The organism is Arthrobacter sp. zg-Y1110, from assembly GCF_025244865.1.
GTDB lineage: Bacteria > Actinomycetota > Actinomycetes > Actinomycetales > Micrococcaceae > Arthrobacter_B.
Genome location: NZ_CP104272.1, coordinates 913,202 through 969,363, shown reverse-complemented (window position 1 = coordinate 969,363; position 56,162 = coordinate 913,202). Strand labels below are relative to the sequence as shown.

Here is a 56,162-nt window from a genome sequence, read left to right as displayed (position 1 = left end):
ACCTGTACGCGGCTGCCGCCTACGGTGCCCCGGGGCAGGGGCACTACGCTGATCCCGGTGTCTCCCCCGGTCACTATCTGTGCCCCGTAAACCGGTGCTCCGGTGGCACTGACCAGGACCGCGGCGGCGGGTCCACCCAGATCGCCCGGGTTGACCACGGTAGTGGAGGCCGCTTTGAGCTGCACCGTCTTCTCGGCCAGCAGGGCGCCGTCGGCGGTGACAGCAGCGAGGCGCACTTCGGACGCCCCTTCCGGCGCCGTGAACGAGAGCGCGGAGTCTCCTGAGGCCAGTACCGCCAGGTGCTCGCTGCCAAGGCGTTCGCCGGCAGGAGCAACGGCAATATCGGTCCCCTTCTCGGCATCGGAACCGCGGCTGAAGACGGCTGACGCGGCCACGGCGACGTCGGACGTAATATCCAGCGTGTAGGTGCCTTCGGGCAGCGTATCCAGCGGAAGGCGCGTCACCGTGCCTGCCGCAGCGTTGTAGCTTCCGCCGCCCTCCAGGACGGCTTCGCCGTTGCTGCCGAAGACGCGGACATTCACGACGGCGTCGCTGCCGCCCGGAACCGCTATCTGCAGTGACGGCGTCACCGACGCGTAGCCCTCTTCCTTCGCCAGGTTGCGGGTAGCCTCCGGGTTCTGGATGCGCACGCCGCTGACCACCTGTGCCGGGCCGGGAGCCGCCGTGGGCTGGATCAGCTCCACACCGCCGGGGGTCAGGCCCCGCAGCAGGTTCTGCGAAATCACCGCTGAAACCGGTCCGCCCGAGCTCCGCACCCGCACGGCCAGGGAGTCCTGGTTGGCGGCGAGTCCGGCAAGGACCACTGACTTTGTTTCGCCCGGGGCCACCGCGATGCCCCGGGTGCCCGGCCCTTCCACCGGACCGGCAGTGCCGTAAAGTTCCAAATCGACATCGGCGGGGGTCAGGGACGGGTTGGTTAACTGCAGCACCGCTGTGGCGCCGACGTTCGTTCGTGCTCCCACCAGCCAAAGGTCGTTGGCCGGGGCCTGGCAGGTGGCCGCCGTGAGTCCGGCCAGATCGCCGTCTGCAGCGGTATAGGTCATGGTGGCGCCGGCCGTGACCTGCTGGGCACCGGCAGGCTCGGCGCTCAAAAGCGCCGCCGCGGAGACCGGCGTCTCGCGTACGACGCCGGCGGTCCGCTCTCCGGCGAGCGGTGCGTCCGTGCCGCCGCCGATGCCCTTGAGGACCGAACCGTCCGAGGCTGCCGACAGTTCGGCGGCCGGCAGCGGGTTGCCCGCATCAGCCAGGAGAACCGCGCTCACTACGGACTTGGCAGAGGTGGACTCCGCGCTGAACTCGGCGTCCGTACCGGCCGTGTTGCCGGCGAGCAGCCGCGGCGGCTGCGGGCACACGCCGGTCAGGGGCCCGGCGGGAACTTCGGCATAGGGAACGTCTACGGCCCCGCCTGCGGAACCGGTTCCAACTAGCGATGTCCCCGCCGCCAGGGCACCGGCAGCAGTCAGGAGCAGGATCCCTGTTGTCCAGCGTCCGGCGGTCCTGGCGCCGCCGGAACCGGCCCTGCGGGCAGTGGCTCCGCCAGGTTTGGAGCCGGCGGGCGTCGGCGAAGTTGATGAAGGCGTTTCCGGTGCCTCCGGGCGCAGCTCAGCCTCTTCCTCCGTAGAAGGGAGTTCTTGCTCCCCCGGCTTGCTGCCGGACTTGTCCCTGCTCATTGCTGGCTTCCTTCCGGGGTCCGGTCAACCCGGTGCGGGCCTGCGCCGAAGGGCACGGGCGATTCCTCTTTTGCAGCTGTCTGTGCCGGACCGGGTACCGGTCCGGCCGTAGGCTGCGGCTCGTTTGCCGCCGTTGGCGTCTCGGGCAATTCCCGTTTGCCGGGAAGGCGGACAGTCTGGCCGGTGGGCGTGGGAAGCGCCAGGAGCACGGTCAGGCCGATCACCAGGATCTGCAGCGCCTCAAGCCACGGCGAGGCTGCGCTGGCATAGTCCACGCGGAGCTCTCCGCCCTCGGCAGGCAGTTCGAAGGCCTGCGCCCACTGATGATCCGTCGCGGTCAGCGGGCTGCCGTTCAGGCTGGCCTGCCATCCGGCGTCGGCGCGTTCGGCGAGGACCAGTAGGCGGCCTTCCGCGCCGGCGGGGATGGAGGTGCTGATGTCTTCGGTCTGGGACGGCACGGCCGCCGCGGTGCTGCCGTCCGCATTGAGGATGCGCGCCCTGGCACCAAGGCCGGACTGCGTTTCCGTACCCGCTGCGCTGAGCGGTTCGCTCACCCGCCACAGCCAGCCGGAGTCGGTTTGTCCCACTGCGGACAAGCCGGGTACGGAGTCCATCCGCCCGGCCAGCAGCTCGGCGGCCGTATCGGATTCCTGCAGTACCACGAAGGCGACGCCGAGACGGGCGAGGTCTGCCCGCGGGTCAACTCCGCTGCCCGCGGTAATCGCGGCCACCGCTCGGCGCAGGTCAGCAGTCGCCGGATCGTCGTCCGCCAGCGTTTCCCTGCCGGCACCGCCCTTTACTCCGCGGGCGGCGTAAATGGTGGAAAGCTGCTCCAGGGTTGTCCCGCCGCCGCGCATGAGCGCTGCCGAGACATTGCCCTCCGCGTCGACATGAAGGACGAGGCTGCGTGACTGTGTAGTGTCGTTGCCGGCATCGGCTGCCGTGGCGGGCAGGCTGCGGTCTTCTGCACTCTGGACCTCCAGATTGGTGCCCGGCAGGATAGCTGCGGCGGCCCCGTCCGGGGCCTGGGTTCCGGGGAACCCGCTGCCGGTGAACTGCGGGATGACCCAGAAGCCGAGGCTGGCGGCGGGACCGGCCGCGAGCACCGTTCCAAGCACCACGGCCAGGACGCGGTTGCTGCGCGCAACCGTGCGGCGCCGAGCACCGGACAGGAGGTCGCCGGCAAAGACCAGCGCCGGGCAGAGAAGCAACAGCGTGCAGGCGGAGACGAGCGGGCCCGTGAATGCCGTCACCACGGCATCCGGCGCGGCAGCGGTTCCCAGGTAGGACGCTGCGGCGTTGAGCGCCAGGGCCGTCACGACCAGCAGCCAGCTCAGCCTCGCCAGCGGCGCGGACCGGGTGCGGAAAAGGGCAAGGGCAGCCAGGAACACAACCGGAGCACCGACCAACAGGGCCAGGGCCAGGTTCCAGGGTCCGACCGGAAGCAGGCCCGCCAGGGTGCCGTTGATGTCGAAGGCCAGCGGATAACCGAGCAGTTGCTGCCAGGCCTCGGACCGGATGAAGGCCAGCGGCATGCCGGGATCCGCCACGACAGCGCGGAGGTTGGGCGCCGCCGAGAGGACCTGCGGGAGCAGGAGGACAGCGCCGGGCAGCAGGGACCACCACAGGGTCCTTGCACGGCGCCGCAGTCCCAGCGTCAGGAGGAGCACCGCGGCGGCAGCCAGCACGAACACCAACGGCGCGGCAGCAGTGACGGCGGCCAGCAGAAGGCCGGCGGTAGCGGCTGCGGTCCAGGACGCGGCTCCCGCGGGTACTGCCGTCCCGGCGGGTCCTGCCGTCCCGGATGCTGCGGTCCCGGGTGCTGCGGTCCCGGATGCTGTACCCGAGCCAACGGCGCGGGCAACCGCCAGCACCGTAAGGGGAAGCAGGAGATGGACAATCAGGGCACCGAGCCGGCCGCTGCCCAGAGCCACTTGGAACGCGGGAACCGCTGCCCAGAACAGGGCTGCCCAGAAGCGCAGCCCGCGATGGCTGGTAAAGGCTCCGGCGGCGAACCAGGCGCTCAGCCCTGCCAGCGGGAGCGCAAGGAACAGCAGGATCAGCAGGGCGGCATTGCCGTTGCCGAATCCGGCGATCGCCAGCAGTGTGAGGACAAAGTTGAAGGGGTCGCCATGGGCCGGGGCTCCGGACCCCAGCTGTGCCCACCAACCGGTAGCGGCGGCCCAGACTTCGCCCACACCCTGTCCCAGGGGCACCAGCGCCCCGCCGGCCACGGCCGAGGCACCGAACAACCGGTGCAGCCCGGCCAGGGAGAACCCTGCCAGCAACAGCACAGCAGCAACGGCGCCAAGCCCTACCCAGGCGCGCCCGGGACCTTCCAAGGCAGCAAAGTCGTTATTGGTGTCCCCGCTGGGGACGTATTCGGCGCTGCCTGTTTCGGGAGTTTCCGGCGAAGCGGCCCGGTACATTGTCCGCCGGTGCTCCCGGACCTCCCTGCTGCCACTGCGCAGTGCATTGACCGCGTTACGCGGGCGCCGCCGGGTAACCGCTGCCTGCCGTCGGGAGCGGTAGAGATCGACCGGTCGCAGGACCGCTGCGGCACTGGTGAGCAGCGAGGACACCGCATACGCGGGGTCCTTGGCCACCATTCCGAGGAAGAAGCGGCCAATGCCGCCCAGGACCGCACCTACTGCAAGGAACGGCACCTGCCACAACGGTGCGTGCTTGAGCCGGAGGAAGATCTCCGCCCGTCGGGCAGCGGATGCGGAGGCCGCGGGGTTGGGACGGTTGCCCGCGTGGCGCATCCGTGCGGAAGGCACCACCACCACCCGGTTTCCGGCCAGCCGGTTCCGCCAGCAGAGGTCAATGTCGTCTCCGCTTCCGGGCAACGCGGGGTCGAATCCCCCCAACAGGTCCCAGGCGTCGCGGCGGATCAGCATGCCGGCGGAGTTCACGGCAAAGATGTCGCTGCGGGAGTCGTACTGCCCCTGGTCCAGCTCATCTGCGTCGATGAGCGTGAGCCTTTCGGCCCACCGGTTGATGCTGACACCCACGTCCACCAGGCGTCGGTCGTTATCCCATTCCACCTGCTTCGCACCGGCAATGGTTACGGAAGGAGCGCGCTCAACGGCAAGGAGCAGTTCCTGCAGTGCCCCTGGATCCGGAGCCGAGTCGTCATGCAGCAGCCAGATCCATTCCTGCACGCTTCCGACGCCGTCCTCGGTGCCGCTGCCGGAAGCGGCACCGCTGCCGGTGACGCGCAGGTTGTCCGGGAGTTCGGCCAGGCCCGCAGTCACAGCTGCTCCGAAGCCGCTCCGCGCCGGAACTGCGATGACCGGGCTGCCGACCGGGAGTCCCAGCTGCAGCAACGAGGCGCTGGCATCCGTGGAACCGGCGTCCACACCAATGCAGAAGTCCGCAGGCCGGGTCTGGGCCGTCAGCGCGGAGAGTGTATCGGGCAGATAAGAGGCGCCGTTATGGGCTATAACAACGGCGCAGACATGGACTTGCGAATGAATTAGACTGCCTGCTTCCGAAGCCGACGGCGTTCGCGCTCGGACAGGCCGCCCCAGATTCCGAACCTCTCGTCATTGGCCAGTGCATATTCGAGGCATTGCGAACGCACGTTGCAGGCGGCGCAGACCTTTTTGGCGTCCCTCGTTGAGCCGCCCTTTTCCGGAAAGAAAGCCTCGGGATCGGTCTGTGCGCAGAGGGCATCCGCCTGCCAGCCCAACTCGCCTTCGTCGGCGTAGTCCTGGCCCAGGCCGGGCAGTCCGATCCAGACGGGCCGGCTTTCGGACTCCGGCGGAGCCTGGAACAACGAAACGGGCGGGTCGAGGACAAGCTCCTCGTCGGCAGGAGCATCCGCCAGCGCCTCATGCGCAGCAAGGAAGGCAGTGGCCTGGTCCTCGAGGGTGCCGGCGGTTTCCCTGCGGTAGCGCTCGGCAGCAGCCGGGTCTGCAGGATCCACGTACCAGTCGACGGGCACGCCCCTTGAGCCGTAGCTGGCCGAAGCCTGCCCGGCAATGACCGTGTTGTCCTGCGTTTCTTCTGCTTGCCCCATGGAGTCCTCCCGGTGTTACTGCTCCAGCGGCGGCTGTGTGGTCGAGCCGGCGGGGCCTGGGCCCTGCGGGTCCTCCCATGTGGCTGGAACAAATCCGATACCTAATTACACGTGTGTAATACGGCTCCGTCAAGCTGTTCAGGCATCCTATAGAGTTCAATCAGCGGATGCCGGGAACGCCACGCCCGGGATTTCGCACTTAAGCCGGGCGCGTCGCACTTTACCCGTCCCGGGAAGCGGGAATCGCATCATCCGCGTTTATTCAGCGTCGCCATTCGCAGTAAGCCGATGCACGCCGTGCCGCCTACGCAGGAACCAACGAAAGAGGCCCTCTCCATGACCATGTCCGCAGCAAGCACCCTTCTGTCAGGCCTGCGCACTCGCCAGGCTACTTCCCCTGCCCTGATCTGGTACGGCCCCGCAGGGGAACGGATCGAGCTCTCAGGGAAGGTGCTGGACAACTGGGTGGCCAAGACCTCGAACTTCCTGGTGGATGAACTGGACGCCGAGCCCGGCCGGCTCGTCCGCCTGAACCTTCCCATCCACTGGAAGACCTTGGTCTGGGCCCTTGCTGTCTGGCAGACCGGCTGCACCGTGGTTCTAGGTTCCCCGGCCGAAGGAGGACAGGTGGACATCACGGTCACCGACACTGCGGACGGCGGCGCCGAGGGGACCATCGTGGCCGTCGCGCTGGGGGCACTGGACCTGGCGTTCCCGTCGGAGCTGCCGGCCGGCGTCGTCGATTACGCGGCGGAGGTGCGCTCCTACGCCGACACGTACATGGAGGGCGCCCGGCCCGGCGACGGACAACCGGCCCTTGAGGTCGGAAGCCCGACTGCCGCCCGCGAATTGAACGGAACAGTGTCCTACGGATCGCTCGGGACCCTGCTCGGCGGAGCATCGGATGGTTCCGCCGAAGTACTGCTCGCTTCAGCTCCGGACCTGCCGCTCGTACTGGAGGCGGCGGTGGGAACCTGGGCCTCGGGCGGCGCCGTCGTGCTTACTGCGGCCGGCGTGGAACCGGACGAACGGGTATTGGCCTCTGAGAAGGTTACGAAGCGCTTGGAGGCTTAACGGCGCCGTACCGGTTGACCTTGCTGGGCGGGACTATGGACTCGTCGATCAGTTCATAGTCCTTCTCGAAGCCGGGCTCCTGGTCCAGTTCAACGTTGAAGACCCAGAACCGGTACGCAAAGAACCGAAGGATGGTGGCGACGGCGATGCCCAGCACGCCGGCCAGGAACAGCATGTTCTTGTCTTCGATACCCATCGGATAGCGGGCAACCCAGGTGAAACCGGTGGAAATGACAATGCCCACGCCGTTGATCAGAATGAACAGTCCCAGTTCACGGCCCACGTTGTCCACGCTGCGGCGGCGGCGGAAGGTCCAGTAGCGGTTGGCAACCCAGGAGACCATGGTGGCGACGACGGCGCCCACGAAACGAGCCTTGACCTCACTGCCGGACATCGGTCCGTGCATCAGGTAGAGGGTAAGGCCGTTGTCCACCACGAAGGCCACGGCACCTACCGTGCCGAATTTGGCAACCTCACGCCAAAAAAGGGAAACCAGGCCCCGAAGCCGATCTGACAGCGATGTATTCATGACCCTCCGAGGCCGATCGACGGCAGCACCCCCAAAGACTCATGGAAGAATCGGCGGCTGCCAGTTCCCGACGCGCGGACGCGCGGCGGTCAACAGCCGATATTACCGCGCCTTTATGGGAGTCTGCTTAGTGTCCAGGGAGACAACGGTGCCGCGAGGCGGGAATAACAGCCCTTTTCGGTACGCTTAAGCCGTGGATTTCCCAATTATCGGCGTGATAGGCGGCGGCCAGCTCGCCCGGATGATGGCCCCGGCGGCCACAGCCCTCGGATTTGAGCTGCGTGTGCTCGCCGAGGGCCCCGAGGTATCTGCCGTGGCGGCAGTGGCCAATGCCACAGTGGGTGATTACCGGAACCTGCAGGATTTAGCGGATTTTGCCGCCCAAGTGGACGTTGTCACGTTTGACCACGAGCATGTGCCCGGTGAACATCTGCGGGCCCTCATGGAGAAGGGCATCAATGTCCAGCCCGGTCCCGCCGCACTGATCCATGCCCAGGACAAACTGGTCATGCGTGCCGCCGTGGAACGCCTGGGACTGCCCAATCCGCGCTGGGCCGCGGTTTCCACACCCGGGGACCTGGTCTCGTTCGGCAACTCCGCCGGCTGGCCCGTGGTCCTGAAGACACCGCGGGGCGGCTACGACGGCAAGGGCGTACGCATAGTCGACGACGCCGCCGCTGCCGCGGACTGCGCCGATTGGTTCGGCTCCGAACCACTGCTGGCCGAGGAAAAAGTGCCGTTCCACCGGGAATTGTCCGCCCTCGTGGCCCGCACTCCCAGCGGTGAAAGCAGTGCCTGGCCGGTTGTCGAATCCATCCAGGTCCACGGCGTCTGCGACGAGGTCATTGCCCCGGCACCGCAGCTGGATCCGGCCGTCGCGGACGCTGCCGCATCCGCAGCCCTGCGCCTGGCGGAGGAACTGGGCGTCACCGGAGTCATGGCTGTCGAGCTCTTTGAAACCCCCGGCCGCGGCCCCGGCTTCCTGATCAACGAACTGGCGATGCGCCCGCACAACTCCGGGCACTGGACCATGGACGGCTCCGTCACCGGCCAGTTCGAGCAGCACCTGCGCGCAGTCCTCGACCTCCCTCTTGGCGCCACCTCCCTGCGGGGCGGGACAGCCGTGATGAAGAACTTCCTTGGCGGCGACAACAGCGACCTGTTTGCTGCCTATCCCCTGGCGCTGGCTGCCGAACCCGCCGTCAAGGTCCATACCTACGGCAAATCCGTCCGGCCGGGACGTAAGATCGGCCACGTTAATGCCGTCGGTTCCGCTGACGACCTCCCCGCCCTCCGCCGCAGTGCCGGCCGGGCAGCAGCCATCATCCGTGACGGCCGCGACCCCCTGAAGGAGAACTGAAGCATGTCCCACCGCGCTGCCACGCCGCTGGTAGGCCTCGTCATGGGTTCGGACTCCGATTGGCCGGTCATGGACGCAGCCGCTGCGGCCCTTGCCGAATTCGGCATCCCCTATGAAGCCGACGTCGTTTCGGCCCACCGGATGCCGGCCGACATGCTGGAATACGGGCAGGACGCCCACCGCCGCGGGCTGCGCGTCATCATTGCCGGAGCAGGCGGGGCCGCCCACCTTCCGGGCATGCTGGCCGCGGTTACCCCGCTTCCGGTCATTGGAGTTCCCGTGCCGCTGAAATACCTGGACGGCATGGACTCCCTGCTCTCAATCGTCCAGATGCCCGCCGGGGTGCCGGTAGCCACGGTCTCGATCGGGGGTGCCCGGAACGCCGGACTGCTGGCTGTCCGGATACTCGCAGCAGGTACCGACCCACTCGCTGCCAGCCTCCAGCAACAGCTCATCGAGTTTGCCGGCGGGCTGCGCCAGTCCGCCATGGCCAAAGGCGCAGCACTGCGCACATCCCTGCTCGGAACGGACTAGCAGCAATGAACCAGCAACGTTCCGAGCCCACGGGCGGCTCCTTCACCGATCCCGTGCGGTATCCCCAGACCGCGGCCCCCGCGGTGCGCACCAAGCGTGCCTTCATCCTCCTGCTGCTGACCCTGGTGCTTCCCGGGTCTGCGCAGGTGGTAGCCGGGGACCGGCGCCTCGGCCGGCGTGCCCTGAAAGTCACCTTCGCAGTCTGGGCGGTGGCTATTGCGGCCATCGTCCTGGCCGTCACCAACCGAGCACTGCTGATCAACATCCTGGCCAACGGCTGGGCCTCGTTCGGAATCATGATCGTCCTGGCCGCCCTGGCCGTGGCCTGGGGACTGTTGTTCCTGAACACCCTGCGCATCATCCGCCCTCCCCTGCTGCAGCGCCGGGTGCGGCCGCTCGTCGCCGCCTGCCTGGTGCTGCTGATGGTGGGAACCAGCGGCAGCCTCGCCTACGGCGCCTACCTGATGAACGTCAGCCGGCAGACTTTCGGCTCCATCTTTTCCTCGGGCCCGTCCCTTGATCCGGTAGACGGCAGGTACAACTTCCTGCTGATGGGCGGAGACGCCGGCGAGGACCGCACCGGACTGCGTCCCGACAGCATCTCGATGATCAGCGTGGATGCGAAAACGGGCCAGCCCGTGACTTTCAGCATTCCCCGCAACTTCCAGAACGCCCAGTTCCCCACGGATTCCCCGCTGCACGACATATACCCCGACGGCTACAACTGCGGCGACGAGTGCATCATCAACAGCCTTTACCAGACGGTGACGGAGAATTACGCGGATCTCTACCCCGAGGCAGCTGATCCCGGCGCCGAAGCCATGATGGACGCCGTCAGCGGCAGCCTGGGGCTTGAGGTGCAGGCCTACGTCATCGTGGACATGGGCGGTTTCGAACAGCTGGTCGACGCCATGGGCGGCGTCACCGTCAATTCCGGCGGCTGGGTGCCGATTACTGCCGGGGAAATTCCCGGCACCAACCGGCACTATCCCCCGGACGGCTGGATTCCGCCGGGCACCCAGACCCTGGACGGCTACCATGCCCTTTGGTACGCCCGCTCTCGCGAATTCGTGACTGACTACCACCGGATCGCCCGGCAGCAATGCGTCCAGCAGGCCATGGTGGCCCAGATGGACCCGGCTACGCTCCTGACCCGCTTCCAGGCCATTGCCACGGCCGGTGAAGAGATCGTGAAAACGGACCTCCCCCAGGACCAGCTGGGCAGTTTCGTGGACCTGGCGTTGAAGGCCAAGGGCCAGCCCATGGAGCGGATGACCATCGGCCCGCCGGACTTCGGCACGGCGGCGGACAACTTTGTGACCTATCCGGACTTCAACCTGATCCACGCCCGGGTGCAGGACTTCCTGGCCGGTTTGGAAGCCGCACCGGCCGAGCCGGCTCCGGCCCCCGCTCCGGCGGAAGAAGCTGCCCCGGCAGCACCGGAAGAAGCAGCACCCGAGGAAGCCGCACCGGCGCCGGAGTCAGGCACCGGCGCGGACGGTGAAGCAGCCGACGGAACTCCCATCACCGAGGTGCCGCAGGAGGAAACCGAAATAACGGTGGAGTATCTTCAGTACCTCGCGGAAATCGGAGATGACGCCACCCTCGGATCGCTCCTGAACAACAACGGCGAGTGCAGCGTGGGCTAGTTCCGCCTTCCCAACCCGACCCGATTCTCAAGCACCCGAAAGAGGCCCGTGTACCTACTCCGGAACACCCTTCGACCCTATGCCTGGGGATCAACCACCGCGATCGCCGAACTGTTCGGCCGGGAACCTTCCGGCGGACCCGAGGCTGAATTGTGGATCGGTGCGCACCCCGGGGCACCCTCGGCGCTGGTTCCGCCGGTGGACGGCAGCGAAACGCTCGACGAGCTGATTGCGGCCGACCCGGAGCTGATGCTCGGCGCCGACACCGCCGGGCGTTTCGGTCCCGAGTTGCCGTTCCTGGCAAAAATCCTGGCGGCCGGGGCTCCCCTGTCGCTGCAGGTCCACCCCACGTCAGAGCAGGCCCGGGCCGGCTACGCTGCGGAAGAGGAAGCCGGCGTGGACCGGGACGCCCGGGAGCGCAACTACAAGGACGGCAACTCCAAGCCCGAGATGATTTTCGCACTCACGCCCTTCGAGGCGTTGTGCGGCTTCCGCGAGCCGGAGGATTCTGCGGACCTCTTCCGGGCCGTTAATGCTGCGGTCACCGCAGCCGGCCGGGAGGTGCCCGACCTGCTGGAATGGATCGCGGCCGAGTTGTCCTCCGGCCATCCCGCGCCGGCGCGCCTGCAGTCCGTCTTCCGCACCCTCATTAATGACGGCGAAGCCGTGCGTGAGGCCGTTGAACTTGCCGCGGCTGCCGTCGCGAAGCTCACCGACAGAGGCGAATATGCCCGCGAATTGTCCACACTGATCGAGCTGAACGGCTACTACCCGGGCGATCCCGGTGTCCTGATCTCCCTGCTGCTCAACCGTGCTTCACTGCAGCCCGGCGAAGCGGTCTACCTACCGGCCGGCAACGTCCACGCCTACCTCAGCGGGTTGGGGGTGGAGGTTATGGCGGCGTCGGACAATGTCCTGCGGGGCGGGCTGACCCCGAAGCACATCGACGTACCGGAGCTGCTTCGGACCGTCGATTTCCGCCCATTGGGCGTCCCGTACGTGGCGGCCGAGGACACGCGGGAAGGCCAGCAGGTATTCCGCCCGCCGTTCGAGGAGTTTGCGCTCCAGCGCCTGGAACTGGCTCAGGGACCTTCCGGCGCCAACGGAGACTCGCTCCCGGCCGAAGCGCCGGTACTGCAGCACGGACCGGCGGTGGTCATCGCGGTGCGGGGCACTATTGCCCTGACATCCACCTCGGGCAGCCTCACCCTCGAGCCCGGAGACAGTGCCTTCCTTCCAGCGTTCGAGGCACCCGTGGTGGCCCGGCTCGCTGCGGACTCCGCCCAGCACGACGACGGCGCCCTGGCCTTTGCCGTGACGGTCGGGTCGGTTCCGGCCGGGGAAGCAGATGCCCCCCGGCTGGATATCGAGGCCTAAGGGTCTTAAACCCTAAGGGATCTCAGACTTACCTGCCGAGCCGGCCCCCTGCCCCTGCGGGGAAACGGAGAAACCAAGCAGGGAAGAGAAGTGCTGAGCGCCCTCCAGAACGAGCCCGATCCAGATCTCCTCCGGATATTGCTGCCATCGCGCCACGGGAACTGACATGCTGATGGCGGCCACGACTGCCCCCGTACCGTCACGGACGGGGGCTGCGACACAACGGATATTCGGCGTCGATTCTTCATTCTCGAAGGCGACGCCGCGCTCCCGGATACGTTGAAGCTCGACCTCGAGTTCAGCGAGAGTGCCAATGCTGTTCTGCGTCATCCGGGGCAGGTTATCCGGGTCCAAAAACCGGGTGGCGAGAGACTGCGGAGACGCATACGCAAGCAGCGCCTTACCTAGTCCTGTCACACTCGCAGGCAGCCTCTGGCCGATGCTGGAAGGAAGGCGAAGGTTGTCACGGCTTTCTATCTTTGCCAGATAGAACACGTCTCCACCTTCGAGGAGGGCAACGCTGACAGTCTCGCCACTTCGTTCCGCCAGTTCACGAGCAACGTCATTTGCGGCTGAGAGCATGTCGAATCTGGCTGAATAGGCATTCCCCAGATGAAGGAGTCGAACCCCCAAGCGGAATGTGCCTGATACGTCATCCTTCTGCAGGTAGTCCCTGGCAACAAGGGTTGCCAGGAGCTCGTGCACTGAAGTGCGGGGAAGCCCTGTCTTCCGAACGACATCCGGGGCGCTCAGCGGTGCTCCGTCATCAAGAAACAGTTCCAGAATGTCGAGTGTCCGCAGCACGGCGGGGGTAAGTCGGGCCATATCCCAATAGATACCCGGTAATTCAGGGTGCTGCAAATGGACCTATTGACATTGCCCCTGGCCTCGTGTTCGATGCCTAGAACAGGTGCCGAAGTTTCGAACAGATGCAGGCGCACTAAACACTACGACAGGAGCTGAGCATGGCTGAGGGCATTCCCGCAGCGATCATAGGTTCAGGCAATATCGGAACTGACTTAATGATCAAGATTCTTCAGCGCAACGGGATCATCTCCATCCGCGCCATGGTCGGCATCGACCCCGAGTCTGATGGATTGGCACGCGCAAGCAGGTTAGGCGTTACAGCGATTTCCACGGGGGTGGAGGGCCTCATCGCGTCGCCTGTCTTCGCTGATATCCAGATAGTTTTCGATGCGACATCGGCCGGAGCACACCATTTCAACGCCGACAAACTGAGGTCGGCCAAGCCGGACATTCGCCTAATCGACCTCACGCCGGCCGCTATCGGCCCCTATTGCGTGCCGGTCGTGAACCTTGCTGAGCACGTTGATTCACTAAACGTGAACATGGTTACCTGCGGCGGCCAAGCGACCATCCCGATCGTTGCTGCCGTCTCTGCCGTTACACGGGTTCACTACGCCGAGATCGTTGCGTCCATCTCCAGCAGATCAGCCGGGCCTGGAACCCGGGCCAATATCGACGAATTCACCGAAACAACCGCTGAGGCACTCAAGTTGGTTGGCGGGGCCGCCGCAAGCAAAGCACTCATTGTCCTCAATCCCGCAGAGCCGCCGATGATAATGCGCGATACCGTTCTGGTGCTGACGCCAGCCGCCGCCGACAGGGACGCGATCGAGGCTTCCATACGCGAAATGGTGGCTAAGGTAAACGCTTATGTTCCCGGCTATCGCCTGAAGCAGGAGGTCCAGTTCGACGACGTTCTGGAACCGGTCAATGTTCCGGATTTGGGGGCTTTTACCGGCCTGAAAACCACTGTTTTCCTTGAAGTCGAAGGGGCTGCTGACTACCTCCCCTCATATGCGGGCAATTTGGACATCATGACGTCCGCTGCGCTTCGCACCGCAGAAATAGTGGCAACCCATGTCCAGAAAGCGGGGGCGGCATCATGAACGATTCCCTAGTACCGGAAAAACTGTTTATTTCGGACGTTACCCTGCGGGACGGCAGCCACGCAGTACGACACCAATACACCGTCAAGAACGTCCGCGACGTCGTTTCGGCCCTTGACGCGGCTGGAGTCGACAGCGTGGAGGTTTCCCACGGCGATGGGCTCAACGGTTCCAGCATCACATACGGGTTCTCACGCCACTCGGACGTTGAATTGATCGAAGCAGCAGCGGAGGCAGCAAACAATATCGCCATCGCCACCCTGCTCATCCCGGGCATCGGCACGATATCCGACCTGAAAAGGGCTGCGTCCGCAGGAGTCGGATACGTGCGCGTGGCAACTCACTGCACAGAAGCCGACGTCTCAGCACAGCACATCGACACGGCGCGGAATCTCGGCTTGAACACGACCGGTTTCCTGATGATGAGTGCCCTGACCACGCCTGCAAAGCTTGCCCAGCAAGCAAAACTCATGGAGGGGTTCGGTGCTCAGTGTGTGTACGTCGTCGATTCCTCCGGAGGTCAGACAATGACTGATGTGACGGAACGTATCACCGCTCTCAGGGATGTCCTTTCTCCACAGACCGAGATCGGGATCCATGCCCATCACAACCTCGCTCTGGGAGTTGCCAACTCGATGGCAGCCGTTGAGGCAGGAGCCATCAGAGTAGATGCAAGCCTGGCAGGTATGGGAGCAGGAGCAGGCAATACGCCCCTTGAGGTTTTCGTTGCTGTCGCGGACAAGCTCGGTTGGAATCATGGAACTGACGTGATGGCGCTTATGGACGCAGCTGACGATATCGTTCGGCCTCTTCAAGTCCGTCCGGTACAGGTTGATCGCGAGACTCTGGGCCTCGGCTATGCCAACGTCTACTCCTCGTTCCTCCTTCACGCTGAAACAGCAAGCGCCAAGTACGGCATTCCAACCATCGAAATCCTCCTCGAGCTCGGGCGCCGCAAAATGATCGGCGGCCAAGAAGACATGATCGTCGATGTAGCCCTGGATCTACTCAAGGCAAACGGCTAACCGCGATGCCATACAGCGCATTAAGCCGTGGAAGCCGCTCACGCATCTCATTTCCACACCCGCCGGAAATGCCGGAAGTCATACCCTTCAACGACGAAAGGTTCACGTCATGAGCACAATCGCTCAGCCCTCGGCTCCAAGAGACAAGTCAGAGCTAATCGATGGCCCAACGCGCCGGCGGGCCCTTTTTGGGAGCGCAGTTGGGAGCGCTGTCGAATGGTACGACTACTTCCTCTACGGGACCATGTCTGCACTCGTGTTCGGTCCGTTGTTTTTCCCGTCCGGCGACCCGGTGGCCAGCCAAATGCTCGCATTGGCGTCATTTGCCTTGGCTTTCCTCATCCGCCCGATCGGCGGCATCATTTTCAGCCACATCGGTGACCGCATCGGCCGCAAAAAGACTCTGGTTATCACCCTAACCATCATGGGCGTGGCGACCGTAGCCATAGGCCTCATGCCGACCTTCGAGACCATCGGGATGTGGGCCCCCATCCTGCTGACCGTGCTTCGCCTGCTACAGGGCCTGGCACTCGGCGGGGAATGGGGTGGCGGACTCCTTATGGCCGTCGAATACGCACCTCGAAATAAGCGCGGCCTTTATGGTGCTGTACCCCAGACCGGGGCATTGTTTGGACTGGCCCTCGGGAACCTGGCCGCCTCCGCAACAAGTTCGATTTTCTCCAACGAGGATTTCCTTTCCTACGGTTGGCGCATCCCGTTCCTATTCTCCGTGGTCCTGGTCGGAATCGGTCTGTGGATCCGGCACAGCGTGGCGGAAACCCCCTCCTTCCAAAATGTTGTAGCGACAAACTCGACAGTCAAGGTTCCGCTTATGAAGACACTGCGCCATCACTGGCGTGCTGTCATCATCACCATTGGCGCGAAATTTGTGGAAACGTCGACCTTCTTTATCTTTGCGACCTTCACTGTGTCCTACGCGGTAAGCCTCGGGTTTGCCCGCAGCGAGGCGCTGAACGCAGTTTTGATAGCAGCGATTATCGCGATCCCGGTCATGCTCGGCGTCGGTGCGCTCTCTGACCGATTGGGCCGCAAGAAAATGTTCCTTACGGGTGCCGGGCTCATAATGATTTACATTATTCCGTTCTTTTGGCTCGTCAACCAGGAGTCATTCCTCCTGCTCACCGTGGCCGTAGTTGTCGGCTTCAGCTGCATCTGGTCCATGTACGGGGCCGTGTTGGGAACGTTCTTTGCCGAAAGTTACCCGGCGGACGTCCGCTACACCGGAGTTTCGCTCGGCTATCAGATCGGGGCAGCCCTGGTGGGGGGCCCCGCACCGCTCATAGCCACAGCCCTTCTTACCGGATTCGGCGGAAGCTACATACCGATCGGTCTGTTTATCATCGCCTGCAGCGTGGTCTCGGTGGTTGCCGTGCTGTTCGCCAAGGACCGTTCGGGGGAAATCCTCGATTAACTGATCAACTGATGACCGGGGGAACGCCCGGCCATATCTCTAAAGTTGAGGCCAGACTCGCGATCGGCGAATCTGGCCTCAACTCTGTCCTGAACGAGTGTGGCGCAGCATGCCTCAGACTCCCGGCATGCAACGTGGGTGCTAGCGGCCCAGCCGGGCCTTCAGCGCGGCCGCTGCCCCGCGGGCCTTGCGCATTCCGGTCTTGGCCAGCGGCAGCGCGGTGGAGAAGACCGGGTAGAGCGGCGAGAGGGGCTTGTCCCAGGTGCCGGCCAGCTGATCCTCGTGTTTCGCCCAGCCCATCTTGAACTTCGAGACCCCGTCATTGAGCAGGCCGTTGAAGTCGTACCGGGTGATCCCCCGCTCCTTCATATCGGAGATGGCATGCCATTTAAGGGCGTAGTTCGCCCGCAGCCGTTCGCCTTCCTCCGTCATTCCGCCGTAGAGCTCGAACGAGGTGTAGTCGCTGGTGGAAAGCCACAGGAACGCGACGACGTCCTCGCCCTTGAAGGCGGCGTAGACCGGTGAATCCTCGCCGAGGTTGTCGAAGATATCCAGGTAGTAGGAATCCTCGTGGATGCCGAAGTTCGCCCGCTGGGCGGTCAGCTTGTACACCGCGAGGCATTTGGCAATTTCCCCGCGCGTCACGCGCCGGTAGGTCAGGTCCTCGCGTCCGGACTTGCGGATGTACTGCCGGTGTTTCTTGCTCATGTCCCCCGACAGGTCCTCCAGGCTGCGCTGCAGGTCCAGGATCAGTGTCCGGCCGATGAGGATGGTGTTGTCGCTGCTGCGGAAGCCAAGCCCGGGCAACCCTGCCACCAGCTTCCCGTCCGCATCCCAATCGGGTTCGATGGACAAGGCCACGGCGGAATGGGTGCTCTTGACGTAATCCGCAACGGCGTCAAGGACTTCAAGTTCCCGTCCGGGCTCACCCTGCGGACCGCGGGGAATGTAGGCAAGGGCCCGGAAGGGGAAGGGAAGCGCACGCAGCAGGACCTGTGCGCACCCGAGGACCGTACCGGCGTCGTCGCTCACCAGGACGCGGTCTACGTTCCATCCGTGCTCTGCCTTGGTCTTCCCCCAGCCCCACAACTGCTGCGGGTGTCCGCGGAAGCGGTTCACGGTTTCGTTCCAGGCGGCGGCATCGGAGCAGGGGGTAACGCGCAGTGTCATGCCTTCCAGCCTACTTGGCTCCGTTGCCACACCCGAAAACAGCGGTACCGGGCCGCTTCCGGTTTTCCCCGCACCACTGCCGGGCGGTTGGCTGCTTTGTTACGGTCAACTATGAGTTCCTACACACCCAACACCCGGACGTCTCGGACCAATTCCGGCGGATCGGACCTGGCCCGCCTCAGCACCGTCAGTATCTGTTTCGCGGCCTGCATTGTCGGTTCGATGATCGGCGTGGGTGTCTTCGGCGGCACACCCATTGCAGAGGCGGCCGGCGGCGCCCTCAGCGCAGACGCCACGTACCTCGCACCGGCCAGCTCTGCCTTCTCGATCTGGTCAGTGATTTACACGGGCCTGGGCCTCTACACCGTCTACCAGTGGTTCCCGTCCCAGCGGACGTCGGACCGGCAGCGCTCCCTGGGCTGGCTGGTCGCCGCCTCGCTGGTGCTTAACGCCGCCTGGATCCTCACCGTCCAGGCCGGCGCGGTCATTCTGAGCGTTGTGGTGATTGTGCTGCTGCTCGCCGTCCTGGCCCTGTGCTTCCGCCGCTACGCCGCCACCCGGGCGTCCGGCTGGCTCGAAGCCATCGCCGTGGACGGAGCCCTTGGCCTGTATCTGGGCTGGGTCTGCGTAGCCACCGCCGCGAATACGGCCTCGGCACTGACTGCCGAGGGATTCCGGGGATTCGGTATTGCTCCGGAAGTCTGGGCCTGCGGTGTGCTCGCCGTGGCTGCCGGAGTGGGCGCCGGGCTGGCTGCAGCCGGACGCGGACGTCTTGCCCCGGCGGCGTCGCTGGTGTGGGGGCTGGCCTGGATCGCCGTTTCCCGGCTGAACGGAGGGCTGGAATCGGTTCCCACCGCTGTCGCCGCCGTTGCCGCCGCCGTGGTGGTAGCCGCAGTCACCGTGGTTTTCCGTGTCCGGGCGGTCCGGGAACGTCGGCTTCCGTAAAGGAAGCCCGGTAAACAGTTGATGCTGCCTGCGGACGGAAGCCAGGCAGCATCAACTGTGTCAGGAACGCCTAGTTGGAGCGGGCGTAGGACTCCCACTTGTGTGCCTGGTGCTCGCCGTCCACCACGCGGATGGTGCCGGACTTGGAACGCATCACGATCGACTGGGTCAGGACCCGGTCCTTCTTGTAGCGCACGCCGCGCAGCAGGTCGCCGTCGGTGATCCCGGTGGCGGCGAAGTAGCAGTTGTCGCTCGTGACCAGGTCATTGGTGGACATCACGCGGTCCAGGTCATGTCCGGCGTCGATGGCCTTCTGCTTCTCGTCGTCGGAGGTCGGCCACAGCCGGCCCTGGATGACGCCGCCCAGCGTCTTGATCGCGCAGGCCGTAATGATGCCCTCGGGGGTGCCTCCGATGCCCATCAGGGCATCGACGTCGGTGCCTTCGCGAGCGGCCGCGATGCCGCCGGCAACGTCGCCGTCCATCAGCATCCGGGTGCGCGCACCGGCGTCGCGGATTTCCTGTACCAGCGGCTTGTGCCGGTCCCGCTCCAGGATCATCACGTTGAGCTGGTTGATTTTCTTGCCCTTGGCCTTGGCGATCAGGTGCAGGTTCTGCTTCACCGGAAGGCGAAGGTCCACCATGTCCGCGGCTTCAGGCCCCGTGACCAGCTTTTCCATGTAGAAGACCGCCGAGGGGTCGAACATGGTGCCGCGCTCCGCGACGGCCAGCACGGCAAGGGCGTTGTTGATGCCCAGGGCAGTCAAGCGGGTGCCGTCGATCGGATCCACCGCGACATCGCACAGGGCTCCGGTGCCGTCACCGACGTATTCGCCGTTGTAGAGCATCGGCGCTTCGTCTTTTTCGCCTTCGCCGATCACTACCACGCCGTTGAAATGGACGGTGGAAATGAGTGAACGCATGGCGTCCACGGCAGCACCGTCTGCCGCGTTCTTGTCGCCGAAGCCCACCCAGTGGCCGCCGGCGATGGCCGCCGCCTCGGTGACGCGGACGAGTTCCAGGGCCAGGTTGCGGTCCGGCTCGGAGTCCCCGACTGCCAATGCGGGGGAAAGTGTGGAGTACTGGGCACCTTTGGACACGTCAAACCTCATCTTCGAAATTATGATGTAAAACTCTGCTGTAAACGTCTGCGGACACCGCCGAAAGCGGGTGGCCTTTGTCCGATCATAGTCTGCGTGCCTCCCGTCACCACCTCAGCCAGCGGATTTCCGCGGCGGTGCGCTACTCGGAGTAGGACATCGCTTCCGAATAAGAGATTATGGATGGGTGAGTGAAACGCAGCCCGATCCCCAGCAGACCGATGAACCCGTAACGCCGGTATTGACCGCCAAGCAGGCCAAGCGGGCCAATGCCACCGTGATAGGCATGCTGATCGCCACCGGGCTCACGCTGGCACTGTGCCTGGTGCCGGTGCTGCTTAATCCCGCACCCAAGATGCAGGCCCGCAACGTCGATGTTGCTGCCGCTGCCAACCAGGCTGCCGGGGACGCCGGTTACCAGCCGCTGGCTCTGGAGCTTCCGGACGGTTGGAGTGCCAACTACGCCCGCTGGAACGCCGGGACCAACAACGGCGTCCCGAACTGGGAAGTCGGATATGTCACTCCGGATACCGAGTTCATCTCCCTGACACAGACCAACGCCGCCAATCCCACCTGGATCTTCGAACACAGCGGCGATTCAACCGTGTCCGGTGAACGGCCGGCAGGTGGAGTCACCTGGGAGCTGCGCGATTCCTCCAACGCGGACTCAACGCTGGTCGCGGAGATCGACGGGCAAACCGTGATCCTCACCGGTTCCGCCGACCTGGCGGAATTCGATGTCCTGGCCGACCACGTGGTCCGCGAACTTCGCAGCAACTGACCGCGGCGGCTGCGGGCGTGCCCGTTTAGGCCCCGCCCGTCCCCATAGGAGTAACCTCGATACCGTGGAAACAGCGAGCGAAAAGATCATCACACCCGCCCAGGCCTGGCAGAAGCTGCGCGAAGGCAACGAACGTTTCGTGGCCGGCACCGCCAGCCACCCCAACCAGGACGCACCCCGGCGCAGTTCGCTGGTTGAGGGGCAGAACCCGTTTGCAGTGATTTTCGGCTGCTCGGATTCCCGCCTCGCCGCCGAGATCATCTTCGACCTCGGTCTTGGGGACGCATTCGTGGTCCGCACCGCCGGACAGGTCATTGACGACGCCGTGCTCGGCTCGCTGGAGTACAGCGTAGGCACGCTGGGCGTGCCCCTCATTGTGGTGCTGGGCCATGACAACTGCGGCGCCGTCACTGCCGCCAAAGCCACCGTGGACACGGGCGAAATGCCCACCGGCTACGTCCGCACCCTCGTCGAGCGGATCACTCCGTCCGTGCTGGCGGCGCAGCGCAAGAACCTGCACGAAGTCAATGACATGGTGGTTGAACACACCAAGCAGACCGCGGAACGCCTGGTGGAAAGTTCCCGCCTCATTTCCGCGGCAGTGGAGGAAGGTCAAGTTGCCGTCATCGGCCTGTCCTACCGGCTGGCGGAAGGCAACGCGGAGCTCGTCTCCGGCTTCGGCGCCCTCGAGCACCCCGCCGTCCTGCGTTCGGTGCTGCCCAAGTAGCAGTTATCACTGCGGCGCCTTCGGACATTAGGCTTGGGGGCATGACTTCTGACACCTCCGAATACCGCATCGAACACGACACCATGGGTGAGGTCCGCGTTCCGGCCTCCGCCCTCTACCGCGCCCAGACCCAGCGCGCGGTCGAGAACTTCCCCATTTCCGGCACCACGCTGGAACCCTCGCACATCGAAGCGCTCGCCCGGATCAAGAAGGCCGCCGCGACTGCCAACGCGGAACTGGGAGTGCTCGACGACGAGCGCGCCCGGGCCATTGAAAAGGCCGCCGACGCCGTCGCCGCCGGCACCTACAATGACCAGTTCCCGATCGACATCTTCCAGACGGGCTCCGGCACCTCCTCGAACATGAACACCAACGAGGTCCTCGCCGAGCTCGCCACCCGGGCATTGAAGGAAGCCGGCAGCGAGACCAGCGTCCACCCCAACGACCATGTGAATGCCTCGCAGTCCTCCAACGACGTCTTCCCGACGTCGGTGCACGTTGCTGCCACGTCCGCCCTGATCAATAACCTGATCCCCGCCCTCGAGCACCTTGCCGTGTCCCTGGAGCGCAAGGCCGAAGAGTTCAAGGACGTCGTCAAGTCCGGCCGTACCCACCTGATGGACGCCACCCCGGTCACCCTTGGCCAGGAATTCGGCGGCTACGCCGCGCAGGTGCGCTACGGCATCGAGCGCGTGCAGGCATCCCTGCCCCGCGTGGCCGAAGTCCCGCTGGGCGGCACCGCCGTCGGCACCGGCATCAACACTCCTGCCGGATTCCCGCAGCGCGTGATCGAGCTGCTGGCCGCTGACACGGGCCTGCCGCTGACCGAGGCACGGGACCACTTTGAAGCACAGGCCAACCGCGACGCACTGGTTGAGGTGTCCGGCATGCTGCGCACCATCGCCGTGTCCTTCTCCAAGATCGCCAACGACCTCCGTTGGATGGGTTCGGGCCCCAACACCGGCCTGGGCGAGATTGCCATCCCTGACCTGCAGCCGGGCTCCTCGATCATGCCGGGCAAGGTCAATCCCGTCATCTCCGAGGCCGTCCTGCAGGTCGCCGCGCAGGTAGTGGGCAACGACGCCGCCGTGGCCTGGGCCGGAACTTTCGGCTACTTCGAACTCAACGTGGGCATTCCGGTGATCGCCGCGAACCTGCTCGAATCCATCCGGCTCCTGGCGAACTCCTCCCGCGTGATGGCGGACAAGATGATCGACGGCATCGAAGCCAACGTCGAGCGCGCCCGCTACCTGGCCGAGGCCTCCCCGTCCATCGTGACTCCGCTGAACAAGTTCATCGGATACGAAAACGCTGCGAAGATCGCCAAGTACTCGGTCAAGGAAGGCAAGACCATCCGCCAGGCCGTCGAGGATCTCGGCTACGTCGAGCGCGGCGAACTCACGGTTGAGCAGCTGGACAAGGCCCTTGACGTCCTGTCCATGACGAAGCCGCCGCAGGCCTAAGGAGCACCGCCGTCCCAGCACGGCAGGCCCGCCGAAGGAGCGTCCGGATTCCCGGGCGCTCCTTTGTTTTCCCCGGCAAACCGGAAATTTGCACCTACCGACACAGAGTGCAAAACTTTACTCCATGCCGAATAGTGCAACAGAAGACTGCGGCCTGCGCGAGCGCAAGCGTACGGCCACCCGGGCCGCCATCACGGCGCAGGCCCGGGCGCTGACCGCCGCCCACGGCGTCAACGGCTTCACCGTCGAGCAACTGTGCGAACAGGTCGGCATCTCCCGCCGGACGTTTTTCAACTACTTTCCCGCCAAGGAAGACGCCATCCTGGGTTCGCCCGCTGATGACCTTCCGGAGGATCTGGTCCAGCGCTTTATCGACGGCGGAGCCGGTTCCACCGGCGAAGGCATCTCCCCTGCCCTGGTGGCGGACTTCGTGGACCTGGCCGTCGGCATGACCGAGCGCATGGCCATGTCCCGCTCGGAGATGGCCCAGTTGAAGGAAGCCGTCAGCGCCGAACCCCGCCTTATCTCGAAGGCCATGCACGGCTCGCAGGAGACCGAGGAAGCCTTTGCACGGATATTGGCCGCCCGTGAATCCCTGCCGGCCGATGACCCGCGGGTCCGGGCAACGGTTGCCGTCTTTGGAGCCCTGGTCCAGCGCGCCGGACTCCGCTTCTTCGATCCGGCCAACACCGATTCCTACCGCAGCACCCTCGTCACCGAGGTCAATGCCGCAATCGCAGTGTTTTCGACTGCGTCTCCACTCCCCGTCGAACCGACGGATCCCCGCCCTGCATCCACCGCCCCTGCCGATACCGCCAAGGACACGTAAATGACCTCCACCGCCGAACGTGCTTCCGGGCCGCTCCTGCTGACCCAGAAGCGCATCTGGATCATCTTCTCCGCCCTGATCGCCGGCATGCTGCTTGCCAGCCTCGACCAGACCATTGTTTCCACCGCCATGCCCACCATCGTGGGAGAACTGGGCGGCGTCGAGCATCAGACCTGGATCACCACCGCCTACCTGCTGGCCACCACCATCGTGATGCCCATTTACGGCAAGTTCGGTGACGTGCTGGGCCGCCGCAACCTGTTCCTGTTCGCCATTGTGCTGTTCACCGCGGCCTCGGTCGGCTGTGCCTTCGCCACCGATTTCTGGGGCTTCGTGATCTTCCGGGCCATTCAGGGCCTCGGCGGCGGCGGTCTGATGATCCTGTCCCAGGCCATCATCGCGGACATCGTGCCGGCCGACCAGCGCGGCAAGTACCTCGGCCCGCTCGGCGGCATCTTCGGCCTGTCCGCCGTCGCCGGGCCCCTGCTGGGCGGTTTCTTCGTGGACCACATGACCTGGCAGTGGGCGTTCTACATCAACATCCCGATCGGCATCGTTGCCTTCCTGATCGCCTTCTTCACCCTGACGCTGCCGAGCAAGAAGGCAACGAAACGGATCGATATCGGCGGCGTGGTGCTGCTCTCCATTGCCACCACCTGCCTGATTTTCTTCACAGACTTCGGCGGCAGCGACGAGCGCGGCTGGACCGACCCGCTGACGCTGGCCTGCGGCGCGGGGATGCTGGTTGCCGCAGTCCTGTTCGTGATGGTGGAAAACCGCGTCGCGGACCCGATCATCCCGATGAGCCTGTTCCGGAACCCGATCTTCGTCAACAGCACGGCCATCGGCTTCACCCTGGGTATGGGCATGTTCGCCGCCCTTGCCTTCGTGCCGACCTTCCTGCAGATGTCCACCGGCACCTCTGCAGCCGTTTCCGGCCTGCTGATGCTGCCGATGATGGTGGGCATGATGGGTACCTCGATCTACTCCGGCCTCGCCATCACCAAGCACGGCACCTACAAGAAGTACCCGATCATGGGTGCGGCACTGGTGATCGCTGCCATGCTGTGGATGACAACCCTCTCGGCGGACACCCCGGTCTGGGTGATCTGCGCGCAGCTGTTCGTCTTTGGCGCCGGGCTCGGTTACATCATGCAGGTGGTTGTCCTGGTGGTGCAGAACTCCGTTCCAGTGGACCAGATCGGCACCGCGACGTCCAGCAACAACTACTTCCGCGAGGTCGGCGCCGCCTTGGGCGTGGCCATCTTCGGTGCCATGTTCACCTCGCGCCTTTCCGAGAACCTGCATGAGGTCTTCACCAAGGCCGGCTTCGATCCTTCCGCTGCGGGCGAGGCCACCGCGACCCTGCAGCCGTCCGTCATGAATGACCTGCCGGAACCGATCCGGGACGGCATTGTCACCGCTTATGCCGATTCCCTGGCCCCTGTCTTCTGGTACCTGATCCCGTTCCTGGTCATCGCACTGGTCCTGGCCCTCTTCCTGAAGCAGATTCCGTTGTCCGACGTCGCCGGGATGGTGGCCCGCGGTGAAGCCGTCGCCGGTCCGGAGGCGGACCGGCTGGAGGCCGAACGCCTGGCCGCGCTCAAGGAAACCGGCCGTACGGAAGCTTCAGAGGCTCCGCTGCAGGCTCCGGAGAACCCCTACCGGGAGAAGTAGCAGCTTCGCTTCATTAACCGGCGAAAGGGCCGTCCCGCTGCTGCGGGGCGGCCCTTCACTGTTTGGGTTGTCAGCGGCTCAGCGTTCGAAGACCGGCACGCCGTCGGCCGTCAGGGCCAGGTCAATCAGCATTCGGTGCCGTTCGCTCAGGGGCGGCAGGGCATCCAGGTGGTACCAGCCCACATCGGTGGACTCGTCGTCGTTCACCCGAGCCTCTCCCGAAACGTACCGGCAGCTGAAGGCCAGATTAAGGAAGGAGCAGACATCTCCGTTGGGGAAGGTAACCGGCCCGTGGGCGCCGACGTGGATGAGGTGCTCCAGTTCGGCCCGGATACCGGTTTCCTCTTCGACTTCACGCACGGTTCCCGGCCCGGCCTCCTCCCCCGGCTCGAGCATTCCGGTGATCAGGGCCCACCGTCCGTTGTCCGCGCGGCGGCCCAGCAGCACCTGTCCTTCCACGTTGAACACGACGGCCGTGACACCGGGAAGCCAGAGCGGATCATGTCCTATCCGCTTCCGAAGGGACAGGACAAAATCAGGGGTAGGCATGCTTCTACTGTAGGGCAGGGGCGGCCATGGCCACGGCGGCTCCCAGGAGCAGGAACGGGCCGAACGCCACCGTTGACGACGCCGTTCCCCGCCGGGTGAGGATCAACGCCAGCCCCCAGAGTCCGCCGAAAACAAATGCAGCCACCACCCCTGCCAGGACGTGGCCGGCGCCGAGAAATCCCAAATAGAGGCCCAGCAGTCCGGCAAGCTTGACGTCCCCGAAGCCCATTCCGGCCGGGCTGAGCAGCCGCAGGGCAAAAAACCCGATCCACAGCGCAGCGGCCCCCAGCAGCATTGCGCCGACACGCTCCGGTTCCCCGCCGGCCAGCGCGGCACCGGCCAGCAGCACGGCGGCTACCGGATAGGACGGCAGAACCACGGCGTTGGGCAGGCGGCGGGTACGGATGTCGATCAGGGCCAGCCGGACGGCGACGGCCGCAAACCAGGCGAGCGCAGCAGCTAGGAGCACCGCGGCAACGGATCCACCTAAACCACCGCTTCCACCGCCTGTGCCCGCTGCCCAATAGCCCGCCAGGATGCCCACCATGGGACCACCGTAGCCCCAGGCCCGGCCGGTTCAGGCGGCCGGGCCGGCGGCTGTGGAAAAGCTAGCCGATCTGTCCTTCCTCCAACAGCTCGGTCACCAGCGCGGCAATCGGCGAGCGCTCCGACCGGGTGAGCGTCACGTGTCCAAAGAGCGGATGGCCCTTGAGCGTCTCCACCACGGCGGCCACGCCGTCGTGCCGGCCCACCCGCAGGTTGTCCCGCTGGGCGACGTCGTGGGTCAGGACCACCTTGGAGTTCTGTCCGATCCGTGACAGGACCGTGAGCAGGACGTTCTTCTCCAGGGACTGTGCCTCGTCCACGATCACGAAGGCGTCGTGAAGTGAACGGCCCCGGATGTGGGTCAGCGGCAGCACCTCGAGCATGCCGCGGTCCAGGACCTCCTCCACCACCTCCACGGAGACCAGTGCCTCGAGGGTGTCGAAGACCGCCTGGCCCCAGGGGCCCATTTTCTCGGACTCAGTGCCGGGCAGATAGCCAAGCTCCTGGCCGCCCACGGCGTAGAGCGGCCGGAACACCATCACCTTGCGGTGTTCCCCGCGTTCGAGCACCGCTTCCAGCCCGGCGCACAGGGCCAGCGCGGACTTGCCCGTTCCTGCCCGGCCGCCCAGCGAGACAATGCCCACCTCCCGGTCCATCAGCAGGTCGATAGCCAGCCGCTGCTCGGCCGACCGTCCATGCAGCCCGAAGACGTCCCGGTCCCCCCGGACCAGCCGCAGCCGCTTATCCGCGCCCACCCGCCCCAGCGCCGACGCCCGCCCGGCCATCAGCACCGTTCCGGTGTTGACGGGCAGGTCCGCGGCTTCGGGGATCAGCAGCGGCTGGTGGTCATACAGCAGCGCCATATCGGCGTCGGAGATTTCCAGTTCCGCCACTCCGGTCCAGCCCGAATCCCGGACCAGTTCGTTGCGGTATTCATCCGCTGCCAGTCCCATCGCCGAGGCCTTCACCCGCATGGGCAGGTCCTTGGACACCACTGTCACGTTCCGGCCGCCGTCGGCCAGGCTCTTGGCCACGGCGAGGATCCGGCTGTCGTTGTCGCTGCCCCGCATACCCGCGGGCAGCACGTCCGTGGAGATGTGGTTCAGTTCCACCCGCAGCGTGCCGCCGCTCTCCCCCAACGGGATAGGTGCCCCGAGCCCGCCGTGCTGGACCCGGAGGTCGTCCAGCAGCCGCAGCGCGTTCCGGGCAAAATACCCAAGCTCGGGATCCTGGCGCTTGCGCTCCAGTTCGGTGATGACCACCAGGGGAAGTATTACTTCATGTTCGGCGAAGCGGAGGATCGCCCGCGGATCGGACAATAGCACCGAGGTATCCAGCACAAAGCTGGCCCGCTCCTGTACTTGCTGTTCAGCTGCCACGTGGAACTCCCGTCAGGGGCGCCCCAGGGCCCCGGTCGCTGGATATATTCCATCTCGCTGTTGCGTTGGATGTTCCGCCCGCTGCCTCAGCCGGGCCGATAGCACCAAAGTACGCCCGCAGGCCTCAGCCCCGCAGCAGGACACGGCCGTTGGCGGCTGTGTCCTGGTAACCCGTTAGGAGCCGAAGCGCCGCTGCCGGCTGGCGTAGTCGCGCAGGGCACGCAGGAAGTCCACCCGGCGGAAATCCGGCCAGAGCGCTTCGCAGAAGTAGAACTCGCTGTAGGCGCTCTGCCACATCAGGAAGCCGGAGAGTCGCTGCTCACCGGAGGTCCTGATGACCAGTTCCGGGTCCGGCTGGCCGCGGGTGTAGAGGTATTCGGAAATCTTGGCGTCGCAGATTTCCTCGGTGACTTCCGCGATCCCCTTGCCTTCGGCTTCGGCGTCCCGCAGGAGTTCCTTGACGGCGTCGACGATTTCCCGCCGGCCGCCGTAGCCGATGGCCACGTTTACATGCAGCCCGTCGGCGTCGCCGGTGCTTTCGCCAAGCTCCGTGAGCTGTTTGGCCAGCCGTGACGGAAGGATCTCCAGGGCCCCTACCGGCTGGACCCGCAGGTTGCCCTCTTCGCCCAGGCGGTCCAGGGTGTTGCCGATGATATCCAGCAGCGGTTCCAGCTCGTCCGCGTCACGGTTGAGGTTGTCCGTCGACAGCATGTAGAGGGTCACCATCCGCACACCCAGTTCCTGGCACCAGCCCAGGAACTCCAGGATCTTGTCCGCTCCTGCCTGGTGCCCGTCGCTGGTAGGCGCGCCGGCGAGCTTGGCCCACCGCCGGTTTCCATCCACCATTACCCCGATGTGTTCGGGGATGCGGTCTCCAATCAGGGACCGCCGCAGCTTACGCTCGTAGTAGGCGTAGACAACACCGGGGAATTTCATTGTTTGCCTCACGTACCTGGGATCCGGAGCGGGCACCACCAAATGGTCCCGCTACCCCGGGTCTGCCCAAAGGATAAAAATCTTCTCCTAGGCTACCGCTAGCTTGGCTTGCCGAAGCGCAGATCGGAGCGGGCACGGGCTTACCCATCCATAAGTTACCCGAACGTAGGTTAGAATTTCCGTTATGGATTCGTCACCATTTTCCGCCCCTGCCTCTCGGGTTCCAGCCCAGCACGACCCGGAATCGAAGGCCGCACCCGGCCCCCTGGAAAACGCGGTTGAAGCAGTAGCCGAAGAACTGGAAATCAAGCCCCGCCTGCGCGGCTGGCTGCATGCCGGTGCCACTCCCCTCGCGCTGGCGGCCGGGATCATCCTGGTAGTCCTCGCTCCGACGACCGACACCCGGATCGCCTCCGCAATCTATGCCTTCACCGGCGTGCTGTTGTTCGGCACCAGCGCCGTCTACCACCGCGGCAACTGGTCCCCGAAGGTGAAAACGGTGCTCAAGCGCCTGGACCACACCAACATCATGCTGGTCATTGCCGGCTCATACACCCCGCTGGCCTGGTCCCTGCTGCCCCGGGACACCGCCGTGACCCTGCTGTCGATCATCTGGGCCGGCGCCCTGGTCGGTGTCGCGTTCCGGCTCCTGTGGCTGCATGCTCCCCGCTGGCTGTACACGCCCGTGTACATTGCCCTGGGCTGCGCCTCGCTGTTCTACATTCCGGATTTCTACGCAGCCAACCCGACGTCAGCCATCCTCATCTGCGTGGGTGGTGCCATGTATATTGCCGGTGCCGTTATGTACGCCATGAAGAAGCCCAATCCCTCGGTGGATTGGTTCGGCTTCCATGAGATTTTCCACGCCTTTACCCTGGCTGGATTCGCCGCCCACTACATCGCCATCATGATGGCCGTCCGCTCGGTCACCGGCTAGGAACGCAGCGCGCTGAACTGGGCCGCCAGGTCCTCCGGGTCGGATACCGGGCGGTTGCAGGCCATCCCGCGGCACAGGTAGGCCAAGGCTCCCCCGTCCGGTGCGGGCCGGTCACGCAGCAGCGGCACCGCCGTCTCCCCACCGGGTCCGCTGGCCACGACGACGGCGGGACCGCCCGCGGCCCGCCCGGCCCGGAGCAGCTGCCGCACCAGCACAGGATCGCTGCCCGTGACGGCCAGTTCCCGCGGTCCCTCCAGCGCCTGCACGAGGACGGACATCGCCCACCCGCCTGCGCGCGGGGCCCGTGCCGCCACCAGCTGGACGTGGGCCAGCAGTGCTTCTGCGAGCGCGCGGTGCCGGGAGGAACCGGAATAGGCCGCATACGTCACCAGCACGCCGGCAAACAGCGCTGTGCCGCTGGGAGCGGGGCCGTCCATCGGATCCGCTGCTGAGAGCGATCCCTGCGCGGCTGCCAGCTGGTCCGTGCGTACAGCGGTGTCCTGAAGGACCCCGTCCACGATGAAGCGCTGTTCGGCGGCCAGCACCAGCTCCTCTGCCGCGTGGTACCACTGTTCCTCACCGGTGGCGGCGAAGAGCGCAAACAGCCCCTCGGCCGCACCGGCATAATCTTCGAGCAGGCCCTCGATGCCGGAGGCGGTGCCGGCATGGGACACCCGGGACAGCAGACCGTTGCGGTAGTGGACGCGCAGCAGGTATCCCGCGGCGTCCCGTGCCAGGTCCAGCAGGCCCGCTGCCTTGTCCCCCGGGTCCCCGGCGTCGTCGAGGGCCAGCGCGGCGTCGGCCAGGCCCGCGATGGCCAGCCCGTTCCACCCTGCCACCACTTTGTCGTCACGGTCTGGCTGGGGCCGCCGGTCCCGTACCGCCAGCAGGGCGGGCCGGATCCGCTGCCAGAGCTGCTCCTCCTCGGGCTCCAGGCTGCGGCCGAAGTGCAGGGTGGACCCGCCCTCCGCCATTCGGCCGGTTTCCAGGTCCAGCAGGGCAAGGACCGCATCGGCGTCGGCGCCGGAATCGGCCAGGACAGTGCGGAGCTCGTCGGGAGTCCATACATAGGTGGCGCCTTCCCGGCGGTGCCCGTCCACGAGGGTATCCGCGTCGAGCGAGGACGCGAATCCTCCCCCCTCCACGCGCAGCCGCTTGGCCAGCCAGGCTGCGGTATCGGCGCTTACCTGCAGCGCAAGCTTCCGCTGGTCCTCCGTGGGTGCCGAGCGGCTCCAGTGTGCGTAGAGGCGCAGCAGCTGGGCATTGTCGTAAAGCATTTTCTCAAAGTGCGGAATGGCCCAGGCCCGGTCCACGGTGTACCGGGCGAAGCCGCCTTCGAGCTGGTCGTACAGTCCGCTGCGGGCCATGGTTTCCAGGGTGCGGTCAGCCACGGACGCGGCGGCGCCGGCGGCCGGCCGGTCAGTCGATCCGTATACCAGCAGGAACCGCAGCAGGGGCGACGGCGGGAACTTCGGTGCACCGCCCAGGCCGCCGAAACGCTGGTCAACTTGTTCCAGAACCGCGTCCACCGCGGCCTCGAGCACTTCGCCCGAGAGCGGACCGGATTCGGGAGTCACCTCGAGGCTCCCGATCAGCCGGCGGTTTCCCGCCTGGGCGGAGGCCAGGTGGGCGGCGATCTGCGCCGCGCTTGCTTCGACTTCGGCCGGGCGGTCCCGCCAGGCGGAGGAAACAGCTTCCAGGACCTGCTGGAAGGACGGCATGCCCTGCAGCTGCCGGGGCGGAAAATAGGTGCCGGCATAGAAGGTGCGGCCGTCCGGAAGGGTAAACACGCTCATCGGCCAGCCGCCCTGGCCGGTCAGTGCCTGCGTCGCTGCCATGTACACGGCGTCGACGTCGGGACGTTCCTCGCGGTCCACCTTCACCGACACGAAGTTCTCATTCAGGTACTGCGCCGTGGCGGCATCCTCGAACGATTCGTGCGCCATGACGTGGCACCAGTGGCAGGCCGCGTAACCCACGGAGATGAAGACGGGAACATTCCGGCGCCGGGCTTCAGCGAAGGCTTCCTCACCGAAGGGCCACCAGTCGACGGGGTTGTCCGCATGCTGGCGGAGGTAGGCCGACGCCTGGTTCCTCAGTCTTTCAGCCATGGCATTCCCGCTACCGCAGGTGGTCCCACGTGGTGTCGCGGTCCGCGGGATCTTCCACGGCCTTGTCCATGGGAAGCGCCGTCCGGGAGGGATCCGGCCGGCCGGAGGCGTCGCGCTCGGCGGCTTCCTGGGTGGCCAGCACCTGTTCGCGGTACCGGACCCGGCGGATCCGTTTGGTCATATCGCGGATCAGGAAAATGATCGCAATCACCACGAAGAGCGTGAAGAGGAACCCCAGCGTGCCCGGGGTGACGTCTTCTGCGGCAACTCCAGGCGCGAGGGACTCCTCGGGTGCCGGGGTGGCGGCCGTAGCCAGGCTGTACAGGAAGTTCACGGTATATCTCTCTTTTAGCCAATACTGCGGCGGAACCTACGTTCCTAGGGTCTATCGTATGCCAGCGAACAGGTCGGTTTCCGGCAGTTCGGTTTCCACACGCGACTCAATCAGGGAGTAGTCCTCCCAGGGCCAGACCTTGCGCTGCAGATCCGGGCTGACCGCGAAAAAGAAGCCGTTCGGATCCACCTGCGTGCGGTGGCTGCGCAGGGCTTCGTCCCGGACTTCGAAGAAGTCGCCGCACTCGATCTGCGTGGTGGTCGCATGAGTGGGAGCGGGCGGCTGGTGGCCTTCCGCATCGGTTTCCTGCCAGGCGGCGATCCGCTCGGCGTACGGGGACTGCAGGCCGGCTTCTTCCAGGGCAAAGTGCAGGGCACGGAACCGCTCCGGGTTGAAAGCCCGGTCGTAGTAGAGCTTCGACGGCTCCCACGCGGACCCTGTCCCGGGGTACCGCTCCGGATCGCCGGCCGCGGCGAACGCCTCCACGGCGACCTTGTGGGCCATGATGTGGTCCGGGTGCGGATAGCCGCCGTTTTCGTCGTAGCTGATGATGACGTGCGGACGGAACTCGCGGACCAGCTTCACCAGGGGTGCCGCAGCCCGTTCCAATGGCTGCAGCGCGAAGCAGCCGAAGGGCAGGTCCGGCAGCGGATCCCCCTCGGGCAGGCCGGAATCGGCGAATCCAAGCCAGCGGTGCTGGATCCCCAGGGCCGCCTGTGAGGCAGCCATTTCACGCCGGCGCAGTCCGGCCAGGTCCCGCTTGCCGGCGGGATCATCTTCGGCACCGGGGTTAAGGATGGATCCCCGTTCCCCTCCGGTGCAGGTGGCAACCATCACTTCGACGCCGGCAGCGGCGTAGGAGGCCATCATGGCCGCGCCCTTGCTGGCCTCGTCGTCGGGGTGGGCATGCACCGCGAGCAGGCGCAGCGGGGCGGTAGGCCGGGAATCGGTGCTTTCGCGGGCAGACAAGGCAACTCCTGAGGTAAGCGGAAAACGGCGGTGGAATCGAGAAGCTAAAATGGGCCTGTGAGCACTTCGGAAGGTCAGCCCGTGACGTCGGCACCCCATCAGCCGGACGTTTCCACGTCCGAGTCCAGATTAGCCAATCGCTACGGCGCTCCAAACCGGCGCCTGTCTCGGCGGGCGCGGATCATCGGAACGGCGGCCGCGGTGACCGCCGGCGTAGTGGCCGCGGCGTGGATGAACATCCCCGCATCCACCGGAACGGTCACGTCCAAGGATGTGGGCTACACCTTGCCAGAGGACGGCCGCGTGACGGTGGATTTCAAGGTCGACAAATCCGCCGGCAGCACCGCTGCCTGCGCCATCCAGGCGCTCAACGAAAGTTACGCCGTCGTGGGTTGGAAGACGGTGGTCCTGGGCCCGGATGCTCCGGAAAGCAGCACCCAGCGGGTTGAACTCCGCACGGACTCCCCGGCGGTGACCGGCGGCGTGTCCTCCTGCTGGATAGTGGATGAGGGCTAAAGCCCCATAAGACGTCCCGCCCGGCATATTGGGTTATGTGCGCGGGCAAACTACTATGGGAACTTACGACATGCCCCGCCCAGGTGTCCGGCTGGTCTTTGGTAGACATTCCAAACCAGTTGGTCTCCGCCCGGCGGGGTCTTTGCTTGTCAGGCCAATCCGGCCGGCGGGCATTCAGCCATGCCGGACCAATCGATGGCCCGGACGTTTATATAAGGAGATACCCGTGTCAACCAACAGCGCATCTGTCGCCTGGCTCACGCAGGAGTCTTACGACCGCCTGAAGGCGGAACTGGATCACCTGTCCGGCCCCGGTCGGACCGAAATCGTGGCCCGCATCGAGCAGGCGCGGTCCGAGGGCGACCTCAAGGAAAACGGCGGCTACCACGCAGCCAAAGAGGAACAGGGCAAGGCTGAGGCCCGGATCCGGCAGCTGACGCAGCTCCTTGAAAGTGCACAAGTTGGTGAATCTCCGGCCGACGACGGCGTCGTAGAGCCGGGCATGCTGGTGGAAGCCCGCGTCGCCGGCGACGTGGAGACCTTCCTGCTGGGCAGCCGCGAGATTGCCGGCGACGGCAACATCGACGTCTACAGTGAAAAGTCTGCGCTGGGTGCGTCCATCCAGGGCCTCAAGGCCGGGGACAGCACTACCTACACCGCGCCGAACGGCAAGAACATCTCCGTAGAAATCATCTCCGCCAAGCCCTACACCGGGTAGGTTTTCCCGGTTCGATGGTGGCGGGCTCTCCTACGGGAGAGCCCGCTTTTGCGTTGATGCCCGGCGGTCGTGCCGCAGCACGACGGCGGCCAGCACGCCGCCCATTGCCCCGAACAGGTGCGCCTGCCAGGAGACGCCCAGTGCGGTGGGGAAAAGGCCCCAGAGAATTGATCCGTACACCAGGAACAGCACGGCGCTGAGCAGGATCTGGCCGGTGTTGCGGTTGTAGAAGCCGCGGACGATCAGATACGCGAATAGTCCGAACACCACGCCGGAGACGCCTACGGTCAGCCCGCTGCCGAACAGCCAGACTCCGATTCCCGAGCACAGCCAGGAAATGGCCAGCACCGCGACAAACCGCCGCACCCCTTCCAGCAGGGTCAGGAACGAAAAGACGATCAAGGGCAGCGTGTTGCCCAGGAGATGCGTCGTTCCGGCGTGGAGCAGCGGGGCGAACACCACGCCGTCGAGCCCCTCAAGCTGCCTCGGCAGGATTCCCAGCAGCGGAAAGAGGACCGGTTTGAAGAGCAGCGTGAGCAGGTAGACCGCCCAGAGCACGGCGGCGAACAGGAGCGACCCGGCCAGGGCGGTGCGTGCACGAGAGGCAAACATGGCTTAGCCGGCCAGTACGACGGGTTGGAATCCAACAGTGCGCAGGTTCTTCAGCACCAGTTCGCAGTGCTCGTGGCCCTTTGTTTCCATGTTGATGGTGATCGCTACGTCTCCCATGCTGATTGATCCTCCTACCCTTGTGTGGTCCACTCCGGTGACGTTGGCGTCCGATTCCGCGATGATCCGGGAGATGGTTGCCAGCGACCCCGGACGGTCGTCAAGGAGGATGCGGACCACCAGGTAACGGCCCGCAGCCGCCAGTCCCCGCTGGATGACCTTCAGCATCAGCATCGGGTCGATATTGCCGCCGGACAGGATTACCGCCGTATTTCCGGGATTCTCTATCTTCCCTTCCATCAGCGCAGCCACTCCCACGGCCCCCGCCGGTTCCACGACCATCTTGGCACGCTCGAGGAGGAAAATCAGCGCGCGGGCAAGGGCATCCTCGCTCACGGTCACCACATCGTCCACCAGTTCACGGATGATCGAGAAAGGCAGTTGTCCGGGCCGCCCGACGGCGATGCCGTCCGCTATGGTGCTGACCCTGGTGAGGGGCACCAGTGCGTCAGCGGCCAGCGAGGGCGGATAGGAGGCTGCATTTTCCGCCTGCACCCCGATGATCCGGATCTCACGGCCCAGTTCCCGTGCACGCGACTTAATCGCGACGGCGACACCGGCGAGGAGGCCGCCGCCTCCCACCCCCATCAGCACGGTGTCCAGGTCCGGTATCTGGTCCAGGAGCTCAAGGCCGATAGTCCCCTGCCCTGCCACCACGTCCACGTTGTCGAACGGATGGACAAAAACGGCGCCCGTTTCGTCGGAGTACCGCTGGGCCTCTGCCAGGGCCTCGTCGACGGTATGGCCGTGAAGGATGACTTCCGCGCCGTGCCCCCGGGTGGCGGCCAGCTTGGGCAGCGCCACTCCCTGCGGCATGTAGATCCGGGCGGAAATGCCCAGGCGCGCCGCAGCCACGGCCACGCCCTGTGCGTGGTTGCCGGCAGAGGCGGCCACCACGCCCCGGGCTTTGTCCGCAGGGGACAGCTTGGCCATGCGGACGTAGGCACCGCGGACTTTGAAGGACCCTGCCCGCTGGAGGTTTTCGCATTTGAGGTGCACCGGTGCACCGGTTTCGCGGGCCAGCGCCCGTGATGACTCGACGGGTGTGTGGGCAATGACTCCGTCGAGGAGCTTTGCCGCAGCCCGGATATCATCCAGGGTGACGGGCAACTGCGACAGATCGGTCATGGGCGGCGCTCTTCCTTTGTAGCCAACGTATCCTCCGTGTCGGAACCGTGTTCCGCCGACGCAGGGTTATCGCCGTCGTCGTTCTCTTGCCCCTCCGGGTCCATAGCCGGGTCGTCCTCCCAGCCGCGGGCCGCTATGTAACGGACCATCGTGTTGAGGATGGCCAGCAGCGGCACTGAAAACAGGGCTCCGGGAACCCCCGCGGCGAGGGTGCCGCCCGTAACTGCCAGGATCACGGCCAGGGGGTGGAGGGAGACGGCCCTCCCCATAACCAGCGGCTGGAGGATGTGGGATTCCAGTTGCTGGACCAGCAGGACGATGCCCAGCATGATCAGCGCGTTGACTCCGCCGTTTGCCACCAATGCCAGCAGGACGGCCACGAAGCCGGTGACGAACGCACCGACCAACGGAACGAATGAGCCCAGGAACACCAAAACCGCGAGAGGCAGGGCGAGGGGAACACCGATGAGGGCTGCGCCGCCGCCGATGCCGATGGCATCGATGAGCGCCACCACCACCTGCACCCGCACGTAGTTGACCATGGATTCCCAGCCGTGGATGCCGGCTCCGTAGGCGGCGGGCCTTGCCCGGCGCGGCAGCAGTCCGGAAGTGAACTCCCAGATCCGGCGGCCGTCCAGCAGGAAGAAAACCAATGCGAAGAGGGTCAGCAGGATGCCGGCGGCGAAGTGCCCGGCGCTGCTGCCCACGCTCAGGGCGCCGGAGAGGATGTTCGCCGAATTGTCCTGCAGCGTTGTGGTGGCTTCGTTGAACAGCGAGTCCATGTCACCGGCGGTGATGTTCAACGGACCGTCGGACAGCCAGCCCTGGATCTGGCGGACCCCCGCAAGCGTTTCTCCCCAGAGGTCCCGGAACCCGAGGGCAAGCTGCCGTCCCACCAAGGTCAGGGCAGCGATAACGACGCCGAGGAAGGCCACGATGGTCACGGCAACCGACAGGCCGCCGGGGAGCCGGTTCCGCCGCAGCCAACTTGAAACCGGTGACAGCAGCCCGGCCAGCAGGGCGGCGATCATCAGCGGAATGATCAGCAGCGAGAAGTGGCTGAGGATCCAGATAAGCCCGGCGCCGACGATCAGGACAATGCCGAGGCGCCAGGCCCAGGCGGCACTGACCCGCAGGGCGAAGGGGACCTCGTCGTTGTTGCGGTTGGAATTCGCCGCCGCCGCCTGCAGCGCGCGGGGCGCCGCTGTGCGTCGCGCATGGGGTTTCATGGGGCCATCTTTCCATACCGGGCGAGGGCCGGGACCCCTCTTTACGTGGCTATCCCCCGCTGTTACCTCACGCCGGGTCCAGCTCGGCGCGGATGCCCCAATGAGCGGAAAAGACCTGGCCCGGAGGCAGCCAGGCCAGCCCCTCCCCCGAGTTCAGGGCGTTGGCCGGTGCAGTCATCGGTTCCAGGGCCACCGCCCGGCGCTCCCCGGGGAACTTGTCGGTGACGAAAACGTGGACGTAACCGCATTCGGCTCCGGTCCAGAGACTCACCGTTCGTCCGTCCGGCGCGGTGAGCGTATGCCGGTGCGTGCCGGGGGCTGCCTCATCGAACGAAAGGTCCGTGTAGGCGCTGTCCAGTGCCAGATCCCCTACCCGGGCCCCGCCGCGGAGGTCCGCCGCTCCGGTTGGTTCCTGCCGCCCGTTGGGAATGAGCCGCTCATCAACGGTCAGCACGGTGGACGCGGACACTGTGAGCACCAGGTCTTCGGTCGGTACATCGCCGAGCCGAAGGAAGGGATGGGCACCGAGGGCAACGGGAGCGGCCGTGGAACCCACATTCGTCAGGCTTTGCTGCACCCGCAGGCCGCCGTCGTCGTCCAGGCTGTAGCGCGCACGGTGGGTGAGGTGGAAGGGATACCCGTGCTGCGGGAAGATCTCCGCACTGAGTTCCACGGCGCCCGACACCTGTTCCCGGACCGTGTAACCGGTATTGCGCAGCAGGCCGTGGCTGGCGTGCCCGCGGGAGGGCTCGGTGATGTCCAGCTGCTGGGTCTTCCCCGCCAGGGTCCAGCGTCCGTCTGCCGTCCGGTTGGGCCAAGGTGCCAGCAGCACCCCGTTGGCGGACGGGGGTATGGCGTTGTCCGGATACGTCTGCACCAGATCAACCCCGTTCACCGTGTACCGGCGCAGCGCGCCGGCCAGGGAGGCGATGACGGCGCGGGCATTGCCGCGGCTGATTTCATACTGCGCACCGGTGGCCGGGCTGGCCTCCGCCGGTGCGCTGCCGGTTGCGTTCATGCCACCCGATCTTACCCGTGCGCTTGGCCGTCACTCATCAAAATGCGTGTTGACCCGGTCGCTGACGGCCGCCACCACGCCTGCCGCGACATTGCGGATTTTGATGTTGCGGCTGTTCGAGACGCTGCGGAGGATGTCGATTGCGGCCTGCTGGCTGCACCCGTTCTGCCCCATGATGATGCCCGCTGCCAGGTCCACCACCGTCCGCGATTCCAGGGCGGCCTGGAGATTCGCCGCCCGGTTGGCCTGCGCATCTATCTGCAGGGCCAGCCGGAGAACCTTGGCCGTTTCGGCGGCAACCGCACGCGCACCGGCAATCTCGCCCGGGCCGAACGCGTGCATCCGCGCCGAATAGCAGCTGAGGACGCCGCGGTCCCCCTCCAGCGGGAGGGCGACGGCGGCAACCGACCGGATTCCGTTATCGGCTGCCTCGGCCAGCCCGGGCCAACGCTGCTCCGCGCCCAGATCCGTCACCACGACGTCGGGTCCGCCGCCAAGCACCGTCCCGCCCGGGCTGCCTGGACCATGCTCTGCACGGGCTGCCGGTATTCCCGGGGTCCGGACGGTGAGCAGCGGCCGCCGGCTTCGTTCCACGGCGATCGAACAGCCGTCCGGTGCAGACAGGCCCAGCCGTCGGGCAGCAACGCCGGCGGCAACGGACAGGAATACCTCGGTATCCGTTCCGGCCAACAGGGCGGCAACGAGCTCCTCGACCACCGGCTGCCGCTCAGATTCGGCCATCGAAGCCCCCTTTCCCGGTCCCCCAGCGGCCATGGTACGTCTGCAGGAGGAGGGTGCCCAGAGTCCAGCCTCTTAAACGGCGGAAGGACCGCAGGCAGTGCCTGCGGTCCTTCCGGTAGTACTACCGATGTGTCGTCGCCGGGAACGTCTAGTCGTTGCCTCGGAGAATCGACAGGAGACGGATGATCTCCACGTACAGCCACACCAGCGTCACGGTCAGGCCGAACGCAGCGGTCCAGGAGTAGCGCTCCGGGGTGCCGGCCTTGACGCCCTGCTCAATGGACGTGAAGTCCATGATGAGCGAGAACGCTGCCAGGCCGATGGCCAGGACACCGATGAAGACGCCCAGGGGAATCCCGAAGATCTCCACGCTGCCCCGCAGGCCCCACGGGTCCTGCACGCCGCCGAAGATCATCAGCCCGACGTTGAGCAGCGAGAAGACCGCGTAGCCGATGATGGCGATCATAAAGAAGCGGACGGCCTTGGGAGTGGCGCGCACCTTACCGCTGCGGAACAGCACGAGGGTGACCGCGAAGACTGCCAGCGTGCCCAGCACTGCCTGCAGGCCGACGCCCGGGTAGGCATTGTCCAGGACAGCGGTGAGACCGCCGAGGAACATACCTTCAAGGAAGGCGTAGGCCAGGATCAGTGCGGGAACCGGCTCACGCTTGAAGGAGTTCACCAGGCCCAGGACGAAACCGCCCAGGGCGCCCAGGATCATCAGTCCGCCGCCCATTCCCGGCAGCAGGAAGGTCGGAACTGCGGCACCCACCAGGACCATCGCCAGGCAGAACACCGTCTTCATGATGACGTCGTCGTAGGTCATGCGGCCCATGTCGGACGGCTTCGCCGAAGGTGCCGTGTAAAGATCCTGCAGCTGCTGGGGGGTCATGTAGCTGTTATCTGTTGCCAGGGAGCCCGTAGCGGTACCGCCGCGGGTCTGGGAACGGAAGTTTTTTCCGTTGAATACCGGATTTCCGCCAAGTGCCATTGAATCTGTCCTCCATCTGGGGGCTGTTTCAGCCCAGCCTACCAAGTACAACGTGCACAGGGGGCGGCGGATTCCCGCGGAACTGCCGCCTGGCGGTAACAGTTTGGTACCGCCGGTCCCCACGGGGGAAGGCTTCGCTTGCGTTGCCGCAACGGAGTCGTTACCCGATTGCGACATGCACGCCGGGAGAAAGGTCACTGCCGGAAACATTCTGTAGGTACCATGTTCTCCAATCGGTGACCTGTGTCACATCTGCCCGCCTGCGCGCCGTTCCTTCGGTTCCGCAGCCCTGCGTGGAGGTTTCAAAACTTGGTAAGAACATCGGCGCTGACCCGTTATCTGGGGATGCTAGCGGCCGTGGCAGCAATGTTTGCTGCCCTGCTGCTCGCGGCTCCAGCCGCGTCCGCAACAACTGCAACGCCTGACGCCTCGCCGTCAGCCACCAGTCCCGCCCCCGCAGACGGGGCGGACTACCGCGACCGGATCAGCGGCGTCATCAAGAATGAGGGCACTCCGCTGGAGGGGGTGAAAATCACCGCGACCGGCAACGGGTACGAGGGCGAAGCCGTCACCGGCGCAAACGGCTCCTGGTCCATCGGCGTCCCGCAGCAGGGCGCGTATGAAGTGGAGCTGGACGAATCCACCCTTCCGGACGGTGTCGCCCTGGCGGAAGGCCAGCAGAACCCGCGCACCGTCACCTTCGCCAACACCACCAACATCACCACCCTGTTCCTGCTGGGTGAAGGCATCGTGCTGCAGGAGGAAAGCTTCGGGTCCCTGCTTCTCGAGCGCGCCGTGGCGGGCCTGAGCTTCGGACTCCTGCTGGCGCTGAGCGCCGTTGGGCTCTCGCTGATCTTCGGCACCACCGGCCTGACCAACTTCGCACATGGAGAAATGGTGACGCTGGGCGCCATCCTGGCCTTCGCCTTCGCCTCACTGGGCATGCCGCTCTGGGTCGCGCTTCCGCTGGCGGTAGTGGGCGGTGCGGCATTTGGCTACGTGCAGGACGCCGGGATCTGGAAACCGCTGCGGCGCCGCGGCACGGGCCTGGTGCCCATGATGATCGTCAGCATCGGCCTGGCCGTGGCGGTCCGCTACACCGTGCTGTTCTTCTTTGGGGGCGGTACACAGCAGCTGCCGGGCTCCCAGAGTCCGATATTGGAACTCGGACCCGTGTCCATTCCCCGGAATACCCTGGTGTCCCTGATCGTCAGCCTGGCCGTCATCCTGGTGGTCGCGCTCCTGCTGCTGCGCACCCGGATCGGCAAGGCCACCCGGGCCGTGGCGGACAACCCCGCCCTGGCCGCGGCGTCGGGCATTGACGTGGACCGGGTCATCCGGCTCGTCTGGGTCATCGGCGGAGCCCTTGCCGCCATGGGCGGCATCCTCTGGGCGTACTACCGACCGGGTGTTTCCTTCAACATGGGCCAGCAGATCCTGCTGCTGATCTTCGCCGGTGTGACCCTCGGCGGTCTCGGCACGGTCTTCGGCGCACTGGTCGGTTCCGTCCTGGTGGGTCTCTTCGTGGAGATTTCCACCCTCTGGCTGGAGGCGGACCTGAAATACGTCGGCGCCCTGGTCATCATGATTCTTGTCCTGCTGGTCCGGCCGCAGGGACTCCTCGGCCGCCGCGAGCGCATAGGTTAGGGGCTTAGTTACAGATGGATTTCGCCAATATTCTTCTCGGTGCCTTCAACGAGATCATCAGCCCCACCACGGCCGCCTACGCGCTGGCCGCCCTCGGCCTGGCCGTGCACTTCGGCTACACCGGACTGCTGAACTTCGGCCAGGCAGGCTTCATGGCCGTCGGTGCGTACGGTTTCGCCATACCTATCCTGTCCTTTAACGCCCCGCTGCCGCTGGCGCTGCTGATCGCCCTGCTGGCATCCGCAGTGTTTGCCGTCATCCTGGGCATACCCACGCTTCGCCTCCGTGCGGATTACCTGGCAATCGTCACCATTGCAGCCGCCGAGATCATCCGGTACATCGTCACCACCAACTCCATGACTCCGGTAACGGGATCTGCCAACGGCCTCGCCGCGTTTACCGGCAGCTTCTACGACCTCAATCCGATCCCGGCCGGCTCCTACAGCCTCGGCCCCGTCTCGATGAACGAGCGGGACCTATGGATCCGCATCGTGGCCTGGGTGATGGTGATTCTCGCCTGCCTCCTGGTCTGGATGCTTATCCGCAGCCCTTGGGGCCGTGTCGTCAAGGGCATCCGCGAAGATGAAAACGCCGTCCGCGCCCTGGGAAAAAACGTGTATGCCTACAAAATGCAGGCACTGATTATCGGTGGCCTGCTGGGCACCCTCGCCGGCATTATCTTCACCCTCCCCCGGGATGCGGTGCAGCCGGCGAACTACGGCACGGAACTCACCTTCTACCTCTACACCGCCCTTCTTCTGGGCGGAATGTCCACCGTCCTGGGCCCGGTCCTGGGCTCCATGATCTTCTGGGCCATCCTGTCCCTGACCCAGGGCGTGCTTTACGGCGCCATTGAATCCGGGTACATCACCTTCATCACCATTTCTCAAGCAGGCCAGATCCGCTACATCCTTGTGGGCGTGGCCCTGATGCTGCTGATGATCTTCCGGCCCCAGGGCATCCTGGGCAACAAGAAGGAGCTGTCGTTCGCATGAGCCATCAGGCAGACGAACCCCGGGCGAAAGCCCGCACCGCAGGAGCGCACGCAGCAACCCCGGCAGTGGAGACCCCCTTGGCCGGCCCGGATGCTCCGGCAACCGGGGAAGCCGGATACATGACCGACACCCGCCCCATCGCACAAGGTGAGATCGGCCCGGGATGTGCCAAGCGGGATCCGATCCTGGTGGCGGAAAACGTCACCCGGACCTATGGCGGCATCAATGCCGTTGACGTGGAGCATGTGGAAATTCCGCGGCACAAGATCACGGCACTGATCGGTCCCAACGGAGCCGGGAAAACCACCCTGTTCAACCTGCTGACCGGCTTTGACACTCCCCAGTCAGGCAGCTGGCAGTTCGAGGGCAAGGACCTTGCCGGGGTTTCGGCCTACAAGGTGGCCCGGCTGGGCATGGTCCGCACCTTCCAGCTGACCAAGGTCATGGGCAAGCTGACAGTCCTGGAGAACATGCGCCTGGGCGCGTCGTCGCAGCCCGGAGAATCCCTCTGGCGCGCTTTGCTGCCCCCGCTGTGGCGCAGCCGGGAAACGGAAATCACCGAGCAGGCCGATGTGCTCCTGGCCAAGTTCAAGCTCGACACCAAGCGGACCGACTATGCTGCTTCCCTCTCCGGGGGACAGCGCAAACTGCTGGAAATGGCCCGGGCCCTGATGGTCCGTCCCAAACTGGTGATGCTGGATGAACCCATGGCCGGAGTGAACCCGGCATTGACCCAATCCCTGCTGGACCACATCAAGAACCTGAAGGCCGAGGGCATGACCGTCCTGTTCGTGGAACATGACATGCACATGGTCCGACACATTGCCGACTGGGTGATCGTTATGGCTGAGGGCAAGGTGGTGGCCGAAGGACCGCCGGCCGAGGTGATGAAGGACCAGGCCGTGATCGACGCCTACCTGGGCGCTCACCACGACGTCGACCTCGCCGATTCCGAAGGCTTTGAAAAGCTGGAGGCGGAACTGGAGCACGACGCCGAGTCATCGGTAGGAACCGAACGCAGCAGCGGACCCGCTGGAGCATCAGCCCTGCGGCAGGACGAACGGAAGGACCAGGCATGAGCGCCAAGGCATTCGACGGTGATTCCGTCGTCAAGGTGACCGACCTCGTGGCGGGATATCTGCCGGGGGTAAACATCCTCAACGGCTGCAGCATCGAGGCCCGGCGCGGGGAACTGATCGGGATCATCGGACCCAACGGGGCCGGCAAGTCCACCCTGCTCAAGGCAATGTTCGGTTTGGTCAAGGTGCATTCCGGGACAGTGGTGGTCCGCGGCCAGGACCTCACCGGGCTCAAGGCCAACAAACTGGTCAGCCGGGGTGTGGGGTTTGTCCCCCAGAACAACAACGTTTTCCCCTCACTGACCATCGAGGAGAACCTGCAGATGGGGGTCTTCCAGGCGCCCAAGACGTTTCGGGAACGCTTTGATTTTGTCTCCGGGATTTTTCCGGAGCTGGGCAAGCGCCGCGCCCAGCGGGCCGGATCGCTCTCCGGCGGAGAGCGCCAGATGGTCGCCATGGGCCGGGCCCTGATGATGGATCCCGCTGTCCTGCTGCTGGACGAACCGTCTGCCGGGCTGTCCCCCGTCAAGCAGGACGAAGCGTTCCTTCGAGTGCATGAGATCAACCGGGCGGGGGTCTCCGTGATCATGGTGGAGCAGAATGCCCGCCGCTGCCTGCAGATCTGCGACCGCGCATACGTGCTGGACCAGGGCCGGGACGCCTACACCGGAACCGGGCGTGAGCTGATGCAGGATCCAAAGGTCATCCAGCTCTACCTGGGCACCTTGGCCGACACCGCCTAGCCCCGGCCCGCCGGAACCCTCCGCGGCTGCGGAAGGCGCCGTCAAAGGACAGCCAGGCGCAAAGAAGAAGCCCCCGCCGGAACCGGCGGGGGCTTCTTCTTTGGTGTTTTGCTTCAGCTACAGCTGGCCCGCTTCGGAGCGGCTCGGCTGCGGCTTGTTGTCGGCGTCGTACTGGTAGATACCGATAAAGGCTTCGGTCGGGTCACCGTTCTCGTCGAAGGAAACCGGGCCGGAGTAGCCGTCATAGTCGATGTCACCGCCGTCGCGCAGGATCGTGACGCATCCTGCGAAGTCGAAGCACTTTTCACCGTCCTTGGACAGCCCCTCAAGCTCGGCGGCCATTGCCTTGCTGTCCGTGCTGCCTGCCGCCTCGGCTGCGAGGGCGAGCAAGGTAACCGCGTCGTAGCTTTCGCCGGCGTAGGTCAGGTCCGTCAGGGCCGGGTCAACGGCGAGCAGCGAGGCCAGGAAGTCCTCGGAGGGGAACGATCCGGGGCGGGTGCCCTGGGCGCCTTCAAGGGTTCCGGGTTCGAAGTCCTTGCTGTAATCCGATGCGTTGCCGTCCACGAAGAACAGCTGGCCTGGGTCAACGCCCTTGGCCGACAGCAACGGCACGATGCTCTTGGACTGGTCGAAGCTGATAACCACAATGGCGTCCGGCTTTGCCGCCACCACCGAGTCGACCTGGCTGCTGAACTGCGAGTCGCCCTCGTTGAACATCTCCTCGACAACAACCTGGCCGCCGGCTGCTTCCACCGAGTCTTTAATGTTGCCCTGCAGGCCGGTGCCGTAGGCATCGTTCAGTACGATCATGCCCACGGTCTGCGCGCCGCAGGTCATGATGTAGTTGCCGAGCGTACGGCCCTGCATCACGTCGGAGGGTGCGGTACGCCAGTACAGTCCGTTGTCATCCCAGGTGGTGAAGTCCGGTGAGGTATTCGCCGGCGAGAACTGGATGACTCCGGCGCCGGTGATGTTGCCGATCACCGTCTTGGACACACCCGAGGATGCCGCGCCGACAATGGCGCTGACGTCCTGGCTGAGCAGATCGTTCACCGACTGCGTGGCAATGTCGGTGGTGGTGTCACCGGAGTCGCGGTGGGTGATCTCGATCGGCTGCCCCAGGACACCGCCAACCGCGTTGATTTCCTCAACTGCCAGGTTGGTGCCGGCGATTTCCGGCGGGCCGAGGTAGGCAAGCGAACCGGTGGTGGGCAGCAGCGTGCCGATCTTCAGCGGTACGTCCGTGGTGCCCGTGGAGGCGGGCACTGCCGCAGGATCACCCTTGGCACCCGGGTCTTCCCCCGTTCCCCCTTGGCTTTCCGGGCAGGACAGGCCCGAAGCAGCCGCGGTTTCCGACTCTGCGGACGTTTCTTCAGCGGACGATTCCCCGCTGCCGCCGCTGCAGCCGCTGGCGAACATTGCGAGGCCCAGCCCAAGGGCGGCGATCTTGGCGGTGCGGGCGTATCCCGTGCCCATGCCAAGACCACTGGCAGTGCGTAGTGCAGTCATAAAAGTTTCTCCCCGATCGAAAGGCGGGTGCCTTTGACGCAAATACCAGGTGTTCCTGATTAGAAGAAAAGCTAGTAGATCATTGTGTCGAATATAAGAGGCTGGGGTTACAGCCTTGTAACGCTCGTCACATTCCAACATTGTTCCCCTTGCCGGGAAGTGCGCGTTAGCCCTATACGATGGCCGTAGAACCGTTATCTTGGGGGAAACAATGCACATTCCGCGCCTGTCCACTGCCGCTTCCGCACTTCCGATCGCTGCCCTGCTCCTGATGGGGCCTGCTTCTCCGGCACAGGCCCTGGAGTGCGCGCCGGGCTACCTTCCCGCCGTCGTCGACGGGGTCGAGACCTGCGTCGTCAGCACCTACAGCCCCGCAGTGCCGGTGCCGTCCTACAATCCGGGCGAAAGCCACTACGATCCGTCGACCGGCAACTATTCGGAAGCGGTTCCCGCGGTCCCCGTTCCGGCCGGTCCCTCCGCGCCCGCGGAGCCCACACCGGAAGCCACACCGTCCACCGTGCCGCCGTCTCCGGCTTCCACCGGCAGTACCGGTGGAACAACCGGCGGCGGAGCCGGAGGGAACTCTTCCGTCGGCACACCGTCACCGAGTTCCAGCCGGACAGCCAGCCCTTCGCCGTCCGCCACGGACGCGGTAGAGGAGGAACGTACCGCCTCGGATCTGGCGCTCCCGGCGATCGCGGCCGTCGTCATCCTCGGGCTGCTCGCCGGCGGACTGCTGCTGCGCCATCGCAACCGCTCACGCGACTAGCCTGACGGAGGGGGTACCCCAGGTCGGACTCGAACCGACAACACACCGATTTTAAGTCGGTTGCCTCTGCCAATTGGGCTACTGGGGCTCTGCAATTGCCTTCCAAGCCTACTGGAAACGCGTGGACGGCAGGAAACACAACAACGGCGGCCCTCCTGCTGGAGGGCCGCCGTCGTCGTCTACGAACGAATGCGGAAGACTAGGCCTTCACGGCCGGCTTCTTAGCCGGCGTTGCTGCTTCCTCGAAGCCGCGGCGCGGGTCTTCCAGGTTGCGCAGCGACGTCAGGTCGCGGCCGTAGCTCACGTTCAGCAGCCAGCCCGAGATGACGCGGAACTTGCGCTCGAACATCGGCATGGCCAGGCCGTGGTAGCCGCGGTGTGCCAGCCAGGCCGGGAAGCCCTTCAGGCCGAAGCCCATGATGTTGGCGACACCCTTGTACTGGCCGAGACCGGCCACAGCGCCAAGGCTCTTGTGGTTGTACTCTTCCACGGTGCCGACGCCGTAGCGGGCAGCCATGATGTTCTTGGCCAGCAGCTTTGCCTGCCGGACGGCGTGCTGCGCGTTCGGGACGCAGAAGCCGCCTACACCGCCGCCGGAAAGATCCGGAACCGCGGAGACGTCGCCGGCAGCCCAGGCGCCGTCGATGGGGCCGTCGTCGCCGGTGATGCGCAGTTCGGCGTTGGCGCGGACACGGCCGCGCTCGTCGATCGGGAAGTCGGTGGCGCGCACCATCGGGTTGGCCTGCACACCGGCAGTCCAGATCAGCGTGTCAGCACCGAACTCGCCCGCCGGGGACTTGTCCGCCATGTTGATCAGCTTGAGGACGCCGCCTTCTGCGGACGCCAGCGACGTGTTCAGCAGGACCTCGATGCCCCGCTCACGCATGCTGGAGACGACCCACTCGGCCTGGTCCGGCTTGACCTCGGGCATAACCCGGCCCATGGCCTCGATCAGGACGAAGCGGAGGTCTTCGCGGCGAAGCCGGTCGTTGATACGGACCGCGTCGCGGGCCATGTCTTCGAGCTCGGTCAGGGTTTCGATGCCGGCAAAGCCGCCGCCGACGACGACGAAGGTCAGGGCGCGTTCGCGCTCCGGGCCCGCGGGCATGAGCGAGGCAGTTTCAATGCGCTCGAGCACGTGGTTGCGGGTGGCCATGGCTTCTTCAATGCTCTTCATGCCGATGCCGGCCTCGGCGAGGCCCGGAATCGGGAAGGTGCGGGTGATCGAACCGGCGGCCAGGACGACGTCCTGGTAGGGCAGGTCGAACGGCTCGCTGCCGTCGCCCGGCTCAATGGTCGCGGTGCGGGCGGCGTGGTTGATGGAAGTCACCTTGCCGTTGATCAGCTCGGTGTTCTTCAGGTGCATGCGGTGGGACACAACGGCGTCGCGGGCTTCAATGGTGCCTGCGGCAACCTCGGGAAGGAAAGGCTGGTAGGTCATGTACGGCAGCGGATCCACTACCGTAACAATCCCTCCCTGTTCCTTTACCTTCTTCTGGAGGTCTTTGGCCACGTACAGACCGACGTAACCACCGCCGACCACCAGAACGCGGGGACGATCAGAAAACTGCTTGTTCGATGCCATGCCCTAATCCTACCTGAGTTTGTGAAAGTCTTCACGAACCATTTGACAAACCGGGAACAGGGCTTTTCGCTATCGGATCCCGGCCTCGTCCAGGGAGCCCGCTTCGGTGTTCCGGGTCCCGCCGGCTGTCTTTCCGCGGCGTCGGACGTGGGTCACATGCACCGTGCCGGCCACCAGCAGGGCCACCAGGAGCCCGCCGAATCCGAGTACGACGACGGCGGGAAGGGTGCCGTTCGCGGCCGCCGGCTCCTGCGCAACCGGGACAGCGGGCTCCGGCAGGTCCGGGACCGTGGGGGCGGGAATGTCCGCGGCGCCGGGTGGCTCTTCCGCCACCCGCCGGTGCACACGGATCCACTCGGCAATGGTTCCCAGCGGGTTGCTGGTGACCGGGGGAACATCGGCGTTCACTGCGGCATTGGCGTCCAGGATCCCGTAACCGTAGATAGTGTCCGTACCGGGGTCCCCGGCGTCCCGCGCGGTGCTGACAATCCGGTTGATCACATCTGCCGCGCTCATTTCCGGGTGTGCAGCGCGGATCAGTGCAGCGACGCCGGAAACCAGCGGCGCCGCCCCGGAGGTGCCTTCCCATTTCGCATACCGGGATGTGTTCCCGGGCATCCCCCCGATCAGGTCTTCGGCCGGAGCGGCTACCCCGATGCTGATGCCTTCGGAGGATGAATCGAAGCTCGCCTCGCCCTGCCGGTTCAGCCCGGCGACGGTGAGTACGCCCGGAATGGTGGCAGGCGCTCCCACCTGGACCATCCCGCCGCCGCGGTTGCCGGCGGCTGCGACAATCACCACGTCATTCTGTTCGGCGTAGAGGAACGCGTCATCCCAGCTCTCGGGCCAGGCGGTCGAGGAACTGCCGAGGGACATGTTGATGACCTTGGCGCCGTTGTCCACGGCCCAGCGGACGGCGGCAGGGATCTGCGTGTCAATCGGAACTCCGCCGGGATTCGTTCCGCCGATCCAGGTGGAAACGGCGAGGATCTCCGCCTCCGGGGCAACGCCGATAATGCCGTCGGGGCGCTCGGCCGGCTTGTCCTTCTCCTTGTCCTCGCCCTCCTTCTTGTCCCCTTCGCCGGCTTCCTTGTCCTCCTCGGGTTTCTCGTGCCCCCGGCCCGCCAGAAGGGTCGCCACCAGCGTTCCGTGCTCGGGTGTGGTGCCCAGGCCCTTGGCGCCCTGCGGGTCGCCCGCGCCTGATGCATCGAACCCTCCGGTGACGGCACCGGCAAGGTCGGGGTGAGTTGCGTCGACGCCGGTATCAATGACGGCCACCTTCACGCCTGCGCCCTTGGTGGTCTTCCAGGCCTCGGTCACACCGTAGTCGGTAAGCCAATACTGTTTGTCCCGCCATTCATCGGCCTGCGCCGGAGCAGGTGCCAGAAGCGGCAGCGCCACTGCTGCGCAGAGCGCTGCGGCAGCGGCCCTAAGGCGTGCTGCGCCTCCCCGGCGGCGGCCGGGGGCGGTTCCCGTTGCCCTCACGCGCTCAGCGCAATGCCGTCAAGGATGTCGTGCTCGCTGGCGAATGCCGTGGCCACGCGGCCGTCGGTCAGTTCGTCGATGCGGTCCACGATGGTGCGCCAGATCAGCGCTCCGGCCCCGATTACGTCCACGCGGCCCGGATGCATGTACGGCAATGCTGCGCGCCCGGCACGGTCCTGCCGCAGCAGGAAGTCGGCCGTTTCGTCAATCCGCTCCCGGCTCAGCTCGGTCCCGTGGATGGCCTCCGGAGAGTACTCCGCCAGGTCCAAGGCCGCGGCAGTAACAGTGGTGATCGTCCCGGCTACCCCTACCAGCCGATCGGCCTCGGCCAGCGGCACGGTGACCAGTGCGGAAGCAATCATGTCCAGGATTTCGGTGCGCGCGGACGCGATTTCGGCTTCGGTGGGCGGATCCGACGGGAGGTACCGTTCGGTAAAGCGGACGCAGCCCATGTCGGTGCTCTTCGCCGCCAGGACGCCGGAGCCGTCACCGAGGACGAACTCGGTACTGCCGCCGCCCAGGTCCACCACGAGTGTCTTCGCACCGTTGCCGTCGGCGAAGACGCTTGCCGCGCCGGCGAAGGAAAGCGCCGCTTCCTCGTCTCCGCTGATCACTTCGGGTTCAACGCCAAGGCGTTCGCGGATTCCGTCTACGAATTCCTGCCGGTTCTCGGCGTCACGGCTGGCGGAGGTGGCCACGAACCGGATACGGGAGGCACCATGCTCACGGATCAGGGCGGCATACTCATCAGCCGCGGCAAAGGTGCGTTCCAGCGCTTCCGGGGCCAGCCGTCCGGTGGCGTCCACTCCCTGTCCCAGCCGGTTCACCCGCATCAGGCGTACGACGTCGGTGAGCTGGGCTGCGCCGCCGTTGTCCCGGCTGATGTCCGCGATGAGGAGGCGGATGGAGTTGGTGCCGCAGTCGATGGCTGCAACCCGCACGCTTTCCGCGCGGCGATCTTCCTGGCCTGTCACAGTTCCCCCTCGTTCATTGCGGCATCCGTTGCCTGCCGGCGTGCAGCCTTCTTGCTCTCGAGCTCTTCCGGGCTGAGGCCCTGCGTCTTCGTGTGGCGGCTAAGGTCACGCGCCGGAGCGGGAGCCGCAGTGTCCCAAGCACCTTCGCAGTAGCAGCGGTCGGTTGTCCACCATTGTTCAATAGCGGCCAGCGCTTCGTCGCCCAGCGGATTCACACCGGGGCCGGCGGCCAGGGAGTGGCCCACCAGCACGTGCAGGCACTTCACGCGGTTGGGCATCCCGCCGGCGGAGACACCGTCGATTTCCGGTACCGGGCCGGTGCCGGTGCGCTCCCCGATCTCGTCACGGACCCGGAGGTAGTGTTCATGGGCGCTGCGGTACCGCTGCGCCAGCTCCGGGTCTTCCTCCAGCCGGCGGCTCATATCGGTCATCAGGCCGGCGGCTTCCAGCCGGGATACGGCAGCCGTGATGACCGGATGCGTCAGGTAATAGGTGGTGGGGAACGGGATGCCGTTGCTCAGCCGGGGGGCCGTGGTGGCTACCAGAGGGTTGCCACACACGCAGCGTGCGCCGATTTCGACGACGTCGCGCACCGGGCGGCCAAGCTGCCGGCTCAGGGTTTCCAGGTCTTCCTGGGTGGGGGCGAGCTGGTCCTGGGTCATGCAGGAGGTTCCTTCCGTGGGGGCCGGCGAGGGCCCCGGGCTGCTTCTTCTATCAGCCTCCAGATTACTGTGCCGTGGCGGATTTCTTGACCGAGTCCCACAGCGAATCGACCCACTGCAGGTCTTCGGGCTCCTCTTCGGCAGCAAGCTCCTCTGCTTGTTCCACACCGTTTTCGCCCTTGACCAGGTACCGTTTCTCCCCCGGCATCACCAGGAAAATTCGGTCCCGCGCCTGCTGCTTGATGTAGGCAGGGTCTTCCCAGCGGCCAAGCTGGACTTCCAATTCGGCCTGTGTTGCTTGAGCCTCGGCAATCTCCGACTTCATCACGGCGATCTCCGAGCGCTGCTGGAGGTACGTCCGTACCGACGGTGCGAGCAGGACGGTGATGGCCACCATCACCATTGCCAGGACCAGCAACCGTCCGGAGAACGCCTTAGCTGGTACGGGACGCAGCTCATCGGGCTCTTCCACCTCCGGCACAGCTGCGGGGGCTTTGGCTTCGGGTGCAGGATCGGACTTGCGGCGGATCGCGCCGGAAAGCTGGGAGCGCACTGCTGCGCGGGCGTCCGATGCCGACAACTTCCCGAAGCGCTGGTTCCCCGGCCGGGCGCCGGCCTTCGAAGCTTCGGTTTTCCGGGGTGCCGGCTGCTTTGCGGCAGCCTTCGGGGCTGCTGCAGTCTTCGGGGCGGCAGCCTTCGGGGCCGATGGTTTCTTGACCGCAGCCTTGGGGGCAGCCGGCTGCTTAGCCGCAGCCTTCGAGGCGGCAGCCCTGGGGGCCGCAGCCTTCGAGGCGGCCGGCTTCGCCGTCACCGGTTTCGACGCGTTGCCTCCGCTGGCTTTTACCCTGTCCGGGTTCGCTGGGGCCGCGGGCCGGGGCACCTTGGGGCGTCGGGTTGGCATGCGCTTCCTGTCTAAATCGGTGCTGTCAAAAAGGGCGGGGCAGGCGGCAAAAAACAACCGCGGGCGGGTTCCCTCCTATGAGGTTACCCACCCGCGGTGTTTGGAGCCTGTTCCGCAACGCCTACCGTCCCGGAATCGGGCCGGCATCCGCTGCGGCGGTACGGCTACTTGGCGTTGAAGCGCGGGAAGGCGCTGCGCCCTGCGTAGCGTGCGGCGTCGTCCAGCTCCTCTTCGATGCGCAGCAGCTGGTTGTACTTGGCCACGCGCTCGGAACGGGCCGGAGCACCGGTCTTGATCTGGCCGGCGTTGGTGGCAACGCAGATGTCGGCGATCGTGGTGTCTTCGGTCTCACCCGAGCGGTGGGACGTGATGGTGGTGTAGCCGGCGCGCTGGGCCATGGTGATGGCATCCAGGGTTTCGGTCAGGGTGCCGATCTGGTTGACCTTCACCAGCAGCGAGTTCGCGGCGTTGTTCTTGATACCGGTTTCCAGGCGGGTGGGGTTGGTGACGAAGAGGTCATCGCCCACAATCTGCACCTTGTCGCCGACGGACGCGGTCAGGGTCTTCCAGCCGTCCCAGTCTTCTTCGTCCAGCGGGTCCTCGATGGAGACCAGCGGGTAGTCGCGGACCAGTTCCTCGTAGTACGCGGACATTTCGGCTGCGGACCGGTTCTGCCCCTCGAAGACGTACGAGCCGTCCTTGAAGAATTCGGAGGCTGCCACGTCCAGGGCCAGGGCGATGTCGTTGCCCGGTACGTAGCCGGCCCGCTCGATGGCTTCGATGATCAGGTCCAGGGCTGCACGGTTGGAGGGCAGGTTCGGAGCGAAGCCGCCCTCGTCGCCGAGACCGGTGGAGAGGTTCTTTTCCTTCAGCACGGACTTGAGGTTGTGGTAGACCTCAACGCCCCAGCGCAGTCCCTCGGAGTAGGTCTGGGCGCCCAGGGGAACAATCATGAATTCCTGGATGTCGACGTCGGAATCGGCGTGCGAACCGCCGTTCAGGATGTTCATGAGCGGCACGGGCAGGATGTGCGCGTTGGGACCGCCGAGGTAGCGGTACAGCGGCAGTGCAGCGGATTCGGCGGCGGCACGGGCGACGGCGAGGGAGACGCCGAGGATGGCGTTGGCGCCCAGGCCGGACTTGTTCTCGGTGCCGTCCAGGTCAATCATGGCCTGGTCGATGGCACGCTGGTCGGCGGCGTCGAACCCGAGCAATGCCGGCTGGATCTGTTCGATCACGGCTTCAACGGCCTGCAGTACGCCCTTGCCCTGGTAGCGGTTCTTCTCACCGTCACGGCGTTCGTTGGCTTCGAAAGCGCCGGTGGAGGCGCCGGAGGGAACAGCCGCGCGGCCGAAGGTGTCGTCGTCGAGCAGCACCTCCACCTCGATGGTGGGGTTGCCGCGGGAATCAAGAATCTCGCGGGCATGGATGGCATCGATGATGGCCATTGAATTGCTCCTGTTCATTGGAACGAATGGGGAGAAAACCGCAGACCTGCCTGGCCGGCAGGTTCCGGTGTCTGCCTCTTAGCCTAATAGAATCACGGCTCCGAGTAAGGCCCGGTGAGCTGAATCACGGATATCGAGGATCTCTTCCCGCAGGCCGGCGCCGCGGAATCAGGCGCCTGTGTCTTCCGCTACGTACCGGCGGACCGCCGCCCGCAGGGCCGCCTCGGCGTCAAGTCCCTGCTCCGAGGCGCGGCGGACCAGCGAAAACAGGACATCGCCAAGCTCGTTTTCGTCGGAAAACTCCGCGTTGGAGGCCGGCGCCGGTGGATCCGGGTGTCCGGCACGGCGGGCCCTCGAAAGGGTCTTGGCGGCCAGGAGGAGTGCGGGCAGGCCTGCTGGAATTCCTTCGAACGGCGAAGTCCGGGAGGGCGTCTCGGCCTTCTTCGCCTCGTCCCATGCCTGTTCAATTGCCGCAATACCGGAGTCATCGCGCTCTTCCCGGAGACTGCCGTCGGGACGGAAGACATGCGGGTTGCGGCGGATCATCTTGGCAGTAAGGGAATCGATCACGTCCGCGACGGAGAAGCTGCCGGATTCCTGCTGCAGGCGGGCATGCAGCATCACCTGCAGCAGCACGTCGCCGAGTTCGCCGCGCAGTTCCGCAGCGCGCACGGGACCGGACGTTCCGCCCTCCACCGCTTCAACGAGCTCGTACGTTTCCTCCACGAGGTACTCGAGCAGGGATTCGTGGGTCAATGCCCCGGTCCAGGGACAACGTTCCCGGAGGGCACCGATGACCTCGGCGAGGCGGGTGAACCGCTCACCGAGGCCATCGGGAAGGGGGATTTCAGCCACGGGCGCGGTTGAACCCCTCGGTGACGTAGGCCGAAAGCGCTGCACGCTCGTCCAGCGGCAGGAACGCCGCGTTGACGGCGTTCATCGTCAGTTCCAGGACATCGTCGAGGTCGTAGTCGAAGGTGTCCATCAGGAGCTCGAACTCGCCGGTGAGCGTCACCGAGCTCATCAGCCGGTTGTCCGTGTTGACGGTGACGGCGAAGCCCGTCTGGTAGAGCAGGTCGATCGGGTGGGTCTCGATGTCCTCGCCGAAGGAGGCAACGGCACCGGTCTGCAGGTTCGAGGACGGGCACACCTCCAGGGCGATACCGCGGTCGCGGACCCAGTTCGCCACCCGGCCCATGCTCACGATGCCCACTTCGGGTTCGTCCGGCGTGCCGTTGTCCTCGAACTCGACGTCGATATCCTCGGCAATCCGCACGCCGTGACCGAGCCGCAGCGCCCGGCCGTGTACCAGGGCATCCACGATGCTCTCGATTCCGGCTGCTTCTCCGGCGTGGACCGTGGCCGGGAACTGGTTTTCGGCCAGGTAGGTGAAGGCGTCCTTAAACCGCGAAGCCGGGAAGCCGTCTTCCGGACCGGCGATATCGAAGCCCACGGCGCCGGAGTCGCGGTGCCGCACGGCCAGCTCGGCGATTTCCATGGCACGGTCCGCGTGCCGCATGGCGGTGATCAGCTGGCCCACCTGGATGAACCTTCCGGCGGCTTCCGCGTTCGCAACGCCTTCTTCGATGCCGGCCTGCACCGCTTCGACGGCTTCGTCCAGGCTCAACCCTGCCTGCACATGCTGTTCCGGCGCCCAGCGGACCTCCGCATAGACCACTCCGTCAGCTGCGAGGTCTTCGACGAATTCGCGGGCCACCCGCACCAGGCCCTCGCGCGTCTGCATGACGGCGATGGTGTGGTCGAAGGTTTCGAGGTAGCGCTCCAAGGATCCGGAGTCCGCCGAATCGCGGAACCACTCCCCCAGCGCGGCGGGGTCGGTGCTCGGCAGGGTATGGCCGACGGCGGCGGCCAGCTCAATGATGGTGGCCGGACGGAGGCCTCCGTCAAGGTGATCGTGCAGCGATACCTTCGGCAGGCTGCGCACGTTGAGGGAAGAGGATTCGGGGAGGTTTGTAGGCTCAGTCACACGGCAACTCTACGGTGTTTCAGGCGGCCTTCTGCGTGCTCTCGTCGTCATCGGCGTTCGGCATGTCGTCCGCTGCCGCGTGTGCCGTCCCCGCTGCGGAGCCCCGGACCATGGTGATGATGCGGTCGATGATCAGGCCCAGGACAAGGGCACCGGTGACACCCACCACCACACCGAGCAGGTGGTGCTCGTTGAACCAGGCACCGGCTATCGCGCCGATAGCCACGCTGTAGGCAGCCCAGACAATC

Annotated in this window: 52 protein-coding genes and 1 tRNA gene (2 of these 53 running past the window's edge); 22 read left to right on the top strand and 31 right to left on the bottom strand. The window is 65.6% G+C overall.

The annotated features are described in order from the left end of the window. The 3 genes from N2K99_RS04555 to N2K99_RS04545 all read right to left on the bottom strand — a co-directional run. Positions 1-1,691: the 5' portion of a DUF5719 family protein gene (locus N2K99_RS04555; protein ID WP_227934009.1), read on the bottom strand. It extends 16 nt beyond the left edge of the window; 1,691 of the gene's 1,707 nt are visible here — the first part of the coding sequence; the start codon lies at positions 1,689-1,691; its stop codon lies beyond the left edge, outside the window. After that, positions 1,688-5,092, bottom strand: a complete 3,405-nt coding sequence (locus tag N2K99_RS04550) for a glycosyltransferase (protein ID WP_396127082.1) — start codon at positions 5,090-5,092, stop codon at positions 1,688-1,690. The genes N2K99_RS04555 and N2K99_RS04550 overlap by 4 nt, the downstream gene beginning before the upstream one ends. 77 nt (positions 5,093-5,169) lie before the next feature. Continuing rightward, positions 5,170-5,715 carry a WhiB family transcriptional regulator gene (locus N2K99_RS04545; protein ID WP_231709589.1) on the bottom strand — a complete coding sequence of 182 codons (546 nt, stop codon included), beginning with the start codon at positions 5,713-5,715 and terminating at the stop codon, positions 5,170-5,172. A 336-nt stretch (positions 5,716-6,051) separates the two neighbouring features. Here N2K99_RS04545 and N2K99_RS04540 point away from each other — a divergent pair, with 336 nt between their 5' ends. Beyond that, positions 6,052-6,789: a TIGR03089 family protein gene (locus tag N2K99_RS04540; RefSeq protein ID WP_227934008.1), complete on the top strand. Its 738-nt coding sequence runs from the start codon at positions 6,052-6,054 to the stop codon at positions 6,787-6,789. On the opposite strand, the gene N2K99_RS04535 is transcribed toward N2K99_RS04540, so the two are convergent. Then, positions 6,767-7,318 (bottom strand): GtrA family protein, encoded by a 552-nt coding sequence (locus N2K99_RS04535; protein WP_227924270.1) that lies wholly within the window; start codon positions 7,316-7,318, stop codon positions 6,767-6,769. The two genes, N2K99_RS04540 and N2K99_RS04535, sit on opposite strands and share 23 nt — an antisense overlap. Before the next feature lie 193 nt (positions 7,319-7,511). On the opposite strand from N2K99_RS04535, the gene N2K99_RS04530 reads away from it, so the two are divergent. The 4 genes from N2K99_RS04530 to manA are packed head-to-tail and all read left to right on the top strand — an operon-like array spanning position 7,512 to position 12,238. Next, positions 7,512-8,678: a 5-(carboxyamino)imidazole ribonucleotide synthase gene (locus tag N2K99_RS04530; protein ID WP_227934007.1), complete on the top strand. Its 1,167-nt coding sequence runs from the start codon at positions 7,512-7,514 to the stop codon at positions 8,676-8,678. Between the two features lie 3 nt (positions 8,679-8,681). Continuing rightward, entirely contained in the window at positions 8,682-9,212 is a 531-nt protein-coding gene (purE, locus tag N2K99_RS04525) for a 5-(carboxyamino)imidazole ribonucleotide mutase (protein WP_227934006.1), read from the top strand. Between the two features lie 5 nt (positions 9,213-9,217). Then, positions 9,218-10,861 (top strand): LCP family protein, encoded by a 1,644-nt coding sequence (locus N2K99_RS04520; RefSeq protein WP_227934005.1) that lies wholly within the window; start codon positions 9,218-9,220, stop codon positions 10,859-10,861. 48 nt (positions 10,862-10,909) lie between these two features. Further along, positions 10,910-12,238: a mannose-6-phosphate isomerase, class I gene (gene manA / locus N2K99_RS04515; protein WP_227934004.1), complete on the top strand. Its 1,329-nt coding sequence runs from the start codon at positions 10,910-10,912 to the stop codon at positions 12,236-12,238. 12 nt (positions 12,239-12,250) lie between these two features. On the opposite strand, the gene N2K99_RS04510 is transcribed toward manA, so the two are convergent. Then, entirely contained in the window at positions 12,251-13,063 is an 813-nt protein-coding gene (locus N2K99_RS04510) for an IclR family transcriptional regulator (protein WP_227934003.1), read from the bottom strand. Between the two features lie 140 nt (positions 13,064-13,203). On the opposite strand from N2K99_RS04510, the gene N2K99_RS04505 reads away from it, so the two are divergent. The 3 genes from N2K99_RS04505 (at position 13,204) to N2K99_RS04495 (ending at position 16,608) form a co-directional block, all read left to right on the top strand. Beyond that, positions 13,204-14,151, top strand: a complete 948-nt coding sequence (locus N2K99_RS04505) for an acetaldehyde dehydrogenase (acetylating) (RefSeq protein WP_227934002.1) — start codon at positions 13,204-13,206, stop codon at positions 14,149-14,151. Beyond that, a complete protein-coding gene (dmpG, locus tag N2K99_RS04500; protein WP_227934001.1) occupies positions 14,148-15,176 on the top strand; it encodes a 4-hydroxy-2-oxovalerate aldolase in 1,029 nt (342 codons plus the stop codon). Before N2K99_RS04505 ends, dmpG begins: the two co-directional genes overlap by 4 nt. A 109-nt stretch (positions 15,177-15,285) precedes the next feature. After that, positions 15,286-16,608, top strand: coding sequence for an MFS transporter (locus tag N2K99_RS04495; RefSeq protein WP_227934000.1), 1,323 nt, complete (start codon positions 15,286-15,288; stop codon positions 16,606-16,608). Between the two features lie 141 nt (positions 16,609-16,749). Here the strand turns inward: N2K99_RS04495 and N2K99_RS04490 are convergent, their stop codons facing one another. Continuing rightward, positions 16,750-17,778: a peptidoglycan bridge formation glycyltransferase FemA/FemB family protein gene (locus N2K99_RS04490; protein WP_227924265.1), complete on the bottom strand. Its 1,029-nt coding sequence runs from the start codon at positions 17,776-17,778 to the stop codon at positions 16,750-16,752. A 111-nt stretch (positions 17,779-17,889) separates the two neighbouring features. Between N2K99_RS04490 and N2K99_RS04485 the strand changes: the two genes are divergently transcribed. Continuing rightward, complete coding sequence (locus tag N2K99_RS04485; protein WP_227924264.1) at positions 17,890-18,723, top strand: tryptophan-rich sensory protein; 834 nt, start codon at positions 17,890-17,892, stop codon at positions 18,721-18,723. A gap of 70 nt (positions 18,724-18,793) precedes the next feature. Here N2K99_RS04485 and glpX read toward each other — a convergent pair whose 3' ends face one another. Beyond that, positions 18,794-19,834 carry a class II fructose-bisphosphatase gene (gene glpX, locus N2K99_RS04480; protein ID WP_227924263.1) on the bottom strand — a complete coding sequence of 347 codons (1,041 nt, stop codon included), beginning with the start codon at positions 19,832-19,834 and terminating at the stop codon, positions 18,794-18,796. Between the two features lie 175 nt (positions 19,835-20,009). Here glpX and N2K99_RS04475 point away from each other — a divergent pair, with 175 nt between their 5' ends. From N2K99_RS04475 to N2K99_RS04455, 5 genes are all read left to right on the top strand, one after another. Continuing rightward, positions 20,010-20,603 (top strand): DUF4245 domain-containing protein, encoded by a 594-nt coding sequence (locus tag N2K99_RS04475; protein ID WP_227924262.1) that lies wholly within the window; start codon positions 20,010-20,012, stop codon positions 20,601-20,603. Positions 20,604-20,667: 64 nt separating this feature from the next. Beyond that, entirely contained in the window at positions 20,668-21,330 is a 663-nt protein-coding gene (locus N2K99_RS04470; protein WP_227924261.1) for a carbonic anhydrase, read from the top strand. 41 nt (positions 21,331-21,371) lie between these two features. Next, positions 21,372-22,793: a class II fumarate hydratase gene (locus tag N2K99_RS04465; protein WP_227924260.1), complete on the top strand. Its 1,422-nt coding sequence runs from the start codon at positions 21,372-21,374 to the stop codon at positions 22,791-22,793. 124 nt (positions 22,794-22,917) lie between these two features. Beyond that, positions 22,918-23,622, top strand: a complete 705-nt coding sequence (locus N2K99_RS04460) for a TetR/AcrR family transcriptional regulator (RefSeq protein ID WP_227933999.1) — start codon at positions 22,918-22,920, stop codon at positions 23,620-23,622. Then, a complete protein-coding gene (locus N2K99_RS04455; RefSeq protein ID WP_227924258.1) occupies positions 23,623-25,299 on the top strand; it encodes an MDR family MFS transporter in 1,677 nt (558 codons plus the stop codon). Between the two features lie 78 nt (positions 25,300-25,377). Here the strand turns inward: N2K99_RS04455 and N2K99_RS04450 are convergent, their stop codons facing one another. The 4 genes from N2K99_RS04450 to N2K99_RS04435 all read right to left on the bottom strand — a co-directional run bounded on the left by N2K99_RS04450 (position 25,378) and on the right by N2K99_RS04435 (position 28,709). Continuing rightward, positions 25,378-25,848 carry an NUDIX domain-containing protein gene (locus N2K99_RS04450; protein ID WP_227924257.1) on the bottom strand — a complete coding sequence of 157 codons (471 nt, stop codon included), beginning with the start codon at positions 25,846-25,848 and terminating at the stop codon, positions 25,378-25,380. A gap of 4 nt (positions 25,849-25,852) precedes the next feature. Continuing rightward, positions 25,853-26,395, bottom strand: coding sequence for a prepilin peptidase (locus tag N2K99_RS04445; RefSeq protein ID WP_227924256.1), 543 nt, complete (start codon positions 26,393-26,395; stop codon positions 25,853-25,855). 61 nt (positions 26,396-26,456) lie between these two features. Then, positions 26,457-27,773, bottom strand: a complete 1,317-nt coding sequence (locus N2K99_RS04440) for a PhoH family protein (RefSeq protein WP_227924255.1) — start codon at positions 27,771-27,773, stop codon at positions 26,457-26,459. Between the two features lie 174 nt (positions 27,774-27,947). Further along, the gene (locus N2K99_RS04435) at positions 27,948-28,709 is read right to left on the bottom strand and encodes an isoprenyl transferase (protein WP_227924254.1); all 762 of its coding nucleotides are present in this window, start codon (positions 28,707-28,709) and stop codon (positions 27,948-27,950) included. 184 nt (positions 28,710-28,893) lie between these two features. Here N2K99_RS04435 and N2K99_RS04430 point away from each other — a divergent pair, with 184 nt between their 5' ends. After that, complete coding sequence (locus tag N2K99_RS04430; RefSeq protein ID WP_227924253.1) at positions 28,894-29,646, top strand: hemolysin III family protein; 753 nt, start codon at positions 28,894-28,896, stop codon at positions 29,644-29,646. Here N2K99_RS04430 and N2K99_RS04425 read toward each other — a convergent pair. From N2K99_RS04425 to mca, 3 genes are read right to left on the bottom strand one after another with little or no spacing between them, the layout of a single operon-like run. After that, positions 29,643-31,757, bottom strand: coding sequence for a thioredoxin domain-containing protein (locus N2K99_RS04425; RefSeq protein ID WP_227933998.1), 2,115 nt, complete (start codon positions 31,755-31,757; stop codon positions 29,643-29,645). The two genes, N2K99_RS04430 and N2K99_RS04425, sit on opposite strands and share 4 nt — an antisense overlap. Before the next feature lie 10 nt (positions 31,758-31,767). Further along, positions 31,768-32,091, bottom strand: coding sequence for a hypothetical protein (locus N2K99_RS04420; protein ID WP_227933997.1), 324 nt, complete (start codon positions 32,089-32,091; stop codon positions 31,768-31,770). A gap of 51 nt (positions 32,092-32,142) precedes the next feature. Next, entirely contained in the window at positions 32,143-33,060 is a 918-nt protein-coding gene (gene mca, locus N2K99_RS04415) for a mycothiol conjugate amidase Mca (protein ID WP_227924250.1), read from the bottom strand. A gap of 57 nt (positions 33,061-33,117) precedes the next feature. Here mca and N2K99_RS04410 point away from each other — a divergent pair, with 57 nt between their 5' ends. Both N2K99_RS04410 and greA read left to right on the top strand, forming a co-directional pair. Next, positions 33,118-33,576 carry a DUF4307 domain-containing protein gene (locus N2K99_RS04410; RefSeq protein ID WP_227924249.1) on the top strand — a complete coding sequence of 153 codons (459 nt, stop codon included), beginning with the start codon at positions 33,118-33,120 and terminating at the stop codon, positions 33,574-33,576. A 226-nt stretch (positions 33,577-33,802) separates the two neighbouring features. Beyond that, entirely contained in the window at positions 33,803-34,294 is a 492-nt protein-coding gene (greA, locus tag N2K99_RS04405) for a transcription elongation factor GreA (RefSeq protein ID WP_227924248.1), read from the top strand. Between the two features lie 30 nt (positions 34,295-34,324). On the opposite strand, the gene N2K99_RS04400 is transcribed toward greA, so the two are convergent. From N2K99_RS04400 to N2K99_RS04375, 6 genes are all read right to left on the bottom strand, one after another. Continuing rightward, positions 34,325-34,906: a rhomboid family intramembrane serine protease gene (locus N2K99_RS04400; RefSeq protein ID WP_227933996.1), complete on the bottom strand. Its 582-nt coding sequence runs from the start codon at positions 34,904-34,906 to the stop codon at positions 34,325-34,327. A gap of 3 nt (positions 34,907-34,909) precedes the next feature. Then, positions 34,910-36,151, bottom strand: coding sequence for a threonine ammonia-lyase (ilvA, locus tag N2K99_RS04395; RefSeq protein WP_227924246.1), 1,242 nt, complete (start codon positions 36,149-36,151; stop codon positions 34,910-34,912). Then, entirely contained in the window at positions 36,148-37,380 is a 1,233-nt protein-coding gene (locus N2K99_RS04390) for an AI-2E family transporter (protein WP_227924245.1), read from the bottom strand. The genes ilvA and N2K99_RS04390 overlap by 4 nt, the downstream gene beginning before the upstream one ends. A 67-nt stretch (positions 37,381-37,447) precedes the next feature. After that, positions 37,448-38,398 (bottom strand): aldose 1-epimerase family protein, encoded by a 951-nt coding sequence (locus N2K99_RS04385; protein WP_227924244.1) that lies wholly within the window; start codon positions 38,396-38,398, stop codon positions 37,448-37,450. A 30-nt stretch (positions 38,399-38,428) separates the two neighbouring features. Continuing rightward, positions 38,429-39,139 carry an ANTAR domain-containing protein gene (locus N2K99_RS04380; protein ID WP_227924243.1) on the bottom strand — a complete coding sequence of 237 codons (711 nt, stop codon included), beginning with the start codon at positions 39,137-39,139 and terminating at the stop codon, positions 38,429-38,431. Positions 39,140-39,287: 148 nt separating this feature from the next. Beyond that, positions 39,288-40,130 (bottom strand): Bax inhibitor-1/YccA family protein, encoded by an 843-nt coding sequence (locus N2K99_RS04375; RefSeq protein WP_227924242.1) that lies wholly within the window; start codon positions 40,128-40,130, stop codon positions 39,288-39,290. A 345-nt stretch (positions 40,131-40,475) separates the two neighbouring features. Here N2K99_RS04375 and N2K99_RS04370 point away from each other — a divergent pair, with 345 nt between their 5' ends. From N2K99_RS04370 to N2K99_RS04355, 4 genes are all read left to right on the top strand, one after another. Next, positions 40,476-41,777: a branched-chain amino acid ABC transporter permease gene (locus tag N2K99_RS04370; protein WP_227924377.1), complete on the top strand. Its 1,302-nt coding sequence runs from the start codon at positions 40,476-40,478 to the stop codon at positions 41,775-41,777. A gap of 14 nt (positions 41,778-41,791) precedes the next feature. Next, a complete protein-coding gene (locus tag N2K99_RS04365) occupies positions 41,792-42,772 on the top strand; it encodes a branched-chain amino acid ABC transporter permease (RefSeq protein ID WP_227924241.1) in 981 nt (326 codons plus the stop codon). A 119-nt stretch (positions 42,773-42,891) separates the two neighbouring features. Continuing rightward, positions 42,892-43,851, top strand: a complete 960-nt coding sequence (locus N2K99_RS04360; protein WP_227934073.1) for an ABC transporter ATP-binding protein — start codon at positions 42,892-42,894, stop codon at positions 43,849-43,851. Beyond that, on the top strand, positions 43,848-44,594 hold the full coding sequence (locus N2K99_RS04355) for an ABC transporter ATP-binding protein (RefSeq protein ID WP_227924240.1): 747 nt from the start codon (positions 43,848-43,850) through the stop codon (positions 44,592-44,594). Before N2K99_RS04360 ends, N2K99_RS04355 begins: the two co-directional genes overlap by 4 nt. Before the next feature lie 117 nt (positions 44,595-44,711). On the opposite strand, the gene N2K99_RS04350 is transcribed toward N2K99_RS04355, so the two are convergent. After that, positions 44,712-46,103: an ABC transporter substrate-binding protein gene (locus N2K99_RS04350; protein ID WP_227924239.1), complete on the bottom strand. Its 1,392-nt coding sequence runs from the start codon at positions 46,101-46,103 to the stop codon at positions 44,712-44,714. Between the two features lie 199 nt (positions 46,104-46,302). On the opposite strand from N2K99_RS04350, the gene N2K99_RS04345 reads away from it, so the two are divergent. After that, positions 46,303-46,872: a hypothetical protein gene (locus N2K99_RS04345; RefSeq protein ID WP_227933995.1), complete on the top strand. Its 570-nt coding sequence runs from the start codon at positions 46,303-46,305 to the stop codon at positions 46,870-46,872. Between the two features lie 14 nt (positions 46,873-46,886). Here N2K99_RS04345 and N2K99_RS04340 read toward each other — a convergent pair. The 10 genes from N2K99_RS04340 to N2K99_RS04295 form a co-directional block, all read right to left on the bottom strand. Continuing rightward, positions 46,887-46,960: transfer RNA gene (locus tag N2K99_RS04340), tRNA-Leu, on the bottom strand. 111 nt (positions 46,961-47,071) lie between these two features. Continuing rightward, entirely contained in the window at positions 47,072-48,457 is a 1,386-nt protein-coding gene (locus tag N2K99_RS04335) for an NAD(P)/FAD-dependent oxidoreductase (RefSeq protein ID WP_227924237.1), read from the bottom strand. Between the two features lie 69 nt (positions 48,458-48,526). Beyond that, complete coding sequence (locus tag N2K99_RS04330; RefSeq protein ID WP_396127069.1) at positions 48,527-49,942, bottom strand: S8 family serine peptidase; 1,416 nt, start codon at positions 49,940-49,942, stop codon at positions 48,527-48,529. After that, the gene (locus tag N2K99_RS04325) at positions 49,939-50,916 is read right to left on the bottom strand and encodes a Ppx/GppA phosphatase family protein (protein WP_227933994.1); all 978 of its coding nucleotides are present in this window, start codon (positions 50,914-50,916) and stop codon (positions 49,939-49,941) included. Before N2K99_RS04325 ends, N2K99_RS04330 begins: the two co-directional genes overlap by 4 nt. Further along, positions 50,913-51,578, bottom strand: a complete 666-nt coding sequence (locus N2K99_RS04320) for a DUF501 domain-containing protein (RefSeq protein WP_227924235.1) — start codon at positions 51,576-51,578, stop codon at positions 50,913-50,915. The genes N2K99_RS04325 and N2K99_RS04320 overlap by 4 nt, the downstream gene beginning before the upstream one ends. A gap of 64 nt (positions 51,579-51,642) precedes the next feature. Beyond that, positions 51,643-52,479 carry a septum formation initiator family protein gene (locus N2K99_RS04315; protein WP_227933993.1) on the bottom strand — a complete coding sequence of 279 codons (837 nt, stop codon included), beginning with the start codon at positions 52,477-52,479 and terminating at the stop codon, positions 51,643-51,645. 164 nt (positions 52,480-52,643) lie between these two features. After that, positions 52,644-53,927 carry a phosphopyruvate hydratase gene (gene eno, locus N2K99_RS04310; protein ID WP_227924233.1) on the bottom strand — a complete coding sequence of 428 codons (1,284 nt, stop codon included), beginning with the start codon at positions 53,925-53,927 and terminating at the stop codon, positions 52,644-52,646. Between the two features lie 168 nt (positions 53,928-54,095). Continuing rightward, positions 54,096-54,782 carry a MazG nucleotide pyrophosphohydrolase domain-containing protein gene (locus tag N2K99_RS04305; protein WP_308036429.1) on the bottom strand — a complete coding sequence of 229 codons (687 nt, stop codon included), beginning with the start codon at positions 54,780-54,782 and terminating at the stop codon, positions 54,096-54,098. Beyond that, positions 54,775-55,914 (bottom strand): adenosine deaminase, encoded by a 1,140-nt coding sequence (locus tag N2K99_RS04300; RefSeq protein ID WP_227924232.1) that lies wholly within the window; start codon positions 55,912-55,914, stop codon positions 54,775-54,777. Before N2K99_RS04300 ends, N2K99_RS04305 begins: the two co-directional genes overlap by 8 nt. A 19-nt stretch (positions 55,915-55,933) precedes the next feature. Next, on the bottom strand, positions 55,934-56,162 hold the end of the coding sequence (locus N2K99_RS04295; protein ID WP_227924373.1) for a DedA family protein. It continues 440 nt past the right edge of the window; the window shows 229 of its 669 coding nt (coding positions 441-669); its start codon lies beyond the right edge, outside the window; its stop codon occupies positions 55,934-55,936.

Coding starts and splice junctions, on each gene's coding strand:
- N2K99_RS04435 (WP_227924254.1), bottom strand. CDS start 28,709: ATGAAATTCCCCGGTGTTGTCTACGCCTACTACGAGCGTAAGCTGCGG.
- N2K99_RS04505 (WP_227934002.1), top strand. CDS start 13,204: ATGGCTGAGGGCATTCCCGCAGCGATCATAGGTTCAGGCAATATCGGA.
- N2K99_RS04370 (WP_227924377.1), top strand. CDS start 40,476: ATGCTAGCGGCCGTGGCAGCAATGTTTGCTGCCCTGCTGCTCGCGGCT.
- N2K99_RS04535 (WP_227924270.1), bottom strand. CDS start 7,318: ATGAATACATCGCTGTCAGATCGGCTTCGGGGCCTGGTTTCCCTTTTT.
- N2K99_RS04460 (WP_227933999.1), top strand. CDS start 22,918: ATGCCGAATAGTGCAACAGAAGACTGCGGCCTGCGCGAGCGCAAGCGT.
- N2K99_RS04545 (WP_231709589.1), bottom strand. CDS start 5,715: ATGGGGCAAGCAGAAGAAACGCAGGACAACACGGTCATTGCCGGGCAG.
- N2K99_RS04365 (WP_227924241.1), top strand. CDS start 41,792: ATGGATTTCGCCAATATTCTTCTCGGTGCCTTCAACGAGATCATCAGC.
- N2K99_RS04540 (WP_227934008.1), top strand. CDS start 6,052: ATGACCATGTCCGCAGCAAGCACCCTTCTGTCAGGCCTGCGCACTCGC.
- purE (WP_227934006.1), top strand. CDS start 8,682: ATGTCCCACCGCGCTGCCACGCCGCTGGTAGGCCTCGTCATGGGTTCG.
- N2K99_RS04400 (WP_227933996.1), bottom strand. CDS start 34,906: ATGTTTGCCTCTCGTGCACGCACCGCCCTGGCCGGGTCGCTCCTGTTC.
- N2K99_RS04360 (WP_227934073.1), top strand. CDS start 42,892: ATGACCGACACCCGCCCCATCGCACAAGGTGAGATCGGCCCGGGATGT.
- N2K99_RS04510 (WP_227934003.1), bottom strand. CDS start 13,063: ATGGCCCGACTTACCCCCGCCGTGCTGCGGACACTCGACATTCTGGAA.
- N2K99_RS04385 (WP_227924244.1), bottom strand. CDS start 38,398: ATGAACGCAACCGGCAGCGCACCGGCGGAGGCCAGCCCGGCCACCGGT.
- ilvA (WP_227924246.1), bottom strand. CDS start 36,151: ATGACCGATCTGTCGCAGTTGCCCGTCACCCTGGATGATATCCGGGCT.
- N2K99_RS04315 (WP_227933993.1), bottom strand. CDS start 52,479: ATGCCAACCCGACGCCCCAAGGTGCCCCGGCCCGCGGCCCCAGCGAAC.
- N2K99_RS04390 (WP_227924245.1), bottom strand. CDS start 37,380: ATGAAACCCCATGCGCGACGCACAGCGGCGCCCCGCGCGCTGCAGGCG.
- N2K99_RS04495 (WP_227934000.1), top strand. CDS start 15,286: ATGAGCACAATCGCTCAGCCCTCGGCTCCAAGAGACAAGTCAGAGCTA.
- N2K99_RS04350 (WP_227924239.1), bottom strand. CDS start 46,103: ATGACTGCACTACGCACTGCCAGTGGTCTTGGCATGGGCACGGGATAC.
- N2K99_RS04445 (WP_227924256.1), bottom strand. CDS start 26,395: ATGGTGGGCATCCTGGCGGGCTATTGGGCAGCGGGCACAGGCGGTGGA.
- N2K99_RS04455 (WP_227924258.1), top strand. CDS start 23,623: ATGACCTCCACCGCCGAACGTGCTTCCGGGCCGCTCCTGCTGACCCAG.
- eno (WP_227924233.1), bottom strand. CDS start 53,927: ATGGCCATCATCGATGCCATCCATGCCCGCGAGATTCTTGATTCCCGC.
- N2K99_RS04320 (WP_227924235.1), bottom strand. CDS start 51,578: ATGACCCAGGACCAGCTCGCCCCCACCCAGGAAGACCTGGAAACCCTG.
- N2K99_RS04425 (WP_227933998.1), bottom strand. CDS start 31,757: ATGGCTGAAAGACTGAGGAACCAGGCGTCGGCCTACCTCCGCCAGCAT.
- N2K99_RS04380 (WP_227924243.1), bottom strand. CDS start 39,139: ATGGCCGAATCTGAGCGGCAGCCGGTGGTCGAGGAGCTCGTTGCCGCC.
- dmpG (WP_227934001.1), top strand. CDS start 14,148: ATGAACGATTCCCTAGTACCGGAAAAACTGTTTATTTCGGACGTTACC.
- N2K99_RS04485 (WP_227924264.1), top strand. CDS start 17,890: ATGAGTTCCTACACACCCAACACCCGGACGTCTCGGACCAATTCCGGC.
- N2K99_RS04520 (WP_227934005.1), top strand. CDS start 9,218: ATGAACCAGCAACGTTCCGAGCCCACGGGCGGCTCCTTCACCGATCCC.
- N2K99_RS04335 (WP_227924237.1), bottom strand. CDS start 48,457: ATGGCATCGAACAAGCAGTTTTCTGATCGTCCCCGCGTTCTGGTGGTC.
- glpX (WP_227924263.1), bottom strand. CDS start 19,834: ATGAGGTTTGACGTGTCCAAAGGTGCCCAGTACTCCACACTTTCCCCC.
- N2K99_RS04490 (WP_227924265.1), bottom strand. CDS start 17,778: ATGACACTGCGCGTTACCCCCTGCTCCGATGCCGCCGCCTGGAACGAA.
- N2K99_RS04375 (WP_227924242.1), bottom strand. CDS start 40,130: ATGGCACTTGGCGGAAATCCGGTATTCAACGGAAAAAACTTCCGTTCC.
- N2K99_RS04430 (WP_227924253.1), top strand. CDS start 28,894: ATGGATTCGTCACCATTTTCCGCCCCTGCCTCTCGGGTTCCAGCCCAG.
- N2K99_RS04355 (WP_227924240.1), top strand. CDS start 43,848: ATGAGCGCCAAGGCATTCGACGGTGATTCCGTCGTCAAGGTGACCGAC.
- N2K99_RS04465 (WP_227924260.1), top strand. CDS start 21,372: ATGACTTCTGACACCTCCGAATACCGCATCGAACACGACACCATGGGT.
- N2K99_RS04450 (WP_227924257.1), bottom strand. CDS start 25,848: ATGCCTACCCCTGATTTTGTCCTGTCCCTTCGGAAGCGGATAGGACAT.